The 54,813-nt window shown below is 66.7% G+C and carries 55 protein-coding genes and 2 pseudogenes (2 of these 57 cut by a window edge); 29 read left to right on the top strand and 28 right to left on the bottom strand.

From position 1 onward, the window contains the following. The 4 genes from ACI2JO_RS02270 to ACI2JO_RS02255 form a co-directional block, all read left to right on the top strand. Positions 1-66, top strand: the end of a protein-coding gene (locus ACI2JO_RS02270; protein WP_404719129.1) for a glycosyltransferase. It extends 1,047 nt beyond the left edge of the window; the window shows 66 of its 1,113 coding nt (coding positions 1,048-1,113); its start codon lies off the left edge, out of view; it ends in the stop codon at positions 64-66. Further along, positions 63-1,151: a glycosyltransferase gene (locus tag ACI2JO_RS02265; protein ID WP_404719128.1), complete on the top strand. Its 1,089-nt coding sequence runs from the start codon at positions 63-65 to the stop codon at positions 1,149-1,151. The genes ACI2JO_RS02270 and ACI2JO_RS02265 overlap by 4 nt, the downstream gene beginning before the upstream one ends. After that, positions 1,151-2,218, top strand: a complete 1,068-nt coding sequence (locus ACI2JO_RS02260; protein WP_404719127.1) for a glycosyltransferase — start codon at positions 1,151-1,153, stop codon at positions 2,216-2,218. The genes ACI2JO_RS02265 and ACI2JO_RS02260 overlap by 1 nt, the downstream gene beginning before the upstream one ends. 67 nt (positions 2,219-2,285) lie before the next feature. Next, on the top strand, positions 2,286-2,558 hold the full coding sequence (locus tag ACI2JO_RS02255; protein ID WP_404719126.1) for a CsbD family protein: 273 nt from the start codon (positions 2,286-2,288) through the stop codon (positions 2,556-2,558). A gap of 61 nt (positions 2,559-2,619) precedes the next feature. On the opposite strand, the gene ACI2JO_RS02250 is transcribed toward ACI2JO_RS02255, so the two are convergent. Together ACI2JO_RS02250 and rpsD are read right to left on the bottom strand one after the other, a co-directional pair. Next, positions 2,620-3,360, bottom strand: a complete 741-nt coding sequence (locus ACI2JO_RS02250; RefSeq protein ID WP_404719125.1) for an NAD-dependent deacylase — start codon at positions 3,358-3,360, stop codon at positions 2,620-2,622. Positions 3,361-3,788: 428 nt separating this feature from the next. Then, on the bottom strand, positions 3,789-4,403 hold the full coding sequence (gene rpsD / locus ACI2JO_RS02245; protein ID WP_335310901.1) for a 30S ribosomal protein S4: 615 nt from the start codon (positions 4,401-4,403) through the stop codon (positions 3,789-3,791). A gap of 180 nt (positions 4,404-4,583) precedes the next feature. On the opposite strand from rpsD, the gene ACI2JO_RS02240 reads away from it, so the two are divergent. Then, positions 4,584-4,886 (top strand): chorismate mutase, encoded by a 303-nt coding sequence (locus tag ACI2JO_RS02240; protein ID WP_404719124.1) that lies wholly within the window; start codon positions 4,584-4,586, stop codon positions 4,884-4,886. Positions 4,887-5,005: 119 nt separating this feature from the next. Here the strand turns inward: ACI2JO_RS02240 and ACI2JO_RS02235 are convergent, their stop codons facing one another. Next, positions 5,006-5,746, bottom strand: coding sequence for a murein L,D-transpeptidase catalytic domain family protein (locus tag ACI2JO_RS02235; RefSeq protein ID WP_404719123.1), 741 nt, complete (start codon positions 5,744-5,746; stop codon positions 5,006-5,008). 212 nt (positions 5,747-5,958) lie between these two features. On the opposite strand from ACI2JO_RS02235, the gene ACI2JO_RS02230 reads away from it, so the two are divergent. Beyond that, positions 5,959-6,534, top strand: a complete 576-nt coding sequence (locus tag ACI2JO_RS02230) for a L,D-transpeptidase family protein (protein WP_404719122.1) — start codon at positions 5,959-5,961, stop codon at positions 6,532-6,534. 7 nt (positions 6,535-6,541) lie between these two features. Here ACI2JO_RS02230 and ACI2JO_RS02225 read toward each other — a convergent pair whose 3' ends face one another. The 3 genes from ACI2JO_RS02225 to ACI2JO_RS02215 form a co-directional block, all read right to left on the bottom strand. Next, a complete protein-coding gene (locus ACI2JO_RS02225; RefSeq protein ID WP_404719121.1) occupies positions 6,542-7,318 on the bottom strand; it encodes a TSUP family transporter in 777 nt (258 codons plus the stop codon). Positions 7,319-7,379: 61 nt separating this feature from the next. Beyond that, the gene (locus ACI2JO_RS02220; RefSeq protein WP_404719120.1) at positions 7,380-7,778 is read right to left on the bottom strand and encodes a DUF6165 family protein; all 399 of its coding nucleotides are present in this window, start codon (positions 7,776-7,778) and stop codon (positions 7,380-7,382) included. Continuing rightward, a complete protein-coding gene (locus tag ACI2JO_RS02215) occupies positions 7,735-8,646 on the bottom strand; it encodes a glycosyltransferase family 9 protein (protein WP_404719119.1) in 912 nt (303 codons plus the stop codon). The genes ACI2JO_RS02220 and ACI2JO_RS02215 overlap by 44 nt, the downstream gene beginning before the upstream one ends. A gap of 120 nt (positions 8,647-8,766) precedes the next feature. Here ACI2JO_RS02215 and ACI2JO_RS02210 point away from each other — a divergent pair, with 120 nt between their 5' ends. Both ACI2JO_RS02210 and ACI2JO_RS02205 read left to right on the top strand, forming a co-directional pair. Beyond that, the gene (locus ACI2JO_RS02210) at positions 8,767-9,555 is read left to right on the top strand and encodes a TIGR04290 family methyltransferase (protein ID WP_404719118.1); all 789 of its coding nucleotides are present in this window, start codon (positions 8,767-8,769) and stop codon (positions 9,553-9,555) included. Then, positions 9,552-10,469 (top strand): glycosyl hydrolase, encoded by a 918-nt coding sequence (locus tag ACI2JO_RS02205; RefSeq protein WP_404719117.1) that lies wholly within the window; start codon positions 9,552-9,554, stop codon positions 10,467-10,469. The genes ACI2JO_RS02210 and ACI2JO_RS02205 overlap by 4 nt, the downstream gene beginning before the upstream one ends. On the opposite strand, the gene ACI2JO_RS02200 is transcribed toward ACI2JO_RS02205, so the two are convergent. Further along, positions 10,444-10,953, bottom strand: coding sequence for a DUF1003 domain-containing protein (locus ACI2JO_RS02200; protein WP_404719116.1), 510 nt, complete (start codon positions 10,951-10,953; stop codon positions 10,444-10,446). The genes ACI2JO_RS02205 and ACI2JO_RS02200 overlap by 26 nt on opposite strands. A gap of 38 nt (positions 10,954-10,991) precedes the next feature. Here ACI2JO_RS02200 and ACI2JO_RS02195 point away from each other — a divergent pair, with 38 nt between their 5' ends. Continuing rightward, the gene (locus ACI2JO_RS02195; RefSeq protein ID WP_404719115.1) at positions 10,992-11,945 is read left to right on the top strand and encodes a zinc-binding dehydrogenase; all 954 of its coding nucleotides are present in this window, start codon (positions 10,992-10,994) and stop codon (positions 11,943-11,945) included. Between the two features lie 144 nt (positions 11,946-12,089). After that, positions 12,090-13,100 (top strand): Gfo/Idh/MocA family protein, encoded by a 1,011-nt coding sequence (locus tag ACI2JO_RS02190; RefSeq protein ID WP_404719114.1) that lies wholly within the window; start codon positions 12,090-12,092, stop codon positions 13,098-13,100. 139 nt (positions 13,101-13,239) lie between these two features. Here the strand turns inward: ACI2JO_RS02190 and ACI2JO_RS02185 are convergent, their stop codons facing one another. Next, complete coding sequence (locus ACI2JO_RS02185; RefSeq protein WP_404719113.1) at positions 13,240-14,685, bottom strand: methyl-accepting chemotaxis protein; 1,446 nt, start codon at positions 14,683-14,685, stop codon at positions 13,240-13,242. A gap of 199 nt (positions 14,686-14,884) precedes the next feature. Then, complete coding sequence (locus ACI2JO_RS02180) at positions 14,885-15,367, bottom strand: Lrp/AsnC family transcriptional regulator (protein ID WP_404719112.1); 483 nt, start codon at positions 15,365-15,367, stop codon at positions 14,885-14,887. A 108-nt stretch (positions 15,368-15,475) separates the two neighbouring features. On the opposite strand from ACI2JO_RS02180, the gene ald reads away from it, so the two are divergent. Then, a complete protein-coding gene (gene ald, locus ACI2JO_RS02175) occupies positions 15,476-16,564 on the top strand; it encodes an alanine dehydrogenase (RefSeq protein ID WP_404719111.1) in 1,089 nt (362 codons plus the stop codon). 113 nt (positions 16,565-16,677) lie between these two features. On the opposite strand, the gene ACI2JO_RS02170 is transcribed toward ald, so the two are convergent. Continuing rightward, complete coding sequence (locus ACI2JO_RS02170; protein ID WP_404719110.1) at positions 16,678-17,058, bottom strand: hypothetical protein; 381 nt, start codon at positions 17,056-17,058, stop codon at positions 16,678-16,680. 250 nt (positions 17,059-17,308) lie between these two features. Here ACI2JO_RS02170 and ACI2JO_RS02165 point away from each other — a divergent pair, with 250 nt between their 5' ends. Both ACI2JO_RS02165 and ACI2JO_RS02160 read left to right on the top strand, forming a co-directional pair. After that, positions 17,309-17,941 carry a class I SAM-dependent methyltransferase gene (locus ACI2JO_RS02165; RefSeq protein WP_404719109.1) on the top strand — a complete coding sequence of 211 codons (633 nt, stop codon included), beginning with the start codon at positions 17,309-17,311 and terminating at the stop codon, positions 17,939-17,941. Continuing rightward, positions 17,938-18,585: a hypothetical protein gene (locus ACI2JO_RS02160; protein WP_404719108.1), complete on the top strand. Its 648-nt coding sequence runs from the start codon at positions 17,938-17,940 to the stop codon at positions 18,583-18,585. Before ACI2JO_RS02165 ends, ACI2JO_RS02160 begins: the two co-directional genes overlap by 4 nt. Before the next feature lie 185 nt (positions 18,586-18,770). On the opposite strand, the gene ACI2JO_RS02155 is transcribed toward ACI2JO_RS02160, so the two are convergent. After that, on the bottom strand, positions 18,771-20,429 hold the full coding sequence (locus ACI2JO_RS02155; protein ID WP_404719107.1) for an aminotransferase class III-fold pyridoxal phosphate-dependent enzyme: 1,659 nt from the start codon (positions 20,427-20,429) through the stop codon (positions 18,771-18,773). Positions 20,430-20,482: 53 nt separating this feature from the next. On the opposite strand from ACI2JO_RS02155, the gene asd reads away from it, so the two are divergent. Then, entirely contained in the window at positions 20,483-21,322 is an 840-nt protein-coding gene (asd, locus tag ACI2JO_RS02150) for an archaetidylserine decarboxylase (RefSeq protein WP_404719106.1), read from the top strand. Positions 21,323-21,404: 82 nt separating this feature from the next. On the opposite strand, the gene ACI2JO_RS02145 is transcribed toward asd, so the two are convergent. Both ACI2JO_RS02145 and ACI2JO_RS02140 read right to left on the bottom strand, forming a co-directional pair. Further along, positions 21,405-22,730: a sensor histidine kinase gene (locus tag ACI2JO_RS02145; protein ID WP_404719105.1), complete on the bottom strand. Its 1,326-nt coding sequence runs from the start codon at positions 22,728-22,730 to the stop codon at positions 21,405-21,407. Next, positions 22,727-23,389: a response regulator gene (locus ACI2JO_RS02140; protein ID WP_404719104.1), complete on the bottom strand. Its 663-nt coding sequence runs from the start codon at positions 23,387-23,389 to the stop codon at positions 22,727-22,729. The genes ACI2JO_RS02145 and ACI2JO_RS02140 overlap by 4 nt, the downstream gene beginning before the upstream one ends. Positions 23,390-23,515: 126 nt before the next feature. Between ACI2JO_RS02140 and ACI2JO_RS02135 the strand changes: the two genes are divergently transcribed. Next, complete coding sequence (locus tag ACI2JO_RS02135) at positions 23,516-24,151, top strand: hypothetical protein (protein WP_404719103.1); 636 nt, start codon at positions 23,516-23,518, stop codon at positions 24,149-24,151. A gap of 46 nt (positions 24,152-24,197) precedes the next feature. Here ACI2JO_RS02135 and ACI2JO_RS02130 read toward each other — a convergent pair whose 3' ends face one another. Both ACI2JO_RS02130 and ACI2JO_RS02125 read right to left on the bottom strand, forming a co-directional pair. Beyond that, complete coding sequence (locus tag ACI2JO_RS02130) at positions 24,198-25,151, bottom strand: 2-hydroxyacid dehydrogenase (protein ID WP_404719102.1); 954 nt, start codon at positions 25,149-25,151, stop codon at positions 24,198-24,200. A gap of 32 nt (positions 25,152-25,183) precedes the next feature. Continuing rightward, positions 25,184-25,330 (bottom strand): hypothetical protein, encoded by a 147-nt coding sequence (locus tag ACI2JO_RS02125; protein WP_404719101.1) that lies wholly within the window; start codon positions 25,328-25,330, stop codon positions 25,184-25,186. A 171-nt stretch (positions 25,331-25,501) separates the two neighbouring features. Here ACI2JO_RS02125 and ACI2JO_RS02120 point away from each other — a divergent pair, with 171 nt between their 5' ends. Continuing rightward, positions 25,502-25,930, top strand: coding sequence for an NIPSNAP family protein (locus ACI2JO_RS02120; protein WP_404719100.1), 429 nt, complete (start codon positions 25,502-25,504; stop codon positions 25,928-25,930). A 67-nt stretch (positions 25,931-25,997) separates the two neighbouring features. Here the strand turns inward: ACI2JO_RS02120 and ACI2JO_RS02115 are convergent, their stop codons facing one another. Together ACI2JO_RS02115 and ACI2JO_RS02110 are read right to left on the bottom strand one after the other, a co-directional pair. Then, on the bottom strand, positions 25,998-27,347 hold the full coding sequence (locus ACI2JO_RS02115) for an amidohydrolase (protein ID WP_404719099.1): 1,350 nt from the start codon (positions 27,345-27,347) through the stop codon (positions 25,998-26,000). A gap of 73 nt (positions 27,348-27,420) precedes the next feature. Then, positions 27,421-30,204, bottom strand: a complete 2,784-nt coding sequence (locus tag ACI2JO_RS02110) for a TonB-dependent receptor (RefSeq protein ID WP_404719098.1) — start codon at positions 30,202-30,204, stop codon at positions 27,421-27,423. A 240-nt stretch (positions 30,205-30,444) separates the two neighbouring features. Between ACI2JO_RS02110 and ACI2JO_RS02105 the strand changes: the two genes are divergently transcribed. The 3 genes from ACI2JO_RS02105 to ACI2JO_RS02095 are packed head-to-tail and all read left to right on the top strand — an operon-like array spanning position 30,445 to position 31,926. Next, on the top strand, positions 30,445-30,813 hold the full coding sequence (locus tag ACI2JO_RS02105) for a CsbD family protein (protein ID WP_404719097.1): 369 nt from the start codon (positions 30,445-30,447) through the stop codon (positions 30,811-30,813). Positions 30,814-30,849: 36 nt separating this feature from the next. Continuing rightward, positions 30,850-31,731: a hypothetical protein gene (locus ACI2JO_RS02100; RefSeq protein WP_404719096.1), complete on the top strand. Its 882-nt coding sequence runs from the start codon at positions 30,850-30,852 to the stop codon at positions 31,729-31,731. A gap of 60 nt (positions 31,732-31,791) precedes the next feature. Further along, a complete protein-coding gene (locus ACI2JO_RS02095; RefSeq protein ID WP_404719095.1) occupies positions 31,792-31,926 on the top strand; it encodes an entericidin A/B family lipoprotein in 135 nt (44 codons plus the stop codon). A gap of 98 nt (positions 31,927-32,024) precedes the next feature. On the opposite strand, the gene eda is transcribed toward ACI2JO_RS02095, so the two are convergent. The 8 genes from eda to ACI2JO_RS02055 form a co-directional block, all read right to left on the bottom strand. Next, positions 32,025-32,630, bottom strand: a complete 606-nt coding sequence (eda, locus tag ACI2JO_RS02090; protein WP_404719094.1) for a bifunctional 4-hydroxy-2-oxoglutarate aldolase/2-dehydro-3-deoxy-phosphogluconate aldolase — start codon at positions 32,628-32,630, stop codon at positions 32,025-32,027. After that, on the bottom strand, positions 32,627-33,595 hold the full coding sequence (glk, locus tag ACI2JO_RS02085; RefSeq protein WP_404719093.1) for a glucokinase: 969 nt from the start codon (positions 33,593-33,595) through the stop codon (positions 32,627-32,629). The genes eda and glk overlap by 4 nt, the downstream gene beginning before the upstream one ends. Before the next feature lie 176 nt (positions 33,596-33,771). Continuing rightward, positions 33,772-35,586, bottom strand: a complete 1,815-nt coding sequence (edd, locus tag ACI2JO_RS02080; protein ID WP_404719092.1) for a phosphogluconate dehydratase — start codon at positions 35,584-35,586, stop codon at positions 33,772-33,774. Between the two features lie 266 nt (positions 35,587-35,852). Beyond that, positions 35,853-36,557, bottom strand: a complete 705-nt coding sequence (gene pgl / locus ACI2JO_RS02075; RefSeq protein ID WP_184033422.1) for a 6-phosphogluconolactonase — start codon at positions 36,555-36,557, stop codon at positions 35,853-35,855. A 124-nt stretch (positions 36,558-36,681) separates the two neighbouring features. Then, positions 36,682-38,145, bottom strand: coding sequence for a glucose-6-phosphate dehydrogenase (zwf, locus tag ACI2JO_RS02070; RefSeq protein ID WP_404719091.1), 1,464 nt, complete (start codon positions 38,143-38,145; stop codon positions 36,682-36,684). A gap of 14 nt (positions 38,146-38,159) precedes the next feature. Beyond that, on the bottom strand, positions 38,160-39,089 hold the full coding sequence (argC, locus tag ACI2JO_RS02065) for an N-acetyl-gamma-glutamyl-phosphate reductase (protein WP_404719090.1): 930 nt from the start codon (positions 39,087-39,089) through the stop codon (positions 38,160-38,162). After that, entirely contained in the window at positions 39,086-39,448 is a 363-nt protein-coding gene (locus ACI2JO_RS02060) for an SH3 domain-containing protein (RefSeq protein WP_404719089.1), read from the bottom strand. Before ACI2JO_RS02060 ends, argC begins: the two co-directional genes overlap by 4 nt. Continuing rightward, complete coding sequence (locus ACI2JO_RS02055; protein ID WP_333917238.1) at positions 39,393-39,737, bottom strand: MarR family transcriptional regulator; 345 nt, start codon at positions 39,735-39,737, stop codon at positions 39,393-39,395. The genes ACI2JO_RS02060 and ACI2JO_RS02055 overlap by 56 nt, the downstream gene beginning before the upstream one ends. A 265-nt stretch (positions 39,738-40,002) precedes the next feature. Here ACI2JO_RS02055 and secG point away from each other — a divergent pair, with 265 nt between their 5' ends. The 4 genes and pseudogenes from secG to ACI2JO_RS02035 form a co-directional block, all read left to right on the top strand. Further along, entirely contained in the window at positions 40,003-40,377 is a 375-nt protein-coding gene (gene secG / locus ACI2JO_RS02050; protein WP_404719088.1) for a preprotein translocase subunit SecG, read from the top strand. A gap of 84 nt (positions 40,378-40,461) precedes the next feature. Then, on the top strand, positions 40,462-42,099 hold the full coding sequence (locus tag ACI2JO_RS02045; protein WP_404719087.1) for a CTP synthase: 1,638 nt from the start codon (positions 40,462-40,464) through the stop codon (positions 42,097-42,099). Positions 42,100-42,258: 159 nt separating this feature from the next. After that, positions 42,259-43,107, top strand: a pseudogene (locus ACI2JO_RS02040) (SGNH/GDSL hydrolase family protein); the annotation flags it as partial. Between the two features lie 39 nt (positions 43,108-43,146). Next, positions 43,147-43,248 (top strand): annotated as a pseudogene (locus ACI2JO_RS02035) (PEPxxWA-CTERM sorting domain-containing protein); the annotation flags it as partial. Between the two features lie 216 nt (positions 43,249-43,464). Here ACI2JO_RS02035 and ACI2JO_RS02030 read toward each other — a convergent pair. Further along, positions 43,465-43,932, bottom strand: coding sequence for an Hsp20 family protein (locus tag ACI2JO_RS02030; RefSeq protein ID WP_404719086.1), 468 nt, complete (start codon positions 43,930-43,932; stop codon positions 43,465-43,467). 204 nt (positions 43,933-44,136) lie between these two features. On the opposite strand from ACI2JO_RS02030, the gene ACI2JO_RS02025 reads away from it, so the two are divergent. From ACI2JO_RS02025 to ACI2JO_RS02010, 4 genes are all read left to right on the top strand, one after another. Then, positions 44,137-46,587 (top strand): TonB-dependent receptor, encoded by a 2,451-nt coding sequence (locus ACI2JO_RS02025; RefSeq protein WP_404719085.1) that lies wholly within the window; start codon positions 44,137-44,139, stop codon positions 46,585-46,587. Positions 46,588-47,150: 563 nt separating this feature from the next. Continuing rightward, positions 47,151-48,401, top strand: coding sequence for a lipoprotein-releasing ABC transporter permease subunit (locus ACI2JO_RS02020; protein ID WP_404719084.1), 1,251 nt, complete (start codon positions 47,151-47,153; stop codon positions 48,399-48,401). After that, positions 48,394-49,131, top strand: coding sequence for an ABC transporter ATP-binding protein (locus tag ACI2JO_RS02015; protein ID WP_404719083.1), 738 nt, complete (start codon positions 48,394-48,396; stop codon positions 49,129-49,131). The genes ACI2JO_RS02020 and ACI2JO_RS02015 overlap by 8 nt, the downstream gene beginning before the upstream one ends. Further along, positions 49,128-49,607 carry a glutathione peroxidase gene (locus ACI2JO_RS02010; RefSeq protein WP_404719082.1) on the top strand — a complete coding sequence of 160 codons (480 nt, stop codon included), beginning with the start codon at positions 49,128-49,130 and terminating at the stop codon, positions 49,605-49,607. Before ACI2JO_RS02015 ends, ACI2JO_RS02010 begins: the two co-directional genes overlap by 4 nt. A gap of 153 nt (positions 49,608-49,760) precedes the next feature. Here ACI2JO_RS02010 and ACI2JO_RS02005 read toward each other — a convergent pair whose 3' ends face one another. Further along, a complete protein-coding gene (locus tag ACI2JO_RS02005; protein WP_404719081.1) occupies positions 49,761-50,351 on the bottom strand; it encodes an HdeD family acid-resistance protein in 591 nt (196 codons plus the stop codon). A gap of 103 nt (positions 50,352-50,454) precedes the next feature. On the opposite strand from ACI2JO_RS02005, the gene dnaE reads away from it, so the two are divergent. Next, on the top strand, positions 50,455-53,955 hold the full coding sequence (gene dnaE, locus ACI2JO_RS02000; protein WP_404719080.1) for a DNA polymerase III subunit alpha: 3,501 nt from the start codon (positions 50,455-50,457) through the stop codon (positions 53,953-53,955). A gap of 6 nt (positions 53,956-53,961) precedes the next feature. Here the strand turns inward: dnaE and ACI2JO_RS01995 are convergent, their stop codons facing one another. Further along, positions 53,962-54,540, bottom strand: a complete 579-nt coding sequence (locus ACI2JO_RS01995; protein ID WP_404719079.1) for a TetR/AcrR family transcriptional regulator — start codon at positions 54,538-54,540, stop codon at positions 53,962-53,964. 62 nt (positions 54,541-54,602) lie between these two features. Here ACI2JO_RS01995 and ACI2JO_RS01990 point away from each other — a divergent pair, with 62 nt between their 5' ends. After that, positions 54,603-54,813 carry the beginning of a monooxygenase family protein gene (locus ACI2JO_RS01990; protein WP_404719078.1) on the top strand. Its footprint extends 245 nt past the window's final position, so the window shows 211 of its 456 coding nt (coding positions 1-211); the start codon lies at positions 54,603-54,605; its stop codon lies beyond the right edge, outside the window.

Raw genomic sequence — 54,813 nt, 5'->3', positions numbered from 1 at the left:
GACGAATTGCTGGGTATTTTGGCCACGATCGACGCCCCCTCGCACTCCCGGAGCTTCCCCGCGTGAAGATCGCCTTCTACGGATCCAGTCTGCTGTCCTCCTATTGGAACGGCGCCGCGACCTACTATCGCGGCATCCTGCGCGCGCTCGGCGAACGCGGCTACGACATCACCTTCTACGAACCCGATGCGTTCGAGCGGCAACAGCATCGCGACATCGACCCGCCCGCCTATGCGAAGGTCGTCGTCTATCCCGCCACCCACGATGCCCTCCGTAACGTACTGGCTGAGGCCGAAAATGCCGACATCGTCGTCAAGGCGAACGGCGTCGGCGTCTTCGACCGCGAGTTGCTAGAAGGCATCATCGCCCACGCTCGCCCGGACGCACTCAAGATCTTCTGGGACGTCGATGCCGCCGCGACTCTCGACGAGATGCGCGCCGATCCCGACCACCCGGTCACCGCCGCGCTGCCGCACCTCGACATGGTGCTGACCTATGGCGGCGGCGATCCGGTCGTGAACGCCTATCGCGGCTTCGGTGCGGTGGAATGTATTCCTGTTTACAATGCCTTGGACCCGCAGACTCACCACCCGGTCCCCGCCGACGAACGCTTCGCCTGCGACCTCGCTTTCCTCGGCAATCGCCTTCCCGACCGCGAGGCGCGCGTGGAAGAGTTCTTCCTCCGCCCCGCCGCATTGCTCCCGCAACAGCGCTTCCTGATCGGGGGAAATGGCTGGGATACGAAGACGATGCCGGGCAACGTCCGGCACCGCGGCCATGTCTTTACCGCCGAGCACAATGCCTTCAACTGCACGCCGCGCGCGGTCCTTAACGTCGCGCGCGACTCGATGGCGCACATCGGTTTCTCCCCCGCGACGCGGGTCTTCGAGGCCGCCGGCGCCGCGGCTTGCCTCATCACCGACGCATGGGAAGGGATCGAATTGTTCCTCACCCCCGACCGCGAAGTGCTGGTCGCGCGCGACGGACAGGACGTCGCCGACCATCTCGCCGCGCTGACCACCGAGCGGGCGCAGGCGATCGGGCAAGCCGCGCTCAGGCGCGTGCTGGCCGAACACACCTATGACCTGCGCGGCGCACAGGTCGACACGCTCTTCAAGGCGCACGCCGCCCGCCAGCGCGGGGCCGCGTGATGAAGCTCGTCGTCCTCGGCCTCTCGCTCAGTTCCAGCTGGGGCAACGGCCATGCCACCACCTTCCGCGCGCTGCTCCGCGCCTTCGCCGCGCGCGGGCATGACGTGCTGTTCCTCGAACGCGACATGCCCTGGTACGCCGCGCACCGCGACGAACCCGCGCCCGATTATTGCCGGCTCGAACTCTATGACAGCCTTGCCGCGCTGGCTGACTGGCGCGCCGAGATCGAGCAGGCCGATGCGGTGATGGTCGGCTCCTACGTTCCCGACGGGATCGAGGTCGGCAAGCTGGTCCAGCAATGGGCACGGGGCGTGACGACCTTCTACGACATCGACACGCCCGTCACGCTCGCCAAGCTGGCGCGCGGCGCATGCGATTACGTCTCGCCCGAGACGATCCCCGGCTATGACGTATATTGCTCGTTCACCGGCGGTCCGACGCTGCGGCTGATCGAGGAACGCTACAAGAGCCCCGCCGCGCGCGCGCTCTATTGCTCGGTCGATGCCGACCGCTACCGTCCGACCGGCGCGGACAAGCGCTGGGACCTGTCCTATCTCGGCACCTACAGCGACGATCGCCAGCCGACGCTCGAACGCCTGCTGATCGAGCCCGCGCGCCGCCATTCCGAGATGCGCTTCGTCGTCGCCGGCCCGCAATATCCCGCCACGATCGACTGGCCCGCCAACGTCGAGCGGATTGAGCATCTTGCCCCCGCCAACCACGCCGACTTCTATTCGGCGAGCCGCGCGACGCTTAACGTCACCCGCGCCGACATGATCGCCGCCGGCTGGTCGCCCTCGGTGCGACTGTTCGAAGCGACCGCTTGCGGCACACCGATCGTCTCGGATCGCTGGCAGGGGATCGACGAACTGTTGACGCCCGACACCGAAATCCTGCTCGCCGACACCAGCGACGATGTCGAGGCTGCACTCGCCCGCCCCGATCTCGACGCGATCGGCGCCGCCGGTCGCGCACGCGTGCTCGCCGAACATACCGCGCACCACCGCGCCGCCGAGCTGGAGGCGCACCTGCGCGAGGCAGCGGCGGCAAAGCTGGCAACCGTCTAGACCGCTAACGGAACGAACCGCCCTCGAGCCCGGTTATGCCCCGCGAACGCAAACAAGGAGATGTTCGATGAACAGCGACACGCTGACCGGCACGACCACCGACCTGGGCGGCAAGCTGAAGGAAGGCCTGGGCAAGGCATTCGGCGACGACAAGCTGCGTGCCGACGGTACCGCCGACCGGGCCGAGGGAACGGTCCAGAAGACGTACGGCGAGGCCAAGGACAGTGTTCGCCCCTTGATCGATCAGGCGCGTCGCTTCGTCAACGAGCGTCCGTTCGCCGCGGCTGCCGTCGGCGGCGTGATCGGCCTCGCGTTGCTCAACACGCTCCGCGGTAAGTGATCGCGGCTCGGGGAGCGTAGCAGTCGCTCCCCGAGCGGGTCTGTAGGCTGGCGCATCAACGTCAGCGCAGCCCGGCGATGTTATCGAGAAGAGTATCGACCCAGGCAGGGACCAGCGAACCGGCCGTACCAAGGCGTGTTTGGTGGAACCGGTCGCTCCCTTCTGACAGATCCAAATTCAGTTCCAGTGTTCTGGCACCATGGTGGCGCGCCGTCTGCACGAACCCTGCGGCTGGATACACCGCACCCGATGTGCCGATCGAGACGAACAGATCGGCCTCAGTTAGCGCCGCATCGATCCGCTCCATCTGGTACGGCATTTCCCCGAAAAAGACGATGTCGGGTCGTAGTGCCGGCGTATGGCAGTTGAGGCAAATGCTTCCGGGCGGCAGCGGGTTGCGCCACGATCGACGCGCACCGCAGGCGGCACAGAGTGCCGAACATAGTTCGCCGTGCATGTGCAACAGCCGGCGGGTTCCTGCGCGCTCGTGCAGGTCATCGACATTCTGCGTGACGACGAGCAGCTCGCCCCGCCATTCGCGGTCAAGTCGTGCCAATGCTTCATGTGCTGGATTGGGTCTAACATCCGCCAGGGCGGCCCGACGCAGATCGTAGAAGCCATGCACCAGCGCAGGATCGCGTCTCAGCGCCTCGGGCGTGCACACTTCCTCGATCCTGTAACCGTCGCTGCCATCGCCAACATCCCAATAGTTGATGCCGTTTCTGGTGCGGAAAGTGGGGACGCCGCTTTCGGCGGAGATGCCCGCGCCGGTGAGGATGACGATGTTGCGGTCAGGGGGCATCGGATCACCGTTTGCGAGGTCATATGAACGAACAAGCACTATAGCTGCTTTGACGTTCGTATTGATCACTGTCGCCGCCCGAGGATGAGCGACAGGCGGATTTAGAAAGTTAAGGCAACGGATTTCCTGACCGACCGATCTCAGCGATTCCTGTCACGAGGCACTATGGCGACGACCGCCGGCGCAGCCCAGTCGTAACGAAACCACGGGCCCTCGTAATCGAATCTGCACCATGTCCTTACATTGATCACCCGCGTCGTCCCTCGACCGGCGCCCGCGTGAAGATCATGACGCGGCGGCATCCGGCAGCTTGCCGTTGTCGACCTGCAGCCCTCATCACCCTGGCACGAAAAAAGGGCGGCCCCTTGGGGACCGCCCTTTGTCTTTTCAAACCATCCGCAGTGGCCATGGCCACCGGGCCAGGTCAATCAGCGCGAGTAGAACTCGACGACCAGGTTCGGCTCCATCTTCACCGGGTAAGGAACTTCGTCCAGCGTCGGAACGCGGACCAGCGTCACCTTGGTGTTGCCGTCCTGCGCGACATAATCCGGCACTTCGCGCTCGGCGAGGTTCTGCGCTTCCATGACCAGCGCCATTTCCTGCGCCTTGCTGCCCAGCGAAATCTCGTCGTTGATCGAGCAGCGACGCGACGCGACGTTGCACTTCACGCCGTTGACGCGAATGTGGCCGTGGCTGACCAGCTGACGCGCAGCCCAGATCGTCGGGGCGAACTTGGCGCGGTAGACGATCGCGTCGAGACGACGCTCCAGCAGACCAATCAGGTTCTGCGAGGTGTCGCCCTTCATGCGCGACGCTTCCTCATAGGCGTGACGGAACTGCTTCTCGGTCACGTCGCCGTAATAGCCCTTGAGCTTCTGCTTGGCGCGGAGCTGGATGCCGAAGTCCGACACCTTGCCCTTGCGGCGCTGGCCGTGCTGACCGGGGCCGTATTCACGCTTGTTGACCGGGCTCTTGGGACGGCCCCAGATGTTCTCGCCGAGACGACGGTCGAGCTTGTACTTGGCGCTATGGCGCTTCGACATGTAATTACCTTTGCAATAAGCGAACAACGTAGGTCCCGGTCTCGCGCCACATCCCGTAAACAAGATGCAGGCCCGCCGCTTCACCGGGATGCGGGGGCAATTGCGAAGCGGCGCGCCTAGCCGGGCAAGGCGCGCAAGTCAAGCTGGACAGATGCCGCTCCGCTCGCCAAGCAGCGCGGCATGAGCGAAATCCTGCCCGGCCAGCAATGCACCACGATGAGCGAGGTTCGCGCGGGCGTGGACGCGCTCGACCGCGAGCTGGTGGCGCTGCTGCGGCGACGGTTCGACTATATGGACGCGGCGGCGCGCATCAAGCCCGAGCGTGGCGCCGTACGCGACGAGGCGCGCAAGGCGCAGGTGATTGCGCAGGCGCGCGCCGAAGCGGAGCGGCTCGGCGTGCCCGCAGAGGCGGTCGCGGCGATGTGGGAGGAACTGGTCGAAGCGTCGATCGCGTATGAACTAGCTGCGTTTGACGTGCGCTGAGCAACGCCGTCCCGGGTTCCTCGAATGACTCAGGTGCGCGATCAGGAGCCGAGCTTGATCAGCGCGAACCGCATGAGGAAGTGGAGCCCCGGATCAGGCCCGGGGCGAGAAAGACGGCTTCACACCTTGGCGGCGTAGATCATCCGCCCCGGCCCGAGCCGCTCGAACACCTCGGTCAAGTCGTTCTCGCCCACCGCGAAACACCCCTGACTGCGCCCGAGCATGCCGCGCTCGCGGATCATGTCCGGATTGGCGTACCATGCCGCATGGACGACGATCGCGCGGTCCAGCGCATTGTTGTTTGTCCCGTCAAGACCCATCAGACGCTGCGAGCGACCATGCTTGCCGACGTAATAATCAGCGGTCGCAAATGCGCCTTCGCACGAGGCGTTCGAGCCGTTCTGGTTCGAAAAGCGCTGCAGATAGCCGGTGTGCGCCGGATCGGACCCGCTGCCGTGCGCGACCAGCTTCGATACGGTGTGCCCATCCTCGAGGTTGATCAGGTGGAAGCGCGGCGCGCTGGACCCGGTCGAAAAATCCGCCACCGCGATCCGGTCACGCTTGGCGATGCGGCTGCCGTGCTGCTCCAGCGCGGCCAGCGCCCGCTTGAGCAGCCGCGGGTTGACGCCCGGCGCGTCGATCGCCGGCTGCGTCGTCGCGCTGGCAACGGCGGGCTGGGTGATCGGCGTGGCCGACGGATGGAAGAAATCATCCGGGATCAGCGATTCAGGCGTTCCGCGACGCGCGCGGTCGCGCATCCCCGCCGAGACTGCACCCGGGATCATCAAGGCGCCGACGAATAATCCGCCGGTCTTCAGCAAAGCACGGCGTGACGACACCGTATCCTGCGACTGCATCATGAGTAATGTAAATCCCCACTCCAATGACGTCGATGTAGCATGGAACGGGTTAATTATCGTCAACGTTAACTGGTGTTTGCACCCGATCCCGGCGCATTTGCCGCAGATGCTGAACGCTTCGTCGCCCGGCACCGAAACGGTTGAGGCGCGTTGACAGATCGAAGGGGCCCGGACGGGCTGGGCTCCCCAGCCAACGTCGGAAAGCCACCGCCATGCGCCGAATCACTCCCTTTCTGCTCGCAGCGCTGCTGACGACCGGCGTCGTTGCGCCGGCGTCGGCCGATGGAGCGGACGCACTGGCGATCACCGAGGCGGCGGCCACCTTGCCACCCAATCATTTCGTATGGACCCCGGCGGCAGACGGTCCAGGCCGCGTGAGCATCCTGATCTCGATCCCCGATCAGCGCGCCTATGTGTTCAGGGGCAAGCAGTTGGTCGCCGCCTCGTCGGTGTCCACCGGTTCCGACGAACGCCCGACCCCAACTGGCACATTCACGATCCTGCAGAAAAAGGCGCAACATCGTTCCAGCCTGTATGACGATGCGCCGATGCCCTTCATGCAGCGGCTTACCTGGGATGGAGTCGCCTTGCATGCCGGGCGCAATCCCGGTTTTCCGGCGTCACACGGCTGCATCCGCCTGCCTACCGCCTTCGCCAAGAAGCTGTTCTCCGCAACGCAGCTCGGCGCGACCGTCGAGGTCACCGAGGAGGCCTATGTCGCGGGGGTAGTCCTGCCCGGCGGCAATGCGGAAGATATGGCGCGCGCGAACGAATATGCCAGCCGGTAAGGGATCCTCAGCGCAGCCACGTCCATAGGGGGTTTGCAGGGTCCGACAACAACTTGATCGTCAGCGCGATCGACATGACGACGAGCAGGTATCGCACGCCCCTGCCACCGAAGCGCAACGCCGCCCAGGCGCCGCATTGATTGCCCGCGACGTTGGCCGCCGCCATCGCACCGCCCAGCAGCCAGAACACTTTACCACCCGCGATCATCGCGGTGAGCGCAGCGATGTTCGTCGCCAGATTCAGAAATTTGGTATTTGCGATTGCGCGCACCAGCCCGAGGCCGCCTAGTGCAACCAAGGCGGTCGTCAGGAACGATCCGGTGCCTGGCCCGAAGAAGCCATCGTAGAAGCCGAGCAGCGTGGTCATGACGGTCAGCCCCCGGCGCCCTAGCCGGGCGTGGCGATCCGCCTCGCTCATGGGTGGCGCGAGCAGGAAGTAGAATGCCATCGAGATCAACAGCACCGGGACGAACGCCGCGAGAAAGCGAGGATCGACGTGCTGCACCGTCACCGCGCCCGCAATCGATCCGCTGAACGCACCGGCGGCGGGCAGGGCGAAGCGGCGCAGATCGACGTGCCCCGCACGCCAGAAGGTGAGGAAAGCGGAGCCGGTACCCACCGCGCTTTGCAACTTGTTCGTCGCCAATGCCGAAACCGGCGGCACGCCGGCTGCCAACAGCGCCGGGATCGTCAGCAATCCGCCACCGCCGGCCAGTGCGTCGATCGCGCCTGCCACGAACGCGACGAGGACGAGGAAGGCGAAGATGTCGGGGCCGAAGTGCATCGCCAGGCCTTAAGCCGCACCTGGGCCTTGCGACCACCCCGAATACGAGCTTGCCCGTGGGCTAGTTCAATGCCGCGTAGCTCTTCTCTTCGATAAGGTCCGATTCCAGCGCGACATTGATCGCGCGCTTCAGTGCCGCGCGCTCGTCATTCTTGACATACACCGCGCGCGCCAAGCGGATGAACTCGCCGCCGAAGCTGCGCGCGGCCTCCTCGCGGCGGATGGCGTCCTCGATCTCCCACAAATCCTCGTTGACCGATTTCAGCCGCGCATAGAGCGGCGCAACCTCATCCTGCCCAAGAACGCCCGCGCCGATCCGCGACAGCAGCGAGTGTTCGCGCGCGACATTGGCGCGGGCGTCGGCGCGGTCGATGCGATGTTGCTTGATCTCGAGGATCGTGATCTTGTCGAGCAACTCACCCCAGGACACGGGCACGGACGGGCTGGGGAGGCTGGCCATGGTCTTCTCCTTGAAACGTGTCGAGATCGCGCGCGACCGCCGCCACCGGGGTCTGCCAGTCACCGGCGCGCGGCTGCGCATAGAGGCGGGTGTGCGGGTACCAGGCGCTGTCGCGGCGGGCGGGGTCCCAGCGCCAGTCGGGAGCGGCCCTGAGCAACAGCCACGTCGGGCGCCCCAGCGCGCCGGCGAGATGCGCGATCATCGTGTCGACGGTGATGACCAGCGCGCAGCCGGCGATCAGCGCGGCCGTCGCTGGCAGGTCGAACGGGCAGCCCTCGGGATTGATGACCGGCAGCGTGGTCGGCGCGCTGACCAGCGACAGGCACCTGTGCCGCGACGCAATCGATTCGAGCAGCGCGGGCGGCACCCAGCGTTCGGCGTCCCAGTCGCCCGCCTGCCAGCACAGCCCGATCGTGTTCGCGGGAAGTGGGGCGGGGGCGGCGTCCAGATAGGGGACGGGCACGTCTCGCGGTGTGCAGCGGAGCGCGGCAGAAAGCTCGGTGATCTCGATATCGCAAGCCGACGGCGGCAGCGGGTGCGTAACGTCGAAGGCGGCGAGCGTGACACCGGGGAAGCGCAGCAGGGCATGGAGTCGCGCCGGTGCCTCGACCGTGACCGATCGCGCGCGCTGCGCGAGCACCGGGAGGAAGCGCGCGAATTGCAGCGTGTCGCCGAGACCGTGATAGCAGCGTACCAGCACCTCGCGATCGTCAACCGCCCGGCCATCCCACACCCAGCGCTGGTGATAAGCGAGCGCCGGATCGTCGCGGGTCGCCGGATCACGAGCGGCGAGCACATCCCGTTCGATCGCCCAAGCGTCCTCGTAGCGCTCCTCGCGCATCGCCTGGATCCAGCCGTGATCGCTCATCCAGCCGCAAACGCTGCACACCCCGGCGGCGGTTCCGAACTATTAAGTTGAGCGAGATCAAGCAGGTGGAACGTGCCTGTCGAAGGATAGTTGATGCTCCCGAAGGGTGACGGGGGATTGATGACCGAATATTTGCGCGCGCGGGTCGCTGAGCTCGCCCCATGGTTCCACAACATCCATCTGCCCGGCGGCGTGCAAACCGCGCCTGATCATTTTTTGCTCGACTATCCCGGCAACAAGTTCGCTGAATTCGGCGTCTGTCTGCCGGAGGATCTGACCGGCAAGACCGTCCTGGACATCGGCTGCAATGCCGGCTTCTATTCGGTCGAGATGAAGCGGCGGGGCGCGGCGCGGGTGGTCGGCATCGACTCCGACGACCGCTATCTCGCGCAGGCGCGGCTGGCGAGCGAAGTGCTCGGGTTCGCCGACAGCGTCGAGTTCCGGAACCTGTCGGTCTATGACGTCGCGCAGCTCGGCGAACGGTTCGATCTCGTGATCTTCATGGGGGTGCTGTACCATCTGCGGCACCCGTTGCTGGCGCTCGACCTGATCCGCGAGCATGTCGCGGGCGACCTGATGCTGTTCCAGACGATGCAGCAGGGGTCGAAGGACGAGGCGCGGGTGCCCGAGGATCATCCCTTCTACGTGCCGGGCACATGGACCCCGCCCGACTATTTCGACGACCGCGACTATCCGAAGCTGCACTTCATCGAGCGCAAGTTCGCGGGCGACTGGACCAATTGGTGGGCGCCGAACCGCGCCTGTTCTGAAGCGATGCTGCGCGCCGCCGGCTTCACGGTGACCGCGCATCCGCAGGACGACGTCTATCTCTGCCGCGTCAGCGACGTGCCCTTTGCCGAGCACGGGCCGGCGGCAGTCTATCCAAGCAAGGGGGGAGTGCGCGCGTGATCGAAGCCGCGATGATCTGGAACGAGCCGAACAACAAGTCGCACTGGGACCCGGAGGTCGACCCCGACTGGTCGCTGTTCGCGGATACCGTCAAACGCGCGGGGGCGTCGATTGCGGCGGTCAATCCGGCGGTGACGCGCGTGCTGGGCGGCATGTCGCCGATCGATCCACTGTGGGTGAAGCGGCTGGAGGGGCATGGCTGCCTCGACGCGGTCGACGTGATCGCGGTGCACGGCTTCCCGCTCGACTGGAACCTTTGGTCGATCCACGACTGGCCCGCCAAGATCGCCGAGATCGAGGCGGTGACCGACAAGCCGGTGTGGGTGACCGAGGTCGGGGTCGGCTCGTTCGGGGCCGAGGAGGTGCAGGTGTTCGGGGTCGAGAAGACCGCCGAGTTGCTGATTGGTCGCGTGCCCCGCATCTACTGGTATTCACTGTTCGACCTGCCGCAGGAGTGGGGCGCGACCACGCGCCACCGCGAGGCGGAGGGATCGAGCTATTACCGGCATTTCTACATGGGGCTGATCCGCGAGGACGGCACGCCGAAGCCGTCGCTCGACAGCTATGCCAAGGTCGCGTCGGAGATGGGGCTGATGCAATGGTTCCATTTCGAGGACCCGCGGCTCGACGATGCGGTCGCGTGGATGAAGCGGCTGGGGACGAAGAAGCTGCGCACCGGGCTGAGCTGGGCCGACAGCTTCCGCCCCAATGCGGTCGACTGGTTCGACCGGCAGATGGAAGCGCTTGCGGAGTTCGACACGACCGTCACTTTCTGCTTCACGCCCGAGCATCTCGGCATCCAGCCGCACCACACCAGTGCGGCGCGCGATCCGCAGGCGTTCGCGGATTTCTGCGCGTGGATGATCGACCGCTACGCGCCCGCAGCGGTCACGAACCAGAAGGCGGTGGCGTAATCCGGTCGAGCGTGTCGAGCACGTCCTCGGCGCGCACGTCGCGCTCGATCTCCGGTATGTCGTCGGGGGGCGCGACCCCGACGCGTTCGGCGATCTGCCGGATCAAAGCGGTCAGCCGCGACAGTTCGTGCTCGGCGAGCAGGTTGATGTGGAGATCGAGGTCGGCGCGCGCCTGCGCCTGCGTGGCCATGCGGTTCTGGCTGATGAGGACGAAGGTGGACAAAAAGATCGCCTCCACCGACGCGATCATCGCCAGCACGACGAAGGTCGGGTCGAATTTGGGCGACAGCCAGAGATTCCACACGATCCAGCCGCCGAAGAAGGTCAGGTGCAGCGCAACGAAGGTCATCGAGCCGGTGAAGGCGGTGATCCGTCCGGCCAGCCGCTCCGACCACGGGGCGTCGGCCTCGACTCGGCGCTGGCGCTCGGCAAGGCGATGGATGTTGTCGGCGAGCGCGCCGTTCAGATCACGCGGTTCATTCATGGAAAGTCCAACGATTGTCGTACGATAATGGAAGCATGATGCCCGCCGCCGTGCTGGTGGCGCCGGGGCGGTTCGAAGTGCGCGACGCGCCGGTGCCGCAACCCGGCGCGCGCGAAGTGCGCGTGCGGCTGGAAGGCTGCGGGGTCTGCGCGTCGAACGTCGAGCCGTGGGAAGGGCAGCCGTGGTCGACCTATCCGACCGAGGCCGGCGGGATGGGGCATGAGGGCTGGGGCTTCGTTGATGCGCTGGGCGAGGGCGTCGACGACGTCGCGGTCGGCGAGCGGGTGACGGTGCTGTCGGGTCACAGCTTCGCGCCCTATGACGTGGCGTCGGTCGACCAACTGGTCCGGCTGCCCGCCGCGCTCGACGAACAGGCGTTTCCGGGCGAGCCGCTGGCGTGCGCGATGAACATCTTCCGCCGCGCCGACGTGCTGCCCGGGCAGACGGTGGCGATCGTCGGGATCGGCTTTCTCGGGGCGGTGCTGACCAGACTGGCGAGCGATGCGGGCGCGCGGGTGATCGCGATTTCGCGACGCGCGGAGTCACTGGCGCTGGCGCGCGCGAACGGCGCTGCCGAGACGATCGCGATGGACGATCACTGGGCGATCATCGAGCGGGTCAAGCAACTAACCGGCGAAGCGATGTGCGAGCGGGTGATCGAGGCGGTCGGCAAGCAATGGCCGCTCGACCTCGCCTCGGCGATCGTCGGCTTCGGCGGGCGGCTGGTGGTCGCCGGCTATCATCAGGACGGGCCGCGGCAGGTGAATATGCAGGACTGGAACTGGAAGGGGATCGACGTGATCAACGCGCACGAACGCGACCCGCGGGTGAACCTGCGCGGGCTCAACGAGGCGGTGGCGGCGGTGGCCGGCGGGCGCGTCGATCTGGCGGCGCTACTGACGCACCGCTATACGCTGGCGGAGCTGAACGAAGCGGTCGCCGCGACGCGCGACAAGCCCGCCGGGTTCGTGAAGGCGGTGGTGACGTTCTAAGGCGGGGCCGCAGGAACACCAGCTCCGTCATTCCCGCGAAGGCGGGAATCCAGACGCGCTGACGGCCCGCTTCTATCGAGACGGCATGGGTTCTGAATTTCCGCCTCCGGGGGAATGACGAGTAATAGAGTTGGATTTGCACGCATGACCCATACCAAACCGCGCATCGGCTTCCTCGGCACCGGCTGGATCGGGCGGCACCGGATGGCGGCGATGGTTGCCAGCGGCGCGGTGGAGGCGGTCGCGATCAGCGACCCGTCGCCGGAAATGGTCGCCGCGGCGGTGCGGGACGCGCCCGCCGCGCAGGTGTGCGCGTCGCTCGACCCAATGCTGGCGCTCGGACTTGACGGGGTGGTGATCGCCAGCCCGAGCGCGCTTCACGCCGCGCAGTCGATCGCGGCACTGGAGGCGGGCGTGGCGGTGTTCTGCCAGAAGCCGCTCGGGCGCGATGCCGCCGAGAACGAAGCGGTGGTGGCGGCGGCACGGCGCGCCGACCGGTTGCTCGGGGTCGACCTGTCCTATCGCCATACCGCAGGGATGCGCGCGATCGCGCCGCTGGTGCGCAGCGGGGCGCTGGGGCGCGTGTTCGCGATCGATCTGACCTTCCACAATGCCTATGGCCCCGACAAGCCGTGGTTCTACGACCGCGCGCAATCCGGTGGCGGGTGCGTCATGGATCTCGGCATCCATCTCGCCGATCTCGCCTTGTGGCTCAATCCGGGGGCGGCCGCCGAGCGCGTCGATGCCGCGCTCTATGCCAGCGGCGTCCCGCTCGCGGCGGAAGCGGTTGAGGATTATGCCGCCGCGACGGTGCGGCTGGATAACGGCGTGGTCGTGCGGCTGGCCTGTTCGTGGCGGCTGCACGCCGGACAGGATGCGGTGATCGAAGCGGCCTTCTACGGCACCGAGGGCGGGGCGGCGCTGCGCAACGTTGGCGGCTCGTTCTACGATTTCACCGCCGAGCATTTTCGCGGCACGGCGCGCGAGACGCTGGCGGTGCCGCCCGACGATTGGGGCGGGCGTGCCGCAGTCGACTGGGCGGAGCGGCTGGCGTCGGGGGCGCGGTTCGATGCGGTGGCGGAGGAGTATGTCGCGACGGCGCGGGTGCTCGACGCGATCTATGCGGCGGGACGGACCGCGTCATCGCGAGCGTAGCGCGGCAAACCATGGCGTCCTTATCCGGCTCTGGATTGCCCTGCGACGCTCGCAATGAGGAGGAAGGATGCGGGCGGAACGTGAGGGCGCCGCAGCAAAGCCGCGTTGTCGGTCGGGGCCTTGCCCCGCCGCGCTGGGACTAGAACTCCGACCACTCCTCATCCGCCACCGCTAGCGCCGTCCCGCGCGTGCCGGTGGCCGGGCGTCGGGAGGTGCGCGCCAGCTCACGGCCGGCCTGCGCGGCGCGCGACTGAAGGTCGTGGACCGGCGAGGCGGCCGGGATGCTGGCGGCGAGCATTGGGCGCTGCGTGGTCGCGGTGCGGAAGCGCGCGACTTCGCTCGTCAGGCGGTCGGCCTCCTCGGCAAGGCTGCGCGCGGCGGCGGTGGCTTCCTCGACCATCGCGGCATTCTGCTGCGTGACGCCGTCCATCTCCGAGACGGCGGTGTTCACCTGCTGCAGGCCGGTCGCCTGATGCTCCGCCGATTGCGCGATCGTCGAGACGAGTGTGCTGATCTCACCGATGCGGGTGATGATCCGCTGGAGCGCCTTGCCGGTCTCGCTGACCAGCATCACGCCAGCCTCGACCTGCTCGGACGAGGCGAGGATCTTGGTCTTCACGTCCTTGGCGGCATCCGCCGAGCGCTGCGCGAGCGCGCGGACCTCGCTGGCGACGACTGCGAAGCCCTTGCCCGCGTCGCCGGCACGCGCCGCCTCGACGCCCGCGTTGAGCGCCAGCAGATTGGTCTGAAAGGCAATCCCGTCAATGACGCTGATGATCTCGCTGATTTCCGACGAGGCGCGCTCGATCCCGCCCATCGCATCGACCGCGCGGCGCACGACATCACCCGAGCTTTCCGCCTCGGTGCGGGCGTCGACCACCGCGTCATTGGCGCGGCGCGCACCGGCAGCCGTCTCGCGCACGGTGGCAGTAATCTCGTCCATCGCCGCGGCGGTTTCCTCTAGCGAGGCGGCCTGCTGCTCGGTGCGCTGCGACAAATCGTCCGACGCCTGACGGATGTCCGCCGCGCCGCTGCTGATGCCATTGGCGGCGGTCGTCACCGCGCCGATCGTGCTCGACACCGCCGCCATCGCACGATTGAAGTTGGTGCGCAGCATATCGTAGTCGGGCGCGAACGGCGTCACGATCGTAAAGGTGAGATCGTTGTCGCCGAGCCGGCTCAGCCCGGTGCCCAATGCATCGACGACGGCCTGCTGCGTCGCCGCCGCGCTGGCCAGCGCCTTGCCGTTGCGCTGAAAGACATGCATCGCCTGCGCCATTCGTCCGACGCAGTCACGATAGTCGGTGAAAAGGATCGGTGCGTCGAAATCGTTTGCCGCCAGCTGCTCCATACGTAGCACCGTGCTCACATAAGGGTCGCAAATCAGCTTCCGGGATGTCACCGCCAATGCGATAACGGCCACCAACGCGCCGCTCGAGATCGACAGGGCGGCTGGCACGGGCATGAAACCTTTCCCGGCTCCCGCGGTGGCGATCAGCGAAAACGCCGACAGCGTAACGTACAGAAATGCCAGGGTGGCGAATTTTGTGCGTATCGGCGCATTGCGTTGAAACCATTGGATCATTTTAGTTTCTCGCACCCCGTCGAAGTATTTCACCGCAAACAAATCAGTCACGCCGATGTGAAGGGTGGGGATAAAAGATGGGTTAACGCAATAAGAAACGATCACGGTTCAGTTGAAGAAGAGAGCGTTTCCTGGGAAAACTATGTCTAACTTCCAAGTGCTTGACGGATTGCCAGCAATATTGATCAGGCTGATCGCTTTAGTCATGCAACGATGGTGGCAAGCGCGTGGCGACGACCTCCCGCAGCACGAAGCCGCTTTCCATCTGTGTGACGCCAGGCAGGCGCGAAAGCTCGTCGCGGTGGATCTGGGCAAAATGCGCTAGATCTCTTGCTCTTACCGTGATGAGGTAATCATAGCTGCCGGACATCAAATCGCAGCGGACCACTGACGGACTTGCGGCGATCGCGGTTTCGAAGGCGTCGAGCACGTCGATCCGCTGGCTCTCCAGCGTCACCTTGATATGGACGATCGTCTGAAATCCGAGCCGCGCGAGATCGAGCCGTGCGGCATAGCCAGTGATGATCCCGGCCTCTTCCAGCGCGCGCTGCCGCCGTGCGACGGCGGTGGCGGAGCGGCCGATCGCCTCGGCCAACGTGAAGGCGGTCGCGCGCGCATTGTCGAGCAGCAGCGCAATCAGGCGGCGGTCGATTCGATCGAGCACGGCGTTTTTCGGCGTCATGAGGCAGGATCATGCAGGATTCCGCTGCGGTGTCATTCACTCAGTATGCAGTTCGCCCGGTTTCACCGTCAGCGCCGCGCTATACTGTGACAAACAAGGAGACGGACCATGCGCATCGGCGTGCCCAAGGAAATCAAGAACCATGAATATCGTGTTGGCCTGACCCCGGGCGCGGTGCGCGAATATGTCGCGCATGGTCACGAGGTGATCGTTCAGACCGGAGCGGGCGCCGGCATTGCCGCCGACGACGAGGCCTATCGCGCCGCCGGTGCCGGGATCGTTGATACCGCTGAGGAAGTCTTCGCAACCGCGCAGATGGTGGTGAAGGTCAAGGAGCCGCAGCCCGGCGAGTGGATCCAGCTTCGCGAGGACCAGATCCTGTTCACCTATCTCCATCTCGCGCCGGATCCCGAGCAGGCCAAGGGATTGCAGGCGTCAGGTGTCACCGCGGTGGCGTATGAGACGGTGGTCGATGCGCGCGGCCACCTGCCGCTGCTCGCACCGATGAGCGAAGTTGCAGGCAGGCTTTCGATCGAGGCGGCAGGCACCGCGCTGAAGGCGGTCAATGGTGGACGCGGCGTGCTGATTGGTGGCGTCCCCGGCGTGCAGCCGGCGAGGATCGTCGTGCTGGGTGGCGGCGTGGTCGGTACCCATGCCGCTCGGATGGCGGTCGGCCTGGGGGCGGAGGTGACGATCATCGACCGCTCAATCCCCCGGTTGCGCGAGCTTGACGAATTGTTCCAGGGCCGCGTGCGGACGCGCGTGTCGACGCTGGAGTCGATCGAGCATGAGATTTCGGAAGCCGATGCGGTGATCGGCGCGGTGCTGATCCCCGGTGCCTCGGCGCCGAAGCTGGTCACGCGCCCGATGCTCAAGTTGATGAAGCCGCGTGCGGTGCTGGTCGACGTCGCGATCGATCAGGGCGGATGTTTCGAGACCAGCCATGCGACGACCCATGCCGAGCCGACCTATGAGGTCGATGGCGTGATCCATTATTGCGTTGCGAACATGCCGGGCGCGGTGCCGCTGACAAGCAGCCACGCCCTGAATAATGCGACCTTGCCCTACGGGCTGGCGCTGGCTGATCACGGCTATGGCGCAGCCGAGGCAGATGCCGGGCTGATGGCGGGTGTCAACGTGCGCGGCGGCAAGATCGTCAACAAGGTGGTCGCCGAGGCACTCGGCGTCGCGGGGTAATATATCCGCCGGGCCTGATCCGGACCCCGCTTCCACCGGCCTTGGCAGGAGAAGCGGGGCCCCGGATCAGGGCCGGGGCGAAGGTGGAGGGGGGTAGCCTCCCTCCACCGATCTCACTTGCTCTTGCGTGCGCGCTTCGGGGCGGCTGCCGCTTCGGTATCCTCCTCCTCGTCGTGCTCCTCTTCGCCCGCCTCGGTCAGCGCCTCGCCGAGCGCCTTGAGCTTGTCCTGCGACTTCTCGGCCTTGTCGGCAATCTTGGTCGTCGCCGCGCCGAGCCGGTGAAGCAGCGCATGGACGCGATCAGCGTCGGGTGTGTCCTTCTCCAGTTGCTTGCGCAGTGACCCCAGGTCACGCAGGATGCCCTTGGCGCCGGGCGTATCGACATCGGCGAGCGCAGCCTCCCAATCCTCGATCATGTCGACGCCCTTTGCGGGCTTGGTGTCGTCGAGTCCGCGATTGATCGCGTTCATGGTTCCGGCGAATTTCACGGCCATCGGCTGCTTCCTTTCGTGGGAGAAAAGTCCCGCGCAGCGAACGAGGCGGCGATCCGCTTGGCTCCCTGATGCAGATCAATTTGGAAGATAAAGATTCCTCTTCGGCATGTGTCACTGGCGTGTCGCTTCCGTGACGCCGGGCGTCACCCAATCGTCGTCACGCTGACACCTCTCCGTCGCACAAGGGTCGCCGTCCCAAGGCCCCACACGGCCTCTTCAGCGAAGGTAAGCGGCGGGAATGACAGCGACGATGACGACGGCCGGCGTGGCGCTGGCCTATGATCGGTGGGCACCGGTGTACGATCTGGTGTTTGGCCCGGTGTTTCGACAGGGGCGCGCGGCAGCGATCCGCGCCGCCGACCGGATCGGCGGCCGCATTCTCGAGGTTGGAGTAGGCACCGGCATTTCGTTGCCGCAATATGCCACGACCAGCCGCGTGACCGGCGTCGACATCTCGGAAGACATGCTCGACAAGGCGCGCGCCCGCGCCCGTCGGCTGAACCTCACCAACGTCGACGCGATCCGTGTCGGTGATGCCGAGGCGCTGGATTATCCGGACGGATCCTTCGACGTCGTGGTCGCGCAATATGTGGTGAGCGCGGTCGCCAACCCGCAGCGTGCGCTGGATGAATTCGCGCGCGTCTGCCGTCCGGGTGGCGAGATCATCATCACGACCCGCGTCGGCGCCGAACAGGGGCTGCGCGGCGGGATCGAGCGAGCGCTGATGCCGATCACCGAACGGCTCGGCTTCCGCACCGACTTCCCGTTCGCGCTCTACACCGACTGGATCGGGACGCGCAGTGACGTGTCGCTCACTGAGCGCCGCGCGATCCCGCCGTTCGGGCATTTCTCGCTGGTCCGCATCGCCAAGGAGAAGGCATGATGCCGTCGATTCGCAAACTCCGTTTCGAGGATGAACAAGGCAATCCCGGGTTCCGCGCGCAGTTGAAGGAGCAGCGCTGGGACGATCATCGCTATTATCACCACGATCTGATCAACCAGAGCCTGCATTTCGTCAGCGCGTGCACATTCATCACCGCCTATGCGTTGTTGTTCGTCGATGCCGCGCTGGCGAGCCTGCTGGCGTGGGGAGTCGCCATGACCAGCCGGCAGGCCGGACATTTCTTCTTCGAGCCGAAAGACTATGACGAAGAGAATGGCGTCACGCATGAGTATAAGGAAGAGGTGAAAGTCGGCTACAACCTGACGCGCAAGTACGTGCTCATGGGGTTATGGCTCGCGATCCCGGTAGTGCTGGCGCTGTCGCCGACGCTGTTCGGTATGCTGGAGCGGCCCGATGGCGCGCTGGACTTCCTCCGGCATGTCGGGTTCGGGTGGCTGTTCTTCGGGATAGTGGCGATCCTGTTTCGCGTTGGTCAATTGTGGATCGAACGCGATCTGGAGACCGGCATCGTCTGGGCGACCAAGATCGTCACCGATCCGTTCAGCGACTTCCGCCTGTACCGCACCGCGCCGGCGCGGCTGATCAAGCACGGCCGCAGCGACGATCACCACGCGGCGGCATGAAGGCGGGGCGGCGCGCGGCGTCGCTCCCGGCCTTTCATTCCCGCGCAGGCGGGTATCCAGACGCGCAGTGTTGTACGAGGTTCAGGACGATAGTGGCGCCGTCGCGATTGAGCCGCGGCGACATGGGTTATGGATCCCCGCCTGCGCGGGGAGGACGATGGTGGAGGGCGGTCAGGCCGCTCCGCTCACCTTCCCCTGACCCGTGCCGCCAGCGACTCCTTCAACGCCTGACGCTTCAATTGCTTGTTGCTCGCGACCGGCCCGTCCCACCAGCCGTCGGTCTGCATCGCCTGCCCGGCCGCGACGATCCGCGCGGCGATCTGCTCGAACAGCACATTGTCGATGTCGAGGCTGAAGATCAGCCGCCCGGTGCCGACCCATGACAGCGCCAGCCCCTCGGCGCGGAGGTAGTATTGCAGCATCCAGTTATAGCGCGACGGGCGGGAGTAGAGGATCGTCCACACCGTCTCCAGATGCGCGACCGACAGCGGCAATCCCGCCGCTTCGAGCAGGGCGTTGAGCCGCGCGGCGCGCCCGGTCCAGCGCTCGGTCATGCCCTTGTACAGTGCGGCGACCTCGGGCGTGTCGAGGCGGCGCAGGAAGGCATCGGTCGCGGCCATCACATAAGGATGCGCGTTGAACGTGCCGCGCGCAAAGCAGATGTCGACCGGGCGATCGTCGCGCCAGCGCTTCATCAGCGCCGCGCGGCCCGTGAGCACGCCGATCGGCAGCCCGCCGCCCAGCGTCTTGCCCCAGACGATCATGTCCGGGTCGATCCCCCATGCGCGCGCGACGCTGCCGGGAGCGAGGCGGAAGCCCATGAAAACTTCGTCGAAGATCAGCACGATGTCGTTGGCGCGACAGGTCGCAGCGAGACGCCGCAACCACGCGATATACGCCGGCAGGTCCGCGCCTGCGGCGCGCGCGCTGTCGACCAGCTGGCTGTCCGACGGCGCGCCGCCGTTCGGGTGGAGCGCCTGCAACGGATTGACCAGCACGCAGGCCACGTCCTTGCGTTTGGCAAGTACCGCCAGCGTCTGCTCGGACTGGTCGGCGAGCGTCAGCGTATGATCGGCGGACACCGGGTTACCGATGCCGGGCTGCACGTCGCCCCACCAGCCGTGGTACGCGCCCGCGAACCGCACCAGCCGGCGCTTCCCGGTGTGATAGCGCGCCAGCCGCACCGCCTGCATGACCGCCTCGGTGCCGGACATGTGGAACGACACCTCGTCGAGGCCCGACAGCGCGCACAGCCGGCGGACGTTGTCGGCGACGACCGGATGATAGCTGCCCAGCACGCCGCCGAGCGGGTCGGCGATGTCGAGCGCCTCGCGCATCGTCGCCTTGTAGAAGTCGTTGCCGAACAGGTTGACGCCGTAGCTGCCGGTCAGGTCGATGAAGCGATTGCCGTCGAGATCGGTCAGCCATGCGCCCTCCGCGCGCGCCATGAACGCGCCGACCGGGAGGTGTGCGCGCACCGTCGCGGCGAAGGGGAAGGGTACGCGGTAGCGGCCGGTGAACTGCAGGTCGGACAGCCCCTCGCGCGTCTCGGCGGTCAGCGCGAGCGTCTGCGGGAAGCGCTCCGCGTAAAGCGCCGCGAGCCGCTCGAACCCGGCGCGGCGGCGTGCGGCGACACCCGCGTCGCAGGCGTCGGCCCGGAAGAAGCGTTCGTCGACATGCGCGTAATAGGGGATCTGCCCGGCGATTCGCTTGGCCATGCGGACGTGGCCGCCGGGACCGGGGTGCTTGGCGCGCGAGAGCGCGAGTCGCTCACGGCCCTTGGTCGCGGCGAACAGGGTGCCGGCGACGAGCCCGGCGACGGCGGCGAGGGTCTTTTTCTCCATGGCGCCACTACGCGCGCCGCGATGACGCAGGTGTGACAATGCGAAGCGGACTGATGCGCGTGCTGAGGCAGGAAGATCTCAATTTCCTGCTGACCAATCGGTTGCCGCGACGCTGGGCGACGAAAATGGTCGGCCGGATCGCGGCGATCGAGCATCCGCTGGTCGCGAGGCCGGCGCTGGCGGCGTGGCGGTTCTTATGCGACGTCGACCTGCGCGATGCCGAGACGACGCACTTCGCGAGCCTGCGCGATGGGTTCATCCGGCGGCTGCACGCGGGCGCGCGGGTGTTCGCGCCGGGTGATGACGTGGTGGCGAGCCCGTGCGATGCGATCGTCGGCGCGCACGGGCGGGTCGAGAACGGGCAGCTCTATCAGGTGAAGGGCTTTCCGTACCGGCTCGACGAGCTGTTGCCCGATGCGGCGCTGGCGGCGCGATTTGCGAACGGGTGGTTCGTGACGCTACGGCTGACCGCGGGGATGTATCACCGCTTTCATGCGCCCGCCGACCTGACCGTCGAGGCGGTGACCTACCAGTCGGGCGATTGCTGGAACGTCAATCCGATTGCGCTGCGCCGGGTCGAGCGGTTGTTCTGCCGCAACGAGCGCGCGGTGATCGAGGCGCGCGGAGCGGGCGGGCGCGAACTGCTGCTGGTGCCGGTGGCAGCGGTGCTCGTGGCGAGTATCCGGCTGACGTTTCTCGATACCGAACGGACGTTGCGCGAGCACGGGCCGGGGCGACGCGCGTGCGATGTAGCGGTGACGAAGGGCGCGGAGATGGGCTGGTTCGAGCATGGCTCGACGATCGTGATGTTCCTGCCGGGTACGGCGCGGCTGCGGGAGCGGTTGAAGGAAAGGCAGCCGATCCGCGCGGGGGAGGCGATTGCGGATTGGTAGGTACGTCATTGCGAGCCTAGCGAAGCAATCCAGGGTGCCTTAGCTGCGCTCTGGATTGCTTCGCTATGCTCGCGATGATGACTTATGCCGTCGGCAGCGTCAGCGTCACCAGAAGGCCATGCGGCGCATTCTCCGCCAGCGCCAGTGCGCCTCCGTAGAGCCCCGCCAGCTCCGCGACGATCGTCAGCCCGAAACCGTGCCCGTCACCGCGCTCGTCGAGGCGAGTGCCGGGTTGCAGCACCTGCGCGCGGGCGGCGGCAGGGATGCCGGGGCCGTCGTCGGCGATCGTCAGCGCGACGCTGCGGCCATCGCGCCTTGCGGCGATGACGATGAGCGACCCGGCGTGGCGAGCGGCATTGTCGAGCAGGTTGCCGAGCAGTTCGTCGAGATCCTGCGCGTCCACCGCGACTGCGATATCGTCCGCGACCTCTCGCACAATCGTCAGCGGCGGGCCGTCGTGGAGCCGCTCCACCACCGCGGCGATGTCCGCGACGGCTGGCGCGAGCGGGGTTGTGACGCGGCGGTTGACCGCGGCGGCGCGCGCGCGGGCGAGATGGTGGCGGATTGTGCTGTCGATCCGGGCGACGGTAGCGGCGAGGCGCGGCTGATCACGCAGGTCGATCGCAAGCGCGGCGACAGGGGTCTTGAGCGCATGGGCGAGATTGGCAGCCGAGGCGCGCGCGGTCGCCAGTGTCACGACGTTGTCGGCGGTGAGCGCGTTGAGCTCGCTCGCCAACGGCGCAAGTTCGGCGGGCTGGTCGGCGTCGACCTTCTCGCGCGCGCCGGTGCGGATCGCGGCGACCTGTTCGCGCAGCCGGTGCAATGGCCGCAAGGCGACGCGCAACTGGACGAGCAACGCGACGGTCAGCAACGCTGCGACGCCGCCGAGGGCGAGGAGCAACGGCGCGAGCGCCCCCTCGATCGGGCGCGTAAGCACCGCGCGCGGGGCGGCGGCGGTCAGCGTCACGTCGCCGCGTCGCGTCGCCAGCGTGATTGTCCGCGCGTGTAGCGCACCGCCGTCCGCCGCTTTCGCCTCGACGGGGTGCGGGCCCGGCGGGCCGGGGGGCGCTGGCGGAGCGGGCGGTGTCGGTCGACCGGCGGCGGGCACCGGCACGTCAGCTGCGCCGATCGCACCGTCCGGCCCTGCGATCCGCCATTGCCAACCGGGATCGCCACCGAAGACGGCGACGCGCTCGGTCAGCCGCGCTCTATCGACGCGCCCGTCGCGATCGACCACCGAGGCGAGCACCAGCAATTGCGCGTCGAGCCGACGGTCGAGCCCTTCGGTCACGAAGCGGCCGAGCAGCCCGGCCATCACCGCCCCCGCCAGCACCAGCGCGAGCGATGTCGCGACCGCCGACACTAGCAGCATCCGCGCCTGCAGCGATCGTGGCAACCACCGGGTCATGCCGGGCATACCAGCCGATAGCCGCGCCCGCGCACCGTCTCGATCAGCGTCGCGCCGATCTTCTTGCGCAGCCGCCCGACGATCACTTCAAGACTATTCGAATCGACATCGGCATCGCCTTCGTAGACGCGTTCGAGCAGGTCGAGCCGCTCGATCACCGCATTGCGATGGAGCATGAGCTGCGACAGAACGCGCCACTCGAAGGCGGTCAGCTTGAGCGGCAGGCCATCGAGTTCAAACACCCCGGTCTGTGAATCGAACGACAAGGGCCCGCACGTCAGCAGCGCCTGCGCGTGGCCAGCCGCACGCCGCATCAGCGCGCGGAGCCGCATCACCAGTTCCTCGACGCGGAACGGCTTGACGAGGAAATCGTCCGCGCCGGCCTTGAACCCGGCGACCTTGTCCGACCAGCCGTCGCGCGCGGTGAGGATCAGCACGGGCAGATCGCGGCCTGCGTCGCGCCACGCCTTGAGCACCGAAATGCCGTCGCGCTCCGGCAATCCGAGGTCGAGCACCGCCGCGTCGAAGCGCTCGGTCTCGCCGAGATGCGCGGCATCCACGCCGTTGTCAGCGACGTCGACCGCGAAATGCTCCTCGCGCAGCGCGCGCGCGAGCGCCGGCCCGAGATCGCGGTCGTCCTCGACCAGCAGGATACGCATTTTGCCCCTTCCTCTTCGCCCCGCGCCCTATGCCGCTCGGTTAAACCGAAACTGAACGATCCGGTTCAGCGCGGGTGGCGGAGGGCGCACCTAAACATTGCTCATCAACCCGAAGAGGAGTGAGTAATGAAAGCTTCAATGATCCCGCATCTGTCGCGCGGCCAGCGGGTCGCGCTCGGCGCTGCCGCACTGCTGGCGATGGGAGCGGCGGGCGGCGCAGGCGCGGTGCAGCTGACCAGGCCGAGCGTCGAGATGGCGCCGACGGTCCCGACCGCCATTGCCAAGTTGCCCGCCACCAGCGGCATCGTGACGGTGCGCGGGCGGGTCGCGGGTGTCTATGGCACGCGCTTTCTGGTCGAGGATGCCAGCGGGCGTACGCTGGTCGACGCCGGTCGCGGCGCTGGCATGCTGACCAAGGGCGCGCCGGTGCTGGTGCAGGGCCGCTTCGACGATGGCCAACTGCGCGCGCGCTTCCTCGCCGACCAGGGCGGGGTACGCGAGGTCGGCGCGCCGCCGCCGCCCCCGCCGCCGCCCGCCCCCGGCGCAGGTGCCCCGCCTCCGCCCCCCGGTGCCGGTGCGCCGCCGCCGCCGCCGGGCGCTGGTGCCCCTCCGCCGCCGCCGCCCGGTGCGGGCGCACCACCGCCGCCGCCCGCCCCGGGCGCAGGTGCGCCCTTGGCGCCCCCTACGGGAGCCGGCGCGCCGCCGCCACCGCCGCCGGTTAACGGGCAGGTGCCGCCCGCGCCGACCGCACCGCGCGCGTAATCAGATCGGGGAGCGGCGCCACGCGCGCTGCTCCCCTTTTCGTGCGTCAGGCGGTTTCGGGCACTGGGGTCAGCGCCGCGCCGGTGTCGAACCAGCTAATGAGGTTATCGACCACCAACTGCCCCATCGCCGCGCGGGTCTGTTCGGAGGCCGAGCCGAGGTGCGGCAGCAGCACGACATTGTCCATCGCCCGCAGCTCGGCCGGCACGTGCGGCTCGTCGGCATAGACGTCCAGCCCGGCGGCGAGGATCGTTCCCTCACGTAGCGCGGCGATCAGCGCCGGCTCGTCGGTGACGCTGCCGCGTGCGACGTTGATGAAGATCCCCTGCGGCCCCAGCGCCGTTAGCACCTCGGCATTCACCAGATGCCGCGTCGACGCGCCGCCGGGTACGATCGCGATCAGCACGTCGCACGCCGTGGCGAGCGCGACCGGCGTGTCGTGATAGGCATAGGCCACGTCGTCGCGCCGCGTGCGCTGGTGATATCCGATCGCGACATCGAAGCCTTCCAGCCGCCGCGCGATCTGCTGCCCGATCGCGCCGAGCCCGATGATGCCGACGGTTCGTCCGCGCAGCGTCGGCGAAAGCGGAAAGGGGGCCTGCTCCCAGCGGCCCTCGCGCACGTAGCGGTCGGCCTGCGGCAAGCGCCGGATCGTCGCGAGCAACAGCCCGAGCGCGAGGTCGGCGACTTCGGCGTCGAGCACCCCAGGCGTGTTGGTGACCATAATCCCACGCGTCGCCGCCGCTTGCGCGTCGATATTATCGTAGCCGACGCCGAAATTGGCAACGATTTCCAGCGCAGGCAACCGGTCGAACAGCGCCGCATCGACCCGCCCGGCGAGCGTATTGGCGGCCAGCCCGCGGATCGCGGCGCCATGTTCCGCGAGGAACGCGTCGGAGTCGGGCTGCTCCCAGAGGCGATGAAGCGTGAAGCGTGCGTCGAGCGCCGCGATCACCGCGGCAGGCATCGGGGCGGGCATAAGGATCTGTGTGTCGGTCATGCCCGCCGGTGTAGCGGTTTACGCGACGCGCGTCAGCCGACCGGACGCGCGCCGGGCGTGCCGCATTTCGCGAACTTGCCGTTGGCGGTCTTGCACCGAGTCGCCTTGGCGGGCGGGCATTTGACGAACTTGCCGGTCTTCGGGTCCTTGCACGGCGCGGCGAAGACGGGCGGGGCCATCAGCGTCAACGCGGCGGCAACAGCGAGCAGACGAAGTATCGGACATCCTCCAGCCCGGCGATCGGGCACGATCGAGGTTAAGCTCTTCTTTCTACGAGGAAAAGGGCAGGGGGCTTGTCCGATCAACAGTTTACCGGCGATATGTTGGCATAGAAGATAAGGAGGGGCTTGATGCGACGGATATTGTGGGCGGCTATGGCGGCGGTGCTGACGGGCGGAGTGGCGCAGGCTGAACCCGCGAAGCTCGATCCGAAGACCGCCGTCTACGAGTTGCGCACCTATTACCCGGCGCCCGGCAAGGCGGCGGCCCTCAATTCGCGCTTTCGGGAGCATACATTGGGGCTTTTTGCCAAGCATGGCATGACCAATGTCGCCTATTGGAATGAGATTCCTACTGATGCGGCGCCCGAGGGGCGGGTGGTGTACGTGCTTGCCTACCCAAGCCGCGCGGCGCGCGACGCGGATTGGGCGGCATTCGGCAAAGATCCAGAGTGGCAGAAGGTCGTCGCCGCCTCCGAGGCGGCGGGCAAGCTGGTGACCAAGGTCGACAGCGTCTTCATGACCGCCACGGATTACTCGCCGCCGATTTTGGGCAAGTAACGCGATTCATCATTGCGGGCGGAGCAACGCAATCCAAGGCCGGACCAGGACACCCCGGATCGCCGCGCTACGCTCGCAATGACGACCAGGCCGCGCCGCCCGGCTTGAGCAGGTCGAGCACCGCCGCGGTCATCGCGGTCGCGCCGGTGGTGACGACCGCCTGCGGATCGACCTTGAACAACGGCGAATGGTGCGACGGGATGGCCGGGCCGCCCTTCGCCGCGGCGTCGAACGCGGCCTGCTGTGTCCCGCCGACCGCGAAATAATAGCCCTTGATGCCGTACTTGGGCTCGATGAACGCGGCGAAGTCCTCCGCGCCCATGCCCTTTTGCTGGAACGGGATAACCTTGTCCGCCCCCAGCGTCGTCGCCATCACGGTATTGAGCCGGCGTGCCAGCGCGGCGTCGTTGACCGTCGTCGGCGTGCCTTCGATCACGGTCACCACCGGCATCTTGTCCGCCGGCATCCCGTTCAACTCGCCGATCCCGCGCGCGACGCGCTTGATCCCGGCGAGCAATTGCGCGCGCGTCGCCTCGTCGTTGGCACGCACCGTCACCTGTAGTTTCGCCTGATCCGAGATAATGTTGTGCTTCAGCCCGGCGTGGAAGCTGCCGACGGTGATGACCGCGGGGCGCAGCGGCTGGCGCTCGCGGCTGACCAGCCCTTGCAGCGCGATGACCAGCTGGCTGGCCATATAGACCGGGTCCTTGCCGGCCTGCGGGCTCGCGCCGTGCGCGCCGATGCCGGGGACGACGATGTCGACGCTGTCCGACGAGCTGTACTGGATGTCCTCCGACGCCGAGACGGTGCCCGCCAGTTCTTCGGAATTGGAGTGATAGGCCAAAGCGTAATCAGGCTTGGGGAACCGGGTATAGAGCCCGTCCTTGACCATCGCCGCCGCGCCGCCGACGCGTTCCTCGGCGGGCTGGACGACGAACACGACAGTGCCGGCCCAGCGATCCTTCATTGCCGCCAGCCGGCGGGCAGTCGCGATCAGCCCGACAATGTGCGTGTCATGCCCGCAGGCGTGCATCACCGGCGCCTCGACGCCGTCAATGCCGACCTGCCGTACCGTGCTGGCGTTGGCGAGCCCGGACTTTTCCTCGACCGGCAACCCATCCATGTCGGCGCGGACCAGCACCACCGGGCCGTTGCCGTTCTTCAGCACGCCGACCACGCCGGTGCCGCCGACCTTCTCGGTGACCTGCACACCGGGGATCGCGCGGAGTGCCGCCGCCATCTTCGCGGCGGTGCGCTCTTCCTTGAACGACAGTTCGGGGTGGCGATGAAAGTCGTCCCACATCGCCGCCAGCGACGTGTCGTAATCGGCGCGGATCGCCGCAGCATAATCGGGCTCGGCGGCGGCAGGCTGCGCGAGCGCGCCGAGCGCGGCGGCGGCGAGAAGCAGTGAACGCATGGCAAGACCCCCATTGTTTTCCGCAGCGTAGCGCCGTGCGGAAGAGGCGGGAAGGGGGCCTTGCACGGCCCGGTTACATCCGTAGCGTCGCCGACAGGTAGAAGCTGCGGCCGTAGAAGCTGCTCTCCTGCCAGATCGACGGATTGTTGTTGTAATAGGCCTCTTCGCGGCTGTTGTTGAGGTTGATGACGCCGGCCGCGAAGCTGAGATAGTCGGTCGGGGTAAAGCCCGCCGCCAGATCGAACTGCGTCCGCGCGCGAACGGTATGGCCTTCGGTCGCGAAGAAGCTGTCCGCGCCATTCTGTTCGTACGAACTGCGGTAATTGGCCGAGAGCCGCAGGCTGAACAGCCGGTTCTCCCAATAAGGCGTGATGTTCGCGGTATTCTTCGACAGGTTGCGCACCGTGAAGCCGGTGCCGATCGCCACCTTGGTCGGGATCACGCGCGTGTAATTCGCCAGCAGCCCGAAGCCGTCGACCGGCAGCCAGCGGTCGAACGACTGGTTCCAGCTCACCTCGACGCCGCGGATGCGGATCGTGCTGGGGTCGTTCGAGGTCTGGGTGATGTTATAGATGTTGCCCGCGGCGTCGACGCAGTCGCCGTTGGTCGCGCCGGTGCTGGCGCGCGACAGCGCGGTGCCGTTGAAATTGCCCGGGCACACCAGCGACGAGAAGGTGCCGTTCTTCACCCATTTGTAGAAGCCGTTGATCGACAGTGCGCTGGCCGGCCCGTAATACCACTCCACGCCCAGATCGAGCTGGTCGGCGGTCAGCGGCTTGAGCCCCGACTGGCCGAGATCGATGGTCAGCGTGCGCGTGCCGACCGGGAAGGTGTTGGCGGTCGATGAGGTGGTCTGCGCCAGCGAGCTGCGCGAATCGAGGATCGGGCGCACCAGCACCTTGGCGGCGGCGAAGCGCACCTGCAGCGTGCGGGTCGGCTCCAGCACGAGGTTCAGGCTCGGCAGGACGTTGTCGTACTCCTGCGTCTCGACATACTCGCCGATCTTCTGCGTGACGTCGGTGTAGCTGCCGGTGCGCGGCTGGGTGATATTGCCGTTCACGACCTGTTTGGTGTGCTCGTAGCGGACGCCGAGATTGCCGCGCAGCGGCGCGCCGAACACCATGCTGTCGAGCGACGCCATCGCATAGACGGCGGGGATGTAGCGATCGACGGTATAGCTGCCTTCCGGTGCGGGCAGGTCGGGCACCGCGATCCCTGCATTGGCGAGCGCCTGACGATAGCCGGCGGTGTCGGGCGCGATCCACGCATTGGGCAGGTTGCCGTTGCCGTCGAGGAACCCGCCGACGCCGTAGCTGGCCGCAGACAGCGCCGGGAACAACGTGCTGGTCGGGCCCGGACGGTTGGCGATCGAGCCGAGATCGTGGCGGCCGACATCGCGAACGAAGCTTTCGTGGCGGAACTTGGTGCCCGCCGCGAATTGCGAGATCGGGCCGAGCGTCACGTCCTTGGTGACGTCGACCTGCGTCGAGACTTCCTTGCCGGTGGTGCGACGCGTCGCGCCGTTCGGGAATTCGTTCCGCACCAGCGTCGCCTGATTGTAGAGCGCCGGATCGGACAGGTTCGCCGCGACGGTGTATTTCGGGTTGCGCGGATCGGTGATGTCGAGCGTCGCCGACGGAATGGTGACGCCAAGGATCGCGGCATCCTCGCGTGAATAAGCGTAGCCGCGGGTAAAGTTGCCGACGGCGCGGACGGCGAGCCCGTCCTCGTCCTTCCACTTCATCGCCAGCGTATAGCCCTGGCTGGACAGCTTGCGGCTTTCCTCCTGCCGGTTGTTCTCCAGCGTGAAGTTGGTCGCGGTGGTCACCTTCGACGCGCCGTCGCTGATGCTGCCGGCGGTCAGCCGCGACGTGTTGAACAGGAACACCTGCTGGTTGACGTCATACCTGGTGTCGTCGCGCGCATAGATCGCGGTCGCGTCGATTTCCAGCCGGTCGGTTGGCCGCCACTGCACACCGCCGCTGCCCGTCAACTGCTCGATCGAGCGATCGATGCGGCGGTAGCGCGGGCGCCGCGGCACCGCGATCACCGCACCGTTGATCGTCTGTGTCGCCCAGCGATCCTGGAACAGATAGTCGGCGCGATCCTCGAGCTTCTGATAGCCAAGGTTGACGTAAACGCCCAGCCGCCCGTCCGCGAACTGGTCGACATAGCTGGCGCCGAACTTGGGCGTGATCGTCTTGCCGGCATATTCGCTGTTCTGCACCTTGGCGGACAGCACGATCTTGCGACTCTTGTAATCGAGCGGCTGAACGGTCTGGATGTTGATCGTGCCCGACAGCCCGCCGCTGTCCATGTCCGGGGTCGGCGACTTCAGCACCTGCACGGCATTGGCCAGTTCGGTCTGGATGATGTCGTAGCGGAAGCCGTCGGTGAAGTCGGCGCTCTTGAAGGTTTGCCCGTTGATCGTGGTCAGCGCATATTGCGGACCGAGGCCACGGATGCTGATCGTCGCGCCGCGCCCGTTGATGTTCTGCATCTGCACGCCGGAGATGCGTTGAATCGACTCCGTGATGTTCTGGCTCGGGAACTTGCCGAGATCCTCCGCCGAAATCCCGTCGCTGACGCGTGTGTCGCGGCGCTTCGCGTCGAGCGCGGTGGCGATCGAGGCGCGGAAGCCGGTGACCACGACATCGCTGCCTTCTTGGGCGGCATCGGCGGCTGCGATCGGTTCGCTGTTCGCCGGGGTCGGCGTAACCGCCGCGTTGGGATCGATCGGAACGGTCTGCGCCAGGGCGGTGGGTGCCATGATCCAGAACGCCGACCCTGCAGTGCCGAGCAACATCGCCTTCACCGCACGCGTGACGCGCGCCGGTTCGCCAACAACAACAGCCATTTTCCCAACCCCCGATCGTTAAGCATGTGACGCCGCGCGGTTTGTCCGTTCGCGAGCCCTGCTCCTCCTGCCCGGTCAAGGTGCTTTGGTATTATCGGGCTGTCAATTGGTTTTACAGCGGTAGCATATCGCTCTGACAACTGATCTCCCGAAATTAACGGAACTTACTAATCCAAAGCAGGTTTGTGTCTGCGATTGGCAGGTCGACACTTCCTGCCAAACCATTCTCGGAGAATCGGCATGAACAAGCACGAAGTGCACGGTGGTGCGCGCTACGTCGGCGGCAAGGTCGAAAAGGCAGTCGGTGACGTGGCGGAGCGCCGCGACTGGCAGACCGATGGCGTGCTCAACCAAGTGGCAGGCGCGGCGGAAAACCTGCTCGGTCGCGTGCAGTCTGTTGCCAGTGATGTCGCTGACGCGACGCCCGGGCTGATCGAGGAAGCGCGTGAGCGGATCGGCGACGCTACCGACCGCGCCACGTCCGCGACCCGTCAGGGCGCGCAGGCTGCGAGCGCAACGGTGCGCGAGAATAGCGGCGCGACGCTGGCGCTGGTCGCGGCATTGGGAGGTGTGGCGGTCGGCTGGTTGCTGTTCGCGCGACGTCACTGATTTCCGCCTTCGATTTCAAGAGTAACAGGAGTGCGTATGGCAACGAACATCTCAGCCGGCATGGTGCCGCTGGAAGAACGCGCGATCGCGCGCGTCGGAAGGCGGGTATCGTGGGGTGCGATCTTCGCCGGTGTGGTGATCGCGGTGGCGGTGCAATTGCTGCTCGGCATCCTTGGCACCGGCATCGGGCTGTCGATGGTCGATCCGGCCGCAGGCACTACGCCGGGCGCGACCGGCTTCGGTATCGGCGCTGGCATCTACTGGTTGATCACCACCGTGATCGCGCTTGGCTCGGGCGGCTATGCTGCCGCGCGCCTGTCTGGCGTCACCGAGAAGTTCGACGCGCTGTCGCACGGGCTGGTGGTTTGGGGCCTCACGCTGATCCTCACGCTGTACCTGCTGACCTCTGCGGTCGGCGGGATCATCGGTGGTGCGTTTCGCACCATGGGGTCGGTAGCGGGTGCGGCGGGCGCGACGGTCGGCGCGGTGGCGCCCAAGGCGGCGCAGGTCGCCGGAATCGATGCCGGTGATGTGAAGCAGGAGGCGTCGGCCTACCTCTCGGATGCGCTCGGCGACCCGGCGCAGATGGCCCCGGAGCAGGCGCAGGCCGAGATCGCGAGGCAGCTTCCCGCGCTAGCCCGTGGTGGTGCCGATGGGCAGCGCGCCGAAAGCCGGATCGTTGATGTTGTCGCCGCTCAGCGCAAGATCAGCCGCGAACAGGCGCAGGCGCAGGTAACGCGCGCCAAGGCGCAGTTTGTGAAGACCAAGAACGATGCGGTGCAGACCGCCAAGTCGGCGACCGACACCGCTGCGGGTGCGGCTGCTAGCACCTCGTTCATCCTTGTGTTTGCGCTGCTCGCCGGAGCCGGCGCGGCCGCCTTTGGCGCAACGACGGCGATCCGTCGCCGACTGCGCTGAGTGCCCGCGGCGGGCCTGCGTATCCGGCCCGCCGCACCTTTTTGCTGAGAGGAGACGAACATGACCCGCAAGATCGCTTTCGCCGCAACCGCAATCGCGATGTTCGTGCTGTCGGCCTGCAACACCGTCCACGGCGCCGGCAAGGATATGACGTCCGCCGGGAAGGCGGTGTCGAAAGCCTCGGGTGAGAAATAAGCCGGTGATGAGGCACGCCGCTTAGCGTTTGGCACGCCTCCGACTGGCCTGTCGCGGCCCGCTACGACGTTCGTCGTGGCGGGCCGTTCGACGTCAGATTACCGCCCCAGCGACGCCGCAGCGCGGGCGCGGGCCTCGATTTCGGGCAGCGTGCCTTCGGTCACCCAGCTGCCGCCGACGCACAGCACTGGCCCGATCGCCAGCCAGTCCGGCGCGCTCGCTTCGGTGATCCCGCCGGTCGGGCAGAATTTGCACTGGTAGAAGGGTGCGGCAAGCGCCTTGAGCGCCTTGACCCCGCCGCTCGTCTCGGCCGGGAAGAACTTGAAATGCTCCAGCCCCATGTCGAGGCCGCGCATGATATCGCCCGCGGTCGCAACGCCCGGCAGCCACGGGATGTGCGCCTCAAGGATCGCGTCGCCGGTCTTCGCCGACAGGCCGGGGGAGACGATGAACTCGACGCCCGCGTCCTTGACCTGCGCGACCTGCTCGGTGGTGACGACGGTGCCCGCGCCGACGATCGCGCCGGGCACCTGACGCATCTCACGGATCGCGTCGAGCGCGGCCGGGGTGCGCAGCGTCACCTCCAGCACCTTGAGCCCGCCTGCAACCAGCGCCTCGGCGAGCGGGCGCGCCTGCGCGGCGTCGTGGATGACCAGAACCGGGATGACCGGGCTGGTGCGCATGACGGTTTCGATGTTGCTCACGATTGATGCTCCTGCGCGAAGGCGGCCGCGGCACCGAACAGGCCCGGCTGCGGATGGGTGATGAGCTTGACCGGGATCGCCGACATCAGCGACTGGAAACGACCCTTGGCGACGAAGCGCTGGTCAAAGCCCGAGCGCAACAATTTGTCCTTGATGCGCAGGCCAAGGCCACCTGCGATCACGACGCCTTTCGCGCCATGCGCCAGCGCCAGATCGCCAGCGACCGCGCCGAGCGCAAGGCAGAAACGGTCGAGCGCGGCGAGCGCGATTGAGTCGGTGCCCTCCAGCGCTTCGGTCCAGATCGCGCGATCGTCCTTGTGGACATAGGCGCGGCCTTCCAGCTCGGCGAGCGTCTCGTAGATCGCGACAATCCCCGGCCCGGCGACGATCCGCTCCACCGATACACGCGTATAGGTCTTGCGCAGCCGCTTCAGCAGCGCATCCTCGATCCCGTCGAGCGGCGCATAATCCATATGCCCGCCCTCGGTGGGCAGCACGCGGTAGCGGCCGTCCTGCTTGTAGACCTGCGCGACACCCAGCCCGGTGCCCGGGCCGCAGACGGTCGTGACGCCCTCGCTCGGTAGCGGCGCGTCGGGGCCGCACAAATGCTCGAAGTCCGCCGCGGGAAGCTGGCCGACGGCATGGCCGATCGCGCCGAAATCGTTGATGATCGTCCAGGTCGATGCGCCGAGCCGCTCGGGGATCAGCGACGGGCGGATCACCCAAGGGTTGTTCGTCATGCGGATCACGTCGCCGGTGATCGGCGACGCGACCCCGATCGCCGCGGCATCGGGCAAAGTCCCGCCCATTCGCTCGCGAAACGCCTCATAGGCGGTCTGGAGGCTGGCGTGCTCGGCAGTCTTCAGCGTGACCGGCTCGCCCAGCGCGACGACATGCCCGCCTTCGACCTCCGCAATGGCGAAGCGCGCGTGTGTGCCCCCGATATCGACCGCTACGACCTGCATTATACCTTCTCCCTCTCCCCTTAGGGAGAAGGCTGGGTTGAGGGGTCGCCCCAGGCGACACCGCTCGTGGCAGCCCTCTCCCAACCAGGTCGGGGTAGATATTACCCCGTAAGATTTAGGTCTTGCCGGGGGCAAGACCGATCCCGCCCTCCCCGACGGGGAGAGGGCTATTTACGTTACAATCCAGCGCCTGCCAAAACCGCGCTTGCGCCCTTCTCCGCCTCGTCGGCTAGCCCGCGGAACATGCCGAACAATTCGCGGCCCATGCCCGTCGCTGATGCCGGGGACGGTGCCTGTTCGCGCATCGCCCATTCGTCGGCGGACACCAGCGCCTCGAGCGTTCCCGCCTCGGCATCGACGCGGATCAGGTCGCCGTCGCGGATCAGCCCGATCGCGCCGCCCCCCAGAGCTTCGGGCGAGCAGTGGATCGCGCAGGGCACCTTGCCGCTCGCGCCAGACATCCGTCCGTCCGTCACCAGCGCGACCTTGAACCCGCGGTTCTGGAGCACGCCGAGCGGCGGGGTGAGCTTGTGCAACTCGGGCATTCCGTTGGCGCGCGGACCCTGAAAGCGGACCACGACCACGACGTCCTGCTCCAGCTCGCCGTTCTTGAACGCCTCGATCACGTCGAGCTGGTCGGCGAAGACGCGCGCGGGTGCCTCGACGATCCAGCGGTCGCGCTCGACCGCCGAGACCTTGATGCACGCGCGGCCGATATTGCCCTGCAGAATCCGCATCCCGCCATCGGGTGAGAAGGGCGCGGTCGCCGGACGCAGGATCGTCTCGTCGCGGCTGTCGCCCGCCGGCGTCCAGGTCAGCGCCTCGCCATCCAGCGTCGGCGCGGCGGCATAGGCGGTCAGGTCGTCGCCCGCGACCGTCATAATGTCGCGGTGAAGATACCCGCCCGCCAGCAATTCCTTGATGACATAGGGCATTCCGCCCGCCGCCTCGAACCCGTTCACGTCCGCCGAGCCGTTCGGATAGACACGCGCGATCAGCGGCACCGCCGCCGACAGCCGGTCGAAATCCTCCCAGTCGATCACGATCCCCGCCGCGCGCGCGATCGCGGGCAAATGGAGCAGGTGGTTGGTCGACCCGCCGGTCGCCAGCAAACCGACCGCGGCGTTGACCACAGCCTTTTCGTCGACGCACGCGCCGAGCGGGCGGTAATCGTCGCCATGCGCACCGATCTTCGCCAGCCGGTGGACCGCGGAGCGGGTCAGTTCCTGCCGCAGCTTGGTGCCCGGATTGACGAACGCCGCGCCCGGCATGTGGAGGCCCATCACCTCCATCATCATCTGGTTGGTGTTGGCCGTGCCGTAGAAGGTGCAGGTCCCCTGTGTGTGATAGGCGGCGATCTCCGCCTCCAGCAGCTCCTCGCGCCCGCAATCGCCGGTCGCGAAGCGCTCGCGCACCGCCGCCTTGGCCTTATTCGGCAACCCGGAGGGCATTGGCCCGCCAGGAATCAGGATCATCGGCAGGTGCCCGAAGCGCAGCGCGCCCATCAGCAGGCCGGGGACGATCTTGTCGCAAATGCCGAGCAGCGCCGCGCCCTCGAACGTGCCGTGGCTCAGCGCCACCGCGGTCGACAACGCGATCGTGTCGCGGCTGAACAGCGACAGCTCCATACCGGCATAGCCTTGCGTCACGCCGTCGCACATCGCCGGCACGCCGCCGGCGACCTGTGCGGTCGCCCCGGCCTCGCGCGCCCAGACCTTCATCTGCTCGGGGTAGCGATAATAGACAGCGTGCGCGGACAGCATGTCGTTGTACGCGGTCACCAGCCCGATGTTCATCGCCTGGTGCTGCGTCTTCATCGCCTCGCGGTCTTCGGGCGTGCCGGCATAGGCATGGGCGAGATTGGCGCAGCCGAGCCGCGGGCGGCCGATCCAGCCCTGCCGCTCGCGTTCGATCAGCGACACATACGCCTGCCGCGTCGGGCGGCTGCGTTCGATGATCCGGTCGGTGACGGCGCTGACGGCGGGGTTCATGATAATACGTCCTCGTCATGCCGGGTTCGGCCCGGCAATCGTGGCCTCGATAGAAGGCCGTAGCGGCAGTCTTTGCGGCAGCATCGTCCGCGGGACAAGGGCCGGAACATGCTGACGTCCAGTCTACATTCCTCTCATCCGTTCATGCTGACGAGAGGCTGAGCCTTTCGAAGCCTCGCCTCGAAGCACCAGCCCTTCGAGACGCCGTTTTGACAAGCTCAACGGCTCCTCAGGGCGAACGGAAGGAGATGCCGGCCGTAGCGGGGCTATGCCGCCCAGTGGATGTCGACGGGCAGCTCGGCGTCGGCCAGCACGCGCCCGATCGGATAGGGCGAGCCGGCACCTTCCTTGATCGCGTCCTCGATCACCTTGCGCTTGGCATCGCCGGTTACCGCGATCATCAGCGCACGCGCGGTGACGATGCCCTGCCGCGTCAGCGACACGCGCGCGACCGGCGCCTCGGGCGGCAGCGGATCGGGCATCACGCCGATCGCGCGGCGTTCCTTCGGCCCGTTGAGCGCTTCGTCATAATCGGGACCGGGGAAGATCGACGCGGTATGTCCGTCGCCGCCGACGCCGAGCAGGCACAGGTCGAGCGGCCAGTGCAGATCCTGCATCAGCGCGTCGGCCGAGCGGCCCGCCGCCTTGTAATCGTCGGTCGCCTTGGGAACGATCGGCATCACGCGCGCGCCCTTGGGGATGAAGATCTTGCCGAGCGCGGTGACGTTCGACAGCGCGTCGCCGAGCGGCACGATCCGCTCGTCACCGGGGATGATCGTCACGCGCTTCCAGTCGAGCTTGGCCTTGGCCAGCTTCTCATAGGCGGGCAGGGGGGTCTTGCCGCCCGCCAGCGCGATCACCGCCGAGCCGCGCGCGTCGATCGCGCTTTCGATGACGAACTGGATATCGCCCGCGACCGCATCGGCCAGCTCGGCGGCGTCGTCATATTCCCACCATTCGATTTCGGTCATGTCATACTGCCTTATGAAAATACGTCATCCCCGCGAAGGGGGGATCCAGAATCTCTGACCTTCCGGTCGATCGCATTACCTGCGCGTCTGGATTCCCGCCTGCGCGGGAACGACGAAACGCCGATCAATCGTCCTGCCACGTCACGTTGTCGCGCTCGGTCAGCGCGATCGCGCCGGCCGGGCCCCAGGTGCCGGCGGCATAATGTTTCGGCCTGGTCTGGTTTGCGGCCCAACCGGCGCGGATCGCGTCGATCCACTTCCATTGCGCCTCGACCTCGTCGCGGCGCACGAACAGCGTCTGGTCGCCCTCGATCAGGTCGAGCAGCAGCCGCTCGTACGCGATCCGGCGACGCTTGCCCGCGAATTCTGCGTCGAGGCTGAGGTTGAGCGGAACCTCGCGCAATTTCAGCCCGTCGCGGTCCAGCCCCGGCTCCTTGGTCATCACCAGCAGCTGGATATATTCCTCCGGCTGGAGCCGGATGATGAGCGTGTTCGGCTGCAACACTCCGCCGCGCCCCGAGAACATCGAGTGTGGCACCGGCTTGAACTGGATCGCGATCTCGCTGCGACGCTTGGCCATGCGCTTGCCGGTGCGCAGGTAGAAGGGCACGCCCTGCCAGCGCCAATTGTCGATATGCGCCTTGATCGCGACGAACGTTTCGACATCGCTGTCATAGCCCAGCTCGGTGTCATAGCCCTTGACGACCTTGCCGCCGACCGCACCCTCTTCATACTGGCCGGTGACGGTGTTCTGCGGCACCTGATCGGGGGTAAGATGTCGCATCGAGCGGAACACCTTGGCCTTTTCGTCGCGGATGGCGGTGCCGTCGTACAGCGCGGGCGGCTCCATCGCGATCAATGCGACCAGTTGCAGCATGTGGTTGGCGACCATGTCGCGCAGCGCACCCGCACCCTCGTAATAGCCGGCGCGATCCTCAAGGCCGACCGTCTCGGCGATCGTGATCTGAACGTTGTCGATCCCCTGCGCGTTCCAGATCGGCTCGAACATCGAATTGCCGAAGCGCAGCGCGAGGATGTTCTGCACCGTCTCCTTGCCGAGATAATGGTCGATGCGGAAAATGCGCTCCTCGGGGAAGACGGCCGCCACCGTATCGTTGATCTCGCGGCTCGATTCGAGATCGTAGCCGAGCGGCTTCTCCAGCCCGATCCGCACCGTTTCGCCAGCCAGCCCGACGCTCTGCAAGCCCTTCACCGCCGGCTCGAACAGCGACGGCGCGGTCGAGAGATAGATGGCGAGCCCGCCCGACACGTCGCCGATCTTGTCGGCCAGCGCCTGGAAGGTCGTCGGATCGGACAGATCGACCGGCTGGAAGAACACCCGCTGAAGGAACGACGACAGCGCGCTTTCGTCCTTGCGGTCGGCGGGCAGGAACTCGTCGAGCGCCTTGTGGGCGACGTCGCGGAACTGGTCGTCGCTCAGGTCGCCGCGCGCCGAACCGATGATCGTCAGCCCCGGGGGCAGCAGCCCATCCGCATGGAGACCGTACAGTGACGGCAGCAGCATCCGCTTGGCGAGATCGCCCGTCGCACCGAACAACAGCAGCTTGCCGACCGGGTTGCGCTCCAACTCGCGTCTCCTTCTTAAAGCGTCAGGCCGGCAACGGGATCGAGCCCGGCCATGATGTTCAGATTCTGCACCGCCGCGCCGGCCGCGCCCTTGCCGAGATTGTCGAGCGTCGCGATCAGCAGCGCCTGCCCGGACGCCTCGTTGCCCGTCACGCGCAGCGTCATGCGATCGGTATTGGCATCGTCCTCGATCCGCACCGTCGTCACCGCCTCGTGCGCGAAGCGGACGACGCGATTACCGTCATAGGCGCTCGCCAGCACCTCGGCGACGTCGGTCAGTGTCGCGCGGCGTGACAGCTGCGCCAGATGCAACGGCACCTCCACGACCATCCCGCGATAGGCGCGCGCCACCGCCGGCTGGAAGATCGGCGCATGGGTCAATCCGGCATGGCGGCGCATTTCGGGCGCGTGCTTGTGGTTCAAACCAAGTGCATAGGGGCGAAAGGCGGTGTTGGTCTCGCCGCCCTCGAACTCCGCGATCATCGTCTTGCCGCCGCCCGAATAGCCCGAGGTGGCGTTGACGCTGAGCAGCGCATCCGCCCCAAGCAGCCCGGCGCGGACCAGCGGGCGGACGAGCGCGAGGAAGCCGGTCGGATAGCAGCCGGGATTGCTGACGAACCGCGCGCCAGCGATCCGCTCGGCCTGATCGGGCTCCAGTTCGGCGAAGCCATAGGTCCAGCGATCGGCGGTGCGATGTGCGGTCGACGCGTCGACGGTGCGCGTGCGATCGTTGGCAATCATCGCCACCGCCTCGCGCGCTGCATCGTCGGGCAGGCAGAGCACGACATAATCGGCGTCGTTGATCGCCTCGCGCCGTGCCGCCTCGTCCTTGCGGCGCGCCTCGTCCAGCGTGATGAGCGTGATGTCGCGCCGCGACGCGAGCCGTTCGCGAATCTCGAGCCCGGTGGTGCCGACCGCGCCGTCGATGAAGATATTGACGGTCATTGCGGCTGCACCGCGACGGCGTCGAGGTAACCGACTGTCCCACTATCCACGGCAATCCCCCATGCGACCCCACCGGTGAGGTCGAGCAGATCGAACGCCGCGCCGGCAGACAGCGTTTCCAGCGGCGTAGCGGTACGGTCGCGCGCTTCCCGCAGAACCACGTCGCGTAGGACGGTGCGGCGCAGCGGGGCGGCATAATGCGGTGCGAAGACGCGATCGGCGAGGCGGACGTCGGCGATGTCGGAGCGCACGGCATGGGTGCGCGGATCGAGCACGCGCGACCGGCCGGTGAGCGCGAAACCGTTACGCTCGGGCCGCGTCCCCGGTGCCGTGGGGGCGGACGGCGGCAGGGGCGGCATCCCCTTCGCCGATGAACTGGCCGAACTCTTCAAGAAAATCTGCCCCTTCGGTCGTACGGGCGACGAAGATGTTGCGCTTGTCGCTATCGTCGCGTTGGCGGCGCAGATAGCCCAGCGCACCCAAGCGATTCAAGGCGCGCGTCACGACCGGCTTCGACACGTTCAAAATGCGCGCCAGACCCCGCACCGTATGCGGGCCCGGGCGCAGGTAAACCACCAGCAATAGGGCCATCTGGCGATTGGTGAGATCGGGCTCGCCCGAGCGCACATAATCGACCAGTGCATTCATCCACGAACTCAGTTCGGGTTGAGCCAATGTTGCCACGTCCTCGTCCCGCATCGAAAGAAGACCGGATCATCCCGGACTTGTCGGCGGATTAACGCCCGCTTTCACGGCTGGTTTCAGCTATGTCACGAATTTGGCACGCCGCTTGTCCAGGCGGGGTGGGCGGCGCGGTTGATCCCGGCGCGAGGCTCCCCTATGTGGCCCCTCATCCGGGGGCGCCGCACGGCGGACCACCGGCTGTTTTTCGCTTCGGAATCGCGCCCAGCCCATGTTCACCTTCCTGATCGTCCTCCAGGCCATTATCGCGGCGGCGCTCGTCACCGTGATCCTGATGCAGCGGTCGGAAGGCGGCGGCCTGACCTCGTCGGGCAGCCCGTCGGGGCTGATGTCCGCGCGCGGTGCCGCCGATTTTCTGACGCGGGCCACCTCGGTGCTCGCCGGGCTGTTCATCCTGATGAGCATCACGCTGGCGTTCCTCGCCGCCAGCCGCGGCGCCGTGTCGGTCGACACCTCGCTCCAGCGACGTGCGCCGGCCGCGCAGACGCAGGCCCAGCCGCCGATCGCGGCGCAGCCGGCACCGGCGACCGCGGACAATGCGGTCGCCCCGGCACCGGCCGACAACGGCGTGCCGCTGGCCCGCTGATCGCGATAGTAGCGTCGTTTCGTCGCGCGCGGGCTTCCCGCGCGCTTGCCCTTTTGCGCATTTGAAGGTTAGGGGTTGCGTCCCATGGCGCGGTACATTTTCATCACCGGCGGCGTGGTCTCCTCGCTCGGCAAGGGTCTCATGGCGGCGAGCCTCGCGGCACTGCTGCAAGCACGCGGCTATCGCGTGCGCATCCGCAAGTTCGATCCGTATCTCAACGTCGATCCGGGCACGATGAGCCCGTATCAGCACGGCGAGGTCTATGTGACCGACGACGGCGCGGAGACCGATCTCGACCTTGGCCATTACGAGCGCTTCACCGGCGTCTCGGCGCGTCAGTCGGACAATGTCACGTCAGGACGCATCTACAAGACGATCATCGAGCGCGAGCGGCGCGGCGATTATCTCGGTGCGACCGTGCAGGTGATCCCGCACGTGACCGACGCGATCAAGGCGTTCGCGCGCGCCGAGACCGACGATCTCGACTTCGTTCTGTGCGAGATCGGCGGCACCGTCGGCGATATCGAGTCGCTGCCGTTTATCGAGGCGATCCGTCAGCTGAAGAACGAGGTCGGGCGCGGCAATGCGATCAGCATCCACGTCACCTTGGTGCCGTACATCGCCGCCGCCGGCGAGCTGAAGACCAAGCCGACCCAGCATTCGGTGCGCGAGATCGCGGCGCTGGGCGTGCAGCCGGACGTGATCGTCTGCCGTTGCGAACAGCCGCTTCCTGAGTCGGAGCGCGCCAAGATCGCCTTGTTCTGCAACGTCCCCGAAAGCGCGGTCATCCCCGCGCTCGACGCCAAGAGCATCTATGCCGTGCCGCTCCAGTATCACGGCGAAGGTCTCGACTCGGAAGTGCTGCGTGCGTTCGGCATTACGCCGTCATCGGCCCCCGACCTCACCCGCTGGGAAGAGATCGTCGAACGCCTGATGCACCCGGAGGGCGAGGTGACGGTCGGCGTCGTCGGCAAATATGTCGGCCTGCAGGACGCGTACAAGTCGCTCAACGAGGCGCTGGTCCACGGCGGGATCGCCAACCGCGTCAAGGTCAACATCCGCTGGATCGACGCCGAACTGTTCGAGGGCGACGACGACGGCGAGATCGCCGCGCATCTCGAGCCGTGCGACGCGATCCTCGTCCCTGGCGCGTTCGGGTCGCGCGGCGCCGAGGGCAAGATCGCCTCGGTCCGCTTCGCGCGCGAGCATAACGTTCCGTATTTCGGCATCTGCTTCGGCATGCAGATGGCGTGCGTCGAGGGCGCGCGCGACCTCGCCGGGATCGCCGCCGCCTCGTCGACCGAATTCGGCCCGACCGCGGAGCCGGTCGTCGGGCTTATCACCGAATGGATGGGCGAGCGCGGGCTGGAGAAGCGCGCCGAGAATGGCGATCTGGGCGGCACGATGCGGCTCGGCGCCTATCCGGCGGCGTTGGCCGGTAACAGCGTCGTCGGCTCCATTTACGGCAGCGACTCGATCAGCGAGCGCCACCGCCACCGCTATGAGGTGAACACTTCGTACCGCGAGGCGCTGGAGAAGGGCGGGCTGGTATTCTCCGGCATGTCGCCGGATGGGACGTTGCCCGAGATTGTCGAGCGCCCTGACCACCCGTGGTTCGTCGGCGTGCAATTCCATCCGGAGCTGAAGAGCCGGCCGTTCGAGCCGCACCCGCTGTTCGCCAGTTTCATCGCCGCCGCGGTCAAGCAGAGCCGGCTGGTATAAGACCGATCGTCATCGCAAGCGTCGCGAAGCGATTCAGGGCGTCCTGATCCGGCCCTGGATTGCTTCACTCCGCTCGCAATGACGAGATCACCGCTCCCCATTGTCTCTCGCTTACGTCCACGTTAACCTCTCGTTTACAAAGATAAATGGGAGGATGGCATGATCGGACGGGTGACAGCGCTGCTGTGCGCGGCGGCGATGACGATAGCGGTTCCGGCAGCAGCGCAGACGAATGTGCCGCCATTCTCTTCGCTGACGGTATTCGGTGACAGCCTTGTCGACGCCGGCAATATTCGCGCGCTCGGGCTCGGGGCCGATCCGCAGAAGGGCTATGTCGCCGGGCGTTTTACCAACGGGCTCGATTACACCGATCTGTTGAGCCTCGCGATGTACGGGGCTCCGACGGTGGCGTCGCTGAACGGCGGCAGCAATTATGCCTTCGGCGGCGCGCGCGCGACCAGCACGACGCCGGTGTACGACGCGCTGGAACAGGTCGCGCTCTACAAGATGGCGTTGACGCGCGGAAAGGCCGTCGATCCCAATGGGCTCTATGTCCTGAACTTCGGCGGCAACGACGTCTTCGCGGCGGTGGAAGGGGCTGGTGCCGGCGTCACCGACCCGGATGCCTTTCTGCGCGGCGCCGCGAACAGCTATGTCGCGGCGGTCGCGGAGCTTAACAGGCTCGGCGCGCGCAACATCCTGCTTACCGGTTTCCCGGTCGCGACCGAAGGTGCGCCGCTGGCGCTGTCGATCAAGGCGGAAGGCTATCTGACCGACGCGCTCGACGCGTTCAAGCCGGCAGCCGGAACGCGGCTGCTGCGCTACAGCTACCTCGATTTCTTCCAGCGCGTGCAGACCAATCCGGCCGCATTCGATCTGACCGTCCCGCTGATTCTGCCGCAAGCGGGGCAGCCCGCCACGACCTGTCAGGGCGCGAAGGCGTTCCCGACCTGCACCGGCTATTTTTCGTTCGACGGCGTGCATCCGACCACCGCGATCCACCGCGCCTTATACAACGATATCAATCGCACGTTCGGCTTCGGGTTGGCCGCGGTGCCCGAACCGACGACCTGGGCGATGCTGATCCTCGGCTTCGCGACGGTCGGCGCGGCGCTGCGCCGCGACCGGCGGCGGCGGGTGGCTGCCTGAGCGCGGCAGGACCGACCCTAAACGCTGATCGTCATCGCGAGCGCAGCGAAGCCATCCCTAGCCGGATCAGGACACCCTGGTTTGCTTCGCTGCGCGCGCAATGACGGATGAACGGACTTTGAGCGTCGCAGGTCGAAAAGGAAAGGCGCCCGAGCCTCGCGACCCGGACGCCCCCCACCGGCGCCTCGAAAGGGAGCAAAGAGGCGCCGATCCCGGTCAGGCGGCCTGCGCTTCGTCGGCCGCCTTGTTCTCGACGGCGGTCAACGGCGCGCCGGTCTTGATCGCGATGCTCTTCGGCTTCATCGCCTCAGGCACCTCGCGGACCAGATCGACCACCAGCAGACCGTCGTTCAGTCGCGCGTCCTCCACGAACACGAAGTCGGCCAATTCGAAACGCCGCTCGAAGCTGCGGTTCGCGATGCCGAGGTGGAGGAACTGGTTGTTGTCCGCCTTGTCGTCCTTCTTGCCGGTCACCAGCAACAGGTTCTGCTGCGCGACGATCTCGATCTCGTCACGGCTGAACCCGGCCACAGCCAGCGTGATGCGGTAGCGGTCCTCCGCCAGCCGCTCCAGGTTGAAGGGCGGGTAATTTTCGGCGCTGCTCCGCGCGTTGGCCTCGATGAGGTCGAACAGCCGGTCGAAACCGATCGTGGAGCGGCGATAAGGGGTAAGATCGAAACGCATCGTCAAATCCTCCAGTGAGCTATTTGAAAGCGGCGCCCGCCTGTGCGCGACGCCTGTTTCGTGCGGCCCGGTTACCGGCACCGCACGATCATAAATTTGGGGCCGATGCGAAGCGTTTCAAGGGGTCGACAAACCCCTAGTTTGTTGATGGGATATGCGGGGTGCGGCACAGAGCCGTTTCGAGAATTTAAAAGGGGTAACCGCATGTCCGTCACGCTCGCATTGATGCTGGCCGCCCAGGCGACCGCGCAGCAGCCGCCGTCCACGCCCATCGTCGTCGGGGAGCGCGAGTCGGCGCCGACCACGCCGGGCGATCCCGAGCGGACCGAGGAACAGGTGCAGCGCAGCTCCGCCGCCGCCGACGTCGTCGTCACCGCGCGGCGGCGTGCCGAATCGGCGCAGAACGTGCCGATCCCGATCTCGGTGGTCGGGGTGAAGGAGCTCGACGCGACCGGCAGCTTCAATGTCCAACGGCTTCAACAGCTTCAGCCGACGCTGCAATTCTATTCGACCAACCCGCGCAATTCCTCGGTCAACATCCGCGGGCTCGGCGCGCCACTCGGGCTCACCAACGACGGGATCGAGCAGGGCGTCGGCATCTATATCGATCAGGTCTATCTCAGCCGCGTCGCGGCGGCGACGCTCGACTTCCTCGATGTCCAGCAGATCGAGACGTTGCGCGGACCGCAGGGAACGCTCTACGGCAAGAACACCGTCGCGGGCGCGATCAACATTACAAGCAAGGCGCCCAGCTTCACGTTGCAGGGCCGCGCGGAGGTGTCGGTCGGCAATCTGGAGTTCAAGCAGGCCAAGGCGTCGATCTCGGGCCCGCTGACCGACAAGGTCGCGATCCGGCTGGGCGTGTCGACCACCAGCCGCCGCGGCACGATCTACAATGTCGCGAGCAACCAGTACGTCAATGCGCAGGACAATCTCGGCATCCGCACCGCGATCCTGTGGAAGGCGACCGACGATCTCGATCTGACGCTATCGGGGGATTATTCGCGCCAGAACCCCAACTGCTGTGCGCAGATCTTCGTGCGCGTCGGCAATACGCAACGCCCGCTCAACCGCCAGTTCGACCAACTCGCCGCCGCGCAGGGCTATGAGCCGCCGAGCCGCAACCCGTTCGACCGGCTGACCGACCTGGACGCGAAGCTCAGCGCGCGCAACCAGCTCGGCGGGCTGTCGCTGCGTGGCGAGCAGCGGCTGGGCGAGGGGACGCTGACATCTATCACCGCCTATCGCTTCTGGGACTGGCTACCCGCCAACGATCGCGACTTCACCGGGCTGCCGATTACGACGCTGTCGCAGAATCCGACGCGGCAGGACCAATATACGCAGGAATTCCGCTACGCCGGCAAGGCCGAGCATTTCGATTACGTCTTGGGGCTGTTCGGTTTCTATCAGACGATCCACACCACCGGCACGCAGCGGCAGGGGCCGGCGGCGAGCCGCTGGCTGATCAATCCGTCGAGCGCGCTGTCGCTCGATCCGTCGGTGCTCGACGGTCTGACCGCCGCCAACGACATCCGGCTCAAGAACTTCTCCGGTGCGATCTTTGGCAAGCTCAACTGGAACCTGACCGACGCCTTCACGCTGTCGCCGGGCGTGCGGCTCAACTACGACGACAAGATCGGCAGCTATGTCAGCGTGGTCCGCGACGGGCAGGGTAATCTCGTCCCCGCCACCGGCGGCAATGCGCGGCAGGCCGCACAGCGTGACGCAATCCAGCCGCAGGAATTCCGCGACCAGAAATTCCGTGAGTGGAACGTCTCCTATGACCTGACCGCCTCGTACAAGCCGTCGCGCGACGTGCTGCTGTACGGCACCTATGCGCACAGCTTCAAATCGGGCGGCCTTAATCTGAACGGCGTGCCGGTGGTGGGCGGCGTGGTGCAGACGCAGTTGGCACAGGTCGCGCCCGAAAAGGTCGACCATTTCGAGATCGGCGCCAAGTCGCAATTCTGGGATCGCAAGATCACGCTGAACGTCACCGGCTTCTGGACCGAGATCAGCGACTATCAGGCGGTCGTCAACAACAGCTCGACCTCGACGCTGCGCGGCTATCTCGCCAATGCGGGCAAGGTGCGCGTGCGCGGTGTCGAGGCAGATTTCTCGCTTCGGCCGAGCGATCGCATCAATCTCTACACGAATGGCGCCTTCACCGATCACAAATATGTCGACTTCAAGAACGCGCCGTGCCCGCCGGAATTGTCGGGCGGCGGCAGCGGTGCGACGATCGGTGCGCCGGGGCAGCCGGGCACCAACAGCCCGGTCGCGTGCGACATCTCGGGGCAGTGGCTGCCCGGCATTTCGAAGTTCGCCGTATCCTATGGCGGCGAATATAATCTGTCCGGCGCCGTGTTCGGAAAATCGGGAGAGGCGTATGTCGGCGTCGACGCCAATTCGCGGACCAAATTCTCGTCCAATGCGTCGCGGTCGATCTACACCGACATCAACGGCTATACACTGGTGAACGCACGGCTCGGCTTCCGCACCGACAGCGGGGTCAACGTGTTCGGCTGGGTCCGCAATCTGTTCGATGCCGAATATTATGAAGTGCTCGCAACGACGCCGGGCAACACCGGGTTGATCGCGGGCAATGTCGGCGATCCGCGCACCTACGGTGTGACGGTCGGGTTCGGGTTCTAAGAGACATCACCGTCGCCCCGGACTTGATCCGGGGCCCCGCTTCTTCTTTGCGACCGTGGCAAGAAGCGGGATCCCGGGTCGAGCCCGGGATGACGGAGCAATTGTTCTTACCCGAGCTCGGTCGGGGAGGCTCTGCCAAAGAAGCCCCAACGCCAGACACAGGCCGACGGCAAAGCCGCCGTCCTGACGTCGAACGGGATCGGCTGAGGCCGACCCGCCGGCCGGTTCGGTCGCCGCTTTGCGACGCCCGGTGCGGGCACCGGGCTGCGACCGAACGGCAAACGCCCGGGCCGTTGTTCACGACCCGGGCGCCTGCGTGACGATCGCTCGTCAGCCCCCTATCCAGCCTTCCGCCCACACGCTTTTCCCGAGGGATCAGCGGGGCTTGATGGCGTTCCCCGAACCACGGCCTTTTGCCTGTGTGCCAGTGCCCGCAGGTATGCGGCGGGCCTTGTTCGCTGTCGATACAAATGAACGGCGGCAAAACCGATTGCGGCGACTCTGTGACGATTCCGCAACAGCCCCCATTGCGCATCGCCGGGTGGCTCCCTATCGCAGCCAGCATGTTGCTGTCCCGCTACGAGAGCATGATCGCGCGGCGGTACTTACTGCCGGGCAAGGGTGAACGCTTCATCGTGCTGGTGGCGGGCTTCTCGCTCGGCGCGGTGATGCTCGGGGTCGCCGCGCTGGTGATCGTGATGAGCGTCATGAACGGCTTCCGCGCCGAACTGTTCGACAAGATCGTCGGGCTCAACGGCCATGCCGTCGTTCAGGGTTATAACAACCGGCTCGACAATTGGCAGCGCGTCGTCGAACTCGCCAGGGCGACGCCGGGCGTGACCAGCGCGGTGCCGATGATCGAGCAGCCGCTGTTCGCGACGTACAACGGCCGCGCCGAGGCGATCCTGCTGCGCGGGATGCGGCCGGAAGACATTCGCACCAACGCCACGATCCGTACCAAGATCGTCGCCGGCAGCCTCGCGACGCTCACGCCGAACAGCGGCAATGTCGCGATCGGGGCGCGGCTTGCCGAACAGCTGGGTGCGACGATCGGCTCCGACATCACCGTCATCAGCCCGCTCGGCCGCTCGACGCCGTTTGGTACGATGCCGCGCAGTGTCAGCTACCGGGTCCGCGCAATCTTCGAGGTCGGAGTCTATGATTACGACAAGGCCTATGTCGTCATGCCGCTGCAGGATGCGCAGACGCTGCTGCTGACCGGGGACACGGTCGGCATGATCGAGTTGCAGACCAGAGATGCGGACAAGGTCGGCGAGATCCTCGCCCCGCTTGCCAAGCAGGTGCAGCCATATGGCGTGATCAGCGACTGGCGCCGGCTGAACTCCGAATTGTTCGACGCGCTCGCGGTCGAACGCGTCGCGATGTTCGTGGTGCTGTGCATCATCATTCTGGTTGCCGCGTTCAACATCGCCAGTTCGCTCATCATGCTGGTGCGCGCCAAGACCCGAGATATTGCGATCCTTCGCACGATGGGGGCAAGCCGCGGCGCGATGCTGCGTATCTTCATCACGGTGGGCACATCGATCGGTGTGCTGGGCACTTTTGCCGGGCTGCTGCTCGGCGCGGTGTTCCTGTTCTTCCGCCAATCGGTGGTCAATTTCGTACAGCTCGTCACGGGGCAGAACCTGTGGGACCCATCGATCCGTTACCTGACCGAGCTGCCGTCGAAGGTCGATCCGGTCGAGGTGACCGCGATCGTCATCATCACCCTGCTGATGACCTTCCTCGCCACGGTCTATCCGGCGCTCAAGGCCGCCAACACCGATCCCGTGGAGGTGCTGCGCTATGAGTGATGCAAGCGAAGCGGCTTACGGCCGGCGCGGCTTTGCCGCGTCCGACGGCGCGTCCGCGGTTCTCCAGACCACCGGCCTCGCGCGCAGCTTCACGCAGGGCGAGACGACGATCCACGTCCTGCGCGGCGTCGATCTGGCGGTGCGCCCCGGCGAGATCGTTGCGCTGCTCGGGCCGTCGGGGTCGGGCAAGTCGACCTTGTTGCAGGCGGTCGGGCTGCTCGAAGGCGGTTTTTCGGGCTCGATCCGTATTGCGGGGACCGAGGCGGCCAAGCTCGACGCCGCCGGCCGCACGGCGCTCCGCCGCGACCGGCTCGGGTTCGTCTATCAATTCCACCACCTGCTGCCCGACTTCAACGCGATCGAGAATGTTGTCCTGCCGCAGCTCATTCAGGGTGCCGAGCGCGCGCCGGCCGAGGAGCGCGCCGCCGCCTTGCTCACGGCGCTGGGCGTCGGGCATCGCCTGACGCACCGTCCCTCCGCGCTGTCGGGCGGTGAGCAGCAACGCGTCGCGGTCGCGCGCGCGCTCGCCAACCGCCCGGCGCTGGTGCTCGCCGACGAGCCGACCGGCAACCTCGACGAAGCCACCGCCGACCGCGTGCTCGGCGAGTTCCTGCGGCTGGTGCGCGGGGAGGGTTCCGCCGCGCTGGTCGCCACGCATAACGAACGGCTGGCGGCGCGGATGGACCGCGTCGTCCGGCTTCACGAGGGGCAATTGGAGGGCGCGGCGTGAACGCGATCACCGACCTGACCGTCACCGGCGCCGACGGTGCGCCCATGCCGCTCGGGCAATGGCGCGGGCAGGTGTTGCTGATCGTCAACACCGCCTCCAAATGCGGGTTTACGCCGCAATACGAAGGGCTGGAGGCGCTCCACCGTCGCTACGCCGAGCGCGGCTTTGCGGTACTCGGCTTCCCGTGCAACCAGTTCGGCGCGCAGGAGCCCGGCGACGCGGCGGAGATCGCGAACTTTTGCTCGCTCACCTACGACGTGACCTTCCCGGTTTTCGCCAAGATCGACGTTAACGGCGCGCACGCCGATCCGCTGTTCGAGCGGTTGAAGGCCGAAGCGCCCGGCGTGCTGGGGACGAAGGCAGTAAAGTGGAACTTCACCAAGTTTCTCGTCGACCGCGCGGGCAAGGTGGTACGCCGTTACGCGCCTACTACCAAGCCGGACGAGATTACTGCCGATATCGAGACTCTGCTCTAGCCGATGTTCGGTGATCGCGTGATGCTCGGCTGCATGTTCGGGCTGATCCTCGCGATCCTCGCCCTGCTGCTGGTGGCAATGGCGCTGGTGCATGTGGCGGCACGCTAACCAACCCTCCGTCGCTCCCGCCTGCGTGGGAGTGACGACGATGGCTCACCCCGGCATCGCGAACGCATTCGCGCCCTTGCGGTGATCGCTCGCCGCAGTGATCGCGGTCACGCCGCCAACCAGAAAGCTCACCCCGAGAATGAACCCCGGCAGCGTCAGCGCCGACCACGGCACCGTGGCGAGGATGAACCCGGCCAGCAGGATGTTCACCACGCCCAGCGCGATCATCAGTCCGCGCCGCCGCCGCATCCGGAAGCCGAGTACGACCTCCAGCATGCCGCGCACCAGCAGCCAGACCGTCACCATCAACGTCAGCGAAAGCGCGCCGGTCGCGGGCTCGAACACCATCACCGCGCCGACGATCACCGACAGCAGCCCGAACAGCACCGCATAGATGCGTCCCTCATGCCCCTGACCGAACAGCCCGGCGGCGATCGAGAACACGCCCGAGACGAACAGCAGCACGCCGATCACGACGGTCGCCGCATAGGTCGCCGCGAACGGCCAAACGAAAGCCGCCACACCGAGCAGCACCGACACCACGCCATAGGCCATGATCCAGCCCCATCCCGCGCCGGTCGCCGATGCGCCGGGAATGCCGAACCCGCGTTCCGATGAAGCTCCGAATTGTGCCATGTCGATCACTCCATTCCGGCTGGGCGAACGGGTCGGCGTGTTTGCGGTTCCGCGTGCGGCGGCGGGGATGGTCGAATCGGGTCGGCGCGCCTAGGTTGCCGCGATGCCGCATTCCGGGTTCGTGCCACTCCGCATTTTCTCCAGCTACACCATGCTCGACGGCGCGATCGAGCCGAAGGCGATCGCCAAGCGCGCGGCGAAGCTCGGCTTCCCCGCCGCCGCGTTGACCGATCGCAACGGTCTTTACGCCGCAATGGCGTTCTCCGACGCGGCGATGGGCGCGGGCGTGCAGCCGGTGATCGGCACGATGCTCGGCGTCGCGCGCCCGGACATGCCCGAGGGCGTCGCGATCGCAACCGACTGGATCGCGCTCTATGCGCAGGACGAAACCGGCTACGACAATCTCTGCGCGCTCGTCAGCCATGCGCATCTGGATCGTCCGCTCGAACTCGCGCCGCATGTCGCGTTCGACGTGCTGGAACGGCATTCCGCCGGGCTGATCGCGCTGACCGCGGGCGGCGAGGGCGGGGTCGCGCGGCTGTTCGCCGAGGACCAGCCCGATCGCGCCATGGCTTATGCCGACCGCCTGCATGCGATCTTCGGCGACCGGCTCTATATCGAGCTGTGCCGCCGCGACGATGCAATCGAGGACAAGGCCGAGCCGCTGCTGCTTGACCTCGCCTACGACCGCAACTGGCCGATCGTCGCCACCAATCCGTGCTGTTTCGAGGAAGCCGATTTCGGCGACGCGCATGATGCGATGCTGTGCATCGCCTCGTCGAGCTATGTCGAAAGCGAGGATCGCCCGCGCAGCTGCGGCCATGCGTGGATGAAGCCCGCCATCGAGATGGCGGCGCTGTTCGCCGATCTGCCCGAGGCGCTCGCGAACACGCTCGTCGTCGCGCAACGCTGCGCGGTGGCCGCGCCGAAGCGCAAGCCGATCCTCCCCAGCCTCGCCGGTGATCGCGAGGGCGAGGCGGCGATGCTCCGCAACGACGCCGCGGCGGGGCTGGAGGCGCGGCTCGACCGGATCGAGGAACTCGGCGCGCAACCTGCCGATGATCCGAACTGGCGCGAGACCTATCGCAAGCGGCTGGCGTTCGAGGTCGACGTCATCATCCAGATGGGCTTCCCCGGCTATTTCCTGATCGTCGCCGATTTCATCAAATGGGCAAAGGATCACGACATTCCGGTCGGGCCGGGGCGTGGCTCGGGTGCGGGCTCGGTCGTCGCGTGGGCGCTGACGATCACCGATCTCGATCCGATCAAGCTCGGGTTGCTGTTCGAGCGCTTCCTCAACCCGGAACGCGTGTCGATGCCCGACTTCGACATCGACTTCTGCGAAACCCGGCGTGGCGAGGTGATCCGCTACGTGCAGGAGAAATACGGCCGCGATCAGGTCGCGCAGATCATCACCTTCGGAAAGCTCAAGGCGCGCGCGGTGCTCAAGGACACCGGGCGCGTGCTTCAGATGAGCTATGGCCAGATCGACCGGCTCGCCAAGCTGGTGCCCAATCACCCGACCGACCCGTGGGATCTCAAGCGCGCGCTGAATGGCGTGCCGGAGATTGCGCGCGAATATTCCAACGACAATCAGGTCCGGCATCTCTGGGATCTCGCGACCAAGCTGGAGGGGCTGCCGCGCCACTCCTCTACCCACGCAGCGGGCGTGGTGATCGGCGACCGACCGCTCGCGCAGCTCGTCCCGCTTTATCGCGATCCGCGCTCGGACATGCCGGTCACGCAATTCGACATGAAATACGTCGAGGGCGCCGGGCTGGTGAAGTTCGACTTCCTCGGGCTCAAGACACTGTCGGTGCTCAAGAAGGCGGTCGAGCTGCTCAAGAAGCGCGACATCCACGTCGATCTCGACGCGCTGCAGTGGGATGACGAGGGCGTCTACAAATTGCTTCAGCGCGGCGACACGGTCGGCGTGTTCCAGCTCGAATCGGAGGGGATGCGCCGCACGCTGTCGGCGGTGCGCCCGACCAATTTCGGCGACATCGTCGCGCTCGTCTCGCTCTATCGCCCCGGCCCGATGGACAACATCCCGTCGTTCGGCCGGCGCAAGCAGGGGACGGAGGAGATCACCTATCCGCATCCCTTGCTGGAGCCGATCCTCGCCGAGACCTATGGCATCTTCGTCTATCAGGAACAGGTGATGCAGGCCGCGCAGGTGCTGGCGGGCTATTCGCTCGGCGGCGCGGACCTGTTGCGGCGCGCGATGGGCAAGAAGATCAAAGCGGAGATGGACGCGCAGCGCGCCACCTTCGTCACCGGTTGCGCCGAACACAACCAGATCCCCGCGCCCTATGCCAACCAGCTGTTCGACTTGATCGACAAGTTCGCCGGCTATGGCTTCAACAAGTCGCACGCCGCCGCCTATGCGCTGCTCGCCTACCAGACCGCATGGCTGAAGGCGCACCATCCGGCGGAATTCTTTGCCGCGTCGATGTGTTACGATCTGCACCTGACCGACAAGCTCGCGATCTTCGTCGACGACGCGCGGCGGCTCGGCATTCCGCTGCTCCCGCCGTGCATCAACGGCAGCGTCGCCGAGTTCGACGTCCAGCTGAACGACGAAGGCCAGCCGGCGGTGCGCTACGCGCTCGCCGCGCTCAAGTCGGTCGGCGAGGGCGCGATGGAGAAACTCTGCGAGGAGCGCACCACGTCTGGCCCGTTCAAAAGCCTCGACGATCTTGCCGCCCGCGTCGATCCACGCCTGCTCAACAAACGCCAGCTCGAAACGCTTGCCGCCGGGGGCGCGTTCGACGGGCTGGAGCCTAACCGCGCCGGCGTTCATGCCGTCGCCGAGACGGTGCTGGCGATCGCCGCGCGCACCCATGAGGGGCGGACCAGCGGGCAGGGGGGGCTGTTCGGCGACGATGCCGGCGCGGGCGACGCGATCAAGCTCCCCGCCAACGCGCGCTGGTCGCTCGCCGAGCGGATGGAGCAGGAGAAGGAGGCGTTTGGCTTCTATTTCTCCGCGCACCCGGTCGACCGCTATCGTCACCTCGCCAAAACGCATGGCGCGCGCAGCTATGTCGCGCTCGGCGACTTGCAGATCGCCGATGGCGCGCGGGTGATGGCGACGATGGCGGTGCTGGTCGAGGAGGCGCGCTGGCGCACTTCGGCGCGCGGCAAACGCTATATGATGGCGACGCTCTCCGACGCGACGGGTCAGTTCATGGCGACCTGCTTCGACGATGGCCCCGCCGCCGATCTGGAGGAGGCCGCCAAGAACGGCGGCTGCGGCCTGGCGACCGTCGAGCTGGACCGCCGCCCCGGCGAGGAAACCCCGCGCGTGACGGTCAAGTCGATCAAGCCGTTCGAGACGCTCGCCACTTCGACGCGCTTCGCACTGGAGGTGCATGTCGTCGATGCCAGCGCTGTGGCGGGGCTCGCCGCGCTGATCGGACCCTTGCGCGGGGCTCGCGGGAAAGTGACGCTCAAGGTGCCGATCGGCGAGGGCGAGATCGCGACCGTGATCCTCGACCGCGACTTCGCGCTCGACGCCGAACTGGCCGAGCGGATCGAGGCGCTGCCGGGCGTCACCAAGGTCGATTTCGAGGTCGAGGAAACCCGTCTGCGGTCGGTAGGTTAAGCGACCTCACCCTTCCTTTTCAGGGGAGGGGCCGGGGGTGGGGCAGTTCTGCGCCCCCGCCACAATCCCCGCGACATACGTCCGCAACACCGCGCGCACTTGCTCCGGTGCCAGCGGCACGCCGCCATCCAGCGCGAGCGTCGCCAGCCCGTGCACGATCGCCCAGCAGCCCAGCGCGGAAACCGGATCGTCTTCCCCCACCAGCGCCGCGACGCGGCCGGTGAGGATTGAAAAAGCCGGCGCGTCCGGCTGCTTGGGTGTCCCCGCCCCGCACGCAAACATCGCGCGGAACAGCGCCGGGTGCGCACAGGCGAAGGCGACATAGGCGCCCCCCTGCGCTACCAGTCGCTCGGCATCGCTCCCCTCGGCATCCGCCGCCGACAGCGCGTCGAGAAACATCGCAAACCCGCGTTCGGCGACCGCCGCCAGCAACGCCGCCTTGTCGGCGAAATGCCGGTACGGTGCCATCGCCGACACCCCCGCCGCGCGTGCGAGCGCCCTGATGCCCGGCTCCGCCTCGCCGGCTTCCAGCATCGCGATCGCATGGTCGAGCAACGTGTCGCGCAATCCCGCCGAAGGAACCATTGCCTGTTTACACCGTATACATGCGTGCCTAAGTGTACGGTGTAAGCACTGGAGCGACGAACATGCAAGCCACCGATGCCAGAAGGATGACCGTCGATCTCGCCGAATGGCCGGATCTGGTGGTGGTGATGCTCGGATTTCGGGTGGGCAGCCTGCGCGGCCTGCCGTCTTTCCTGCGCATCGGTCGCGGCCTGCGCGAGATTGCGCAATCGCCGCCCGATGGCCTGCTCGCCGCGCATCAATGCCTGCACGGCTGGAACCACGTCGGTATCC

This window comes from Sphingomonas sp. NPDC079357, from assembly GCF_044901155.1.
GTDB lineage: Bacteria > Pseudomonadota > Alphaproteobacteria > Sphingomonadales > Sphingomonadaceae > Sphingomonas.
This window is presented reverse-complemented; position numbering and strand designations above follow the sequence as displayed.

Bases quoted from the DNA above. Each gene is read 5' to 3' on its own strand.
- ACI2JO_RS02055 (WP_333917238.1), bottom strand. From the start codon at position 39,737: ATGAATGCACTGGTCGATTATGTGCGCTCGGGCGAGCCCGATCTCACC.
- ACI2JO_RS02130 (WP_404719102.1), bottom strand. From the start codon at position 25,151: ATGACCGACACACAGATCCTTATGCCCGCCCCGATGCCTGCCGCGGTG.
- ACI2JO_RS02200 (WP_404719116.1), bottom strand. From the start codon at position 10,953: ATGAATGAACCGCGTGATCTGAACGGCGCGCTCGCCGACAACATCCAT.
- ACI2JO_RS02165 (WP_404719109.1), top strand. From the start codon at position 17,309: ATGACGACGGCCGGCGTGGCGCTGGCCTATGATCGGTGGGCACCGGTG.
- ACI2JO_RS02025 (WP_404719085.1), top strand. From the start codon at position 44,137: ATGTCCGTCACGCTCGCATTGATGCTGGCCGCCCAGGCGACCGCGCAG.
- ACI2JO_RS02095 (WP_404719095.1), top strand. From the start codon at position 31,792: ATGACCCGCAAGATCGCTTTCGCCGCAACCGCAATCGCGATGTTCGTG.
- ACI2JO_RS02170 (WP_404719110.1), bottom strand. From the start codon at position 17,058: ATGGCCGTGAAATTCGCCGGAACCATGAACGCGATCAATCGCGGACTC.
- ACI2JO_RS01995 (WP_404719079.1), bottom strand. From the start codon at position 54,540: ATGGTTCCTTCGGCGGGATTGCGCGACACGTTGCTCGACCATGCGATC.
- ACI2JO_RS02230 (WP_404719122.1), top strand. From the start codon at position 5,959: ATGCGCCGAATCACTCCCTTTCTGCTCGCAGCGCTGCTGACGACCGGC.
- ACI2JO_RS02145 (WP_404719105.1), bottom strand. From the start codon at position 22,730: ATGACCCGGTGGTTGCCACGATCGCTGCAGGCGCGGATGCTGCTAGTG.
- ACI2JO_RS02115 (WP_404719099.1), bottom strand. From the start codon at position 27,347: ATGCGTTCACTGCTTCTCGCCGCCGCCGCGCTCGGCGCGCTCGCGCAG.
- ACI2JO_RS02255 (WP_404719126.1), top strand. From the start codon at position 2,286: ATGAACAGCGACACGCTGACCGGCACGACCACCGACCTGGGCGGCAAG.
- ACI2JO_RS02045 (WP_404719087.1), top strand. From the start codon at position 40,462: ATGGCGCGGTACATTTTCATCACCGGCGGCGTGGTCTCCTCGCTCGGC.
- ACI2JO_RS02225 (WP_404719121.1), bottom strand. From the start codon at position 7,318: ATGCACTTCGGCCCCGACATCTTCGCCTTCCTCGTCCTCGTCGCGTTC.
- ACI2JO_RS02005 (WP_404719081.1), bottom strand. From the start codon at position 50,351: ATGGCACAATTCGGAGCTTCATCGGAACGCGGGTTCGGCATTCCCGGC.
- ACI2JO_RS02015 (WP_404719083.1), top strand. From the start codon at position 48,394: ATGAGTGATGCAAGCGAAGCGGCTTACGGCCGGCGCGGCTTTGCCGCG.
- ACI2JO_RS02100 (WP_404719096.1), top strand. From the start codon at position 30,850: ATGGCAACGAACATCTCAGCCGGCATGGTGCCGCTGGAAGAACGCGCG.
- ACI2JO_RS02020 (WP_404719084.1), top strand. From the start codon at position 47,151: ATGTTGCTGTCCCGCTACGAGAGCATGATCGCGCGGCGGTACTTACTG.
- pgl (WP_184033422.1), bottom strand. From the start codon at position 36,557: ATGACCGAAATCGAATGGTGGGAATATGACGACGCCGCCGAGCTGGCC.
- ACI2JO_RS02120 (WP_404719100.1), top strand. From the start codon at position 25,502: ATGCGACGGATATTGTGGGCGGCTATGGCGGCGGTGCTGACGGGCGGA.
- secG (WP_404719088.1), top strand. From the start codon at position 40,003: ATGTTCACCTTCCTGATCGTCCTCCAGGCCATTATCGCGGCGGCGCTC.
- ACI2JO_RS02160 (WP_404719108.1), top strand. From the start codon at position 17,938: ATGATGCCGTCGATTCGCAAACTCCGTTTCGAGGATGAACAAGGCAAT.
- ACI2JO_RS02155 (WP_404719107.1), bottom strand. From the start codon at position 20,429: ATGGAGAAAAAGACCCTCGCCGCCGTCGCCGGGCTCGTCGCCGGCACC.
- edd (WP_404719092.1), bottom strand. From the start codon at position 35,586: ATGAACCCCGCCGTCAGCGCCGTCACCGACCGGATCATCGAACGCAGC.
- ACI2JO_RS02110 (WP_404719098.1), bottom strand. From the start codon at position 30,204: ATGGCTGTTGTTGTTGGCGAACCGGCGCGCGTCACGCGTGCGGTGAAG.
- ACI2JO_RS02220 (WP_404719120.1), bottom strand. From the start codon at position 7,778: ATGGCCAGCCTCCCCAGCCCGTCCGTGCCCGTGTCCTGGGGTGAGTTG.
- ACI2JO_RS02235 (WP_404719123.1), bottom strand. From the start codon at position 5,746: ATGATGCAGTCGCAGGATACGGTGTCGTCACGCCGTGCTTTGCTGAAG.
- ACI2JO_RS02210 (WP_404719118.1), top strand. From the start codon at position 8,767: ATGACCGAATATTTGCGCGCGCGGGTCGCTGAGCTCGCCCCATGGTTC.
- ACI2JO_RS02060 (WP_404719089.1), bottom strand. From the start codon at position 39,448: ATGCCGCCCCTGCCGCCGTCCGCCCCCACGGCACCGGGGACGCGGCCC.
- argC (WP_404719090.1), bottom strand. From the start codon at position 39,089: ATGACCGTCAATATCTTCATCGACGGCGCGGTCGGCACCACCGGGCTC.
- ACI2JO_RS02190 (WP_404719114.1), top strand. From the start codon at position 12,090: ATGACCCATACCAAACCGCGCATCGGCTTCCTCGGCACCGGCTGGATC.
- ACI2JO_RS02125 (WP_404719101.1), bottom strand. From the start codon at position 25,330: ATGGCCCCGCCCGTCTTCGCCGCGCCGTGCAAGGACCCGAAGACCGGC.
- ACI2JO_RS02250 (WP_404719125.1), bottom strand. From the start codon at position 3,360: ATGCCCCCTGACCGCAACATCGTCATCCTCACCGGCGCGGGCATCTCC.
- ACI2JO_RS02195 (WP_404719115.1), top strand. From the start codon at position 10,992: ATGCCCGCCGCCGTGCTGGTGGCGCCGGGGCGGTTCGAAGTGCGCGAC.
- ACI2JO_RS02105 (WP_404719097.1), top strand. From the start codon at position 30,445: ATGAACAAGCACGAAGTGCACGGTGGTGCGCGCTACGTCGGCGGCAAG.
- dnaE (WP_404719080.1), top strand. From the start codon at position 50,455: ATGCCGCATTCCGGGTTCGTGCCACTCCGCATTTTCTCCAGCTACACC.
- glk (WP_404719093.1), bottom strand. From the start codon at position 33,595: ATGCAGGTCGTAGCGGTCGATATCGGGGGCACACACGCGCGCTTCGCC.
- asd (WP_404719106.1), top strand. From the start codon at position 20,483: ATGCGCGTGCTGAGGCAGGAAGATCTCAATTTCCTGCTGACCAATCGG.
- rpsD (WP_335310901.1), bottom strand. From the start codon at position 4,403: ATGTCGAAGCGCCATAGCGCCAAGTACAAGCTCGACCGTCGTCTCGGC.
- ACI2JO_RS02180 (WP_404719112.1), bottom strand. From the start codon at position 15,367: ATGACGCCGAAAAACGCCGTGCTCGATCGAATCGACCGCCGCCTGATT.
- ACI2JO_RS02140 (WP_404719104.1), bottom strand. From the start codon at position 23,389: ATGCGTATCCTGCTGGTCGAGGACGACCGCGATCTCGGGCCGGCGCTC.
- ACI2JO_RS02260 (WP_404719127.1), top strand. From the start codon at position 1,151: ATGAAGCTCGTCGTCCTCGGCCTCTCGCTCAGTTCCAGCTGGGGCAAC.
- ACI2JO_RS02185 (WP_404719113.1), bottom strand. From the start codon at position 14,685: ATGATCCAATGGTTTCAACGCAATGCGCCGATACGCACAAAATTCGCC.
- ACI2JO_RS02215 (WP_404719119.1), bottom strand. From the start codon at position 8,646: ATGAGCGATCACGGCTGGATCCAGGCGATGCGCGAGGAGCGCTACGAG.
- ACI2JO_RS02135 (WP_404719103.1), top strand. From the start codon at position 23,516: ATGAAAGCTTCAATGATCCCGCATCTGTCGCGCGGCCAGCGGGTCGCG.
- ACI2JO_RS02240 (WP_404719124.1), top strand. From the start codon at position 4,584: ATGAGCGAAATCCTGCCCGGCCAGCAATGCACCACGATGAGCGAGGTT.
- ald (WP_404719111.1), top strand. From the start codon at position 15,476: ATGCGCATCGGCGTGCCCAAGGAAATCAAGAACCATGAATATCGTGTT.
- ACI2JO_RS02030 (WP_404719086.1), bottom strand. From the start codon at position 43,932: ATGCGTTTCGATCTTACCCCTTATCGCCGCTCCACGATCGGTTTCGAC.